Below are 56,750 nucleotides of genomic sequence, written 5' to 3'. Positions count from 1 at the left end.
TTCGGCGACGATCAGCACGCCGACATAATGCAGGTCGGCGTCAACCGCGATGACGCGCTGCGAGGCACCGAGCGGCACCTGCTTGCGGAATTCCGCAAGCGTCGTCGAGGCGTCGATGGTGCGGACATCCTTTCGCATCATCGAGCCGACAGTCAGGCTCCGCATCCAGCCGACATCATGCGCGCTGCGGATGGTTTCGCCGCGCAGGTGAAAGCGCCATGTCGAGAAGGAATAGCCGAACGTTTCGCGCACCAGGATCGCCGCCATGAGCGAGGCGGCCAGCACCACGCCGGTCAGCGTCAGGTCGCGGGTCGATTCCAGCGCCAGGAAGGTCATCGTCAACGGGCCGCCGACGACGCCGACGGCGAGCGAGGTCATGCCGACGACGGCGGCGACGGCAGGGTCGATGCCGGTCGCCGGCGAGACGAATGCCATCGCGCCGGCAAACATCTTGCCGAGCAGCGCGCCGAGAAACAACGAGGCAAAGAACAAGCCGCCGCGGAAGCCGGAGCCGAGCGAGATCGCCGAGGCCGCCAGCTTCAGCACGAAGACGCTGGCCACCACGGCCAGCCCGTAATTCATCGCGAATTCGCGGTGCAGCGCGCCATGGCCGCTGGACAGGACCTGCGGCGTGACCAGCCCCAGCAGCCCGACCATCACGCCGCCGAAGGCGGGGCGCAGCGAGGCGTCGATCGACAGCCGCGCAAAGAGGCGCTCGATCAGGCTCACCAGATGCATGATGGCGATGGAAGCACCGCCGCCCAGAAGCCCGAGCAGCATGAACGGCAAATACTGGCTGACGGTGAGCTGCGGCAGACCGGCGAGCTCCAGCGGAAACGGCACGCCGCCGAACACCTCTGCGGTCAGCGAGGCCGAGATCGCGGCGGCCATCACCGGCGCAACATTGGCGACCGAGTAGATGCCGATGACTAGCTCGAAACCGTAGAAGGCGCCGGTCAGCGGCGCGTCGAAGGCGGCGGCGATCGCGCCGGCGGCACCGCAGCCGACCAGGATGCGGACATCGTTGCGGCGCAGCCTGAACAAGCGCGCCAGCCGCGACGCCAGGCCCGAACCCACCTGCGTATAGCCGGCCTCGAGCCCGACCGAAGCGCCGAAGCCGCTCGAGATCATCGTCTGCCCGGCGATGATGAAGGTGTCGGTCAGCGACATGCGGCCGCCATAAAGCGCGTTGGCTTCGATCGGATCGACCGGCGTGCGGAACTTCCGCTTTCTCAGCCAGATCACCGTCAGCCCGAGCAGGATGCCGCCGATCGCCGGGATCAGCGCCTGCTCCGGCCTTTGCAGCGAAAACATCGCCGAAAGCCGACCGCCGGGCTGAACGCCGAACATAAGCCCGTGCAGGACCTGCACCAGTCCGCTCATGCCGGTGACCAGCGCACCCGCCATCACCCCGACCAGGGCAGCCAGAATGACGACGGCAATACCGCGCGCCTCGAGCAGCGGGATCGATCTGATCAGCACCGCGCGCAACCGGCGGGCATAGACTTGCGGTTCGTTTCTGGGCGGTTCGTTTCTGGAAAGCACCGGGGCGGCTCGCCGATATTCGTGGGTGCCTGATACCCTCGGCAACATCGCGTGGCAACATGCAGGCCGCCGAGGTGTCATGCCCGCGTGATGCTGCGGCGATAAACCCCATCTTCATCTCGGGGAGCCGCGTTGACGTAAACGTCAACCCGAAGCTATATGCGCCGGCGACCGTGATCGCGAAATGCGCAAGACGGCGACTTCGGCCAGATCGAAGTGTCCCGGATCGAAGTGCCAATGAGCGACAAACGCAACGAGACGAGGAGAACCGCCATGGGCGTTCAGGAAATTGCCGACAAGATCAGCGCGCGCGTGGCGAGTGCCGGGTTCGACCGTTCCGTGAAGTTCGATACCGGCGGCGACGGTGTCATCGTCATCGACGGCGCTGATGTCTCGACCATCGACGGGCCGGCCGACTGCACCATAAAGCTTTCGCTCGACGATCTGGACTCGCTGATATCAGGCGACCTCAACCCGACCATGGCGTTCATGTCCGGCAAGATAAAGGTCGAAGGCGACGTGAGCGTCGCCATGGCGCTCAGCCAACTGATCGGCTGATCGCTTGAGGTGAAACAAGCCGCCGCACGATGGCGGGCGGCTTGCTTCGAACCATCAGGCAGCGAGCGGCAGTCTCTGCGCCTTCAGCTTGCGCCCTGCCGCCTTCAGCGTGCCTTGCGCGCCGTCGAGTGCGCCGACAACCAGTTCCCGCGCCATCAGGCGGTGCCGCTCGTAAGGCCCCGGCATGGCCAGCGAGCCGGTCTTTGCGGCCGAAAACCCGAAGCGCTCGTAATAGGGCGCGTCGCCGACCAGCAGGATCGCCGCATGGCCAAGCCGCTCGGCCTCAGTGACCGCATGGCGCATCAGCGCCGAGCCGATGCCGGCATTTTTCAGCGCCGGGTCGATCGCAAGCGGGCCGAGCAGCAGCGCTGCCGTGCTGCCCTCGCCCAGCACCACGTCCCACAGCCGCACCGTGCCGGCAACAGTGCCCGACGCGTCGCGCGCGACAAAGGCCAGGCCCTCCGAAGGCCGGCGGCCGCGCCGCAGCTTTTCCGACGACTTCTTCCGGCGCTTCGGCCCCATGGCGCGATCGAGCAAAGCCTCGCGAGCCGGGACGTCGGCGGCGGTTTCGGCGACGACCGCAATCTCCCCCCTCGAGGGGGAGATGTCGCCGAAGGCGACAGAGGGGGTTGTCGCGCGTGAAGCGCCGGCCTCCATCTGCGGCAGGAGGCCGAGTCCAGTCGAACCGACCCCCTCTGGCCGCTTCGCGGCCATCTCCCCCTCGAGGGGGGAGATTCCCACGCCTTCAACGATGAGATCTGCAATGTTCATTTCCGCGATCCTTCACAAGCGGATTGTTCCACAGGCGAGCCCGGGCGGGCGACAGGCGCCCACCGGGGATGATCTGAGCAACTCTTGCGAGCCCTCAGATCACGTAGGATCGGAGAGGCTCGAAGCCGTTGAAGGCGACCGAGGCGTAGGTCGTCGTGTAGGCGCCGGTGCCCTCGATCAGCACCTCGTCGCCGATGGTCAGCGATAAGGGCAGCGGGTACGGCGTCTTTTCGTACATCACGTCGGCCGAATCGCAGGTCGGGCCGGCGAGCACGCAAGGCGCGGTCTCGCTGCCGTCATGCGCGGTGACGATCGGATAGCGGATCGCCTCGTCCATGGTCTCGGCAAGACCGCCGAACTTGCCGATGTCGAGGAACACCCAGCGCACATTGTCGTTATCGGCCTTCTTCGAGATCAGCACGACCTCCGACTTGATCACCCCGGCATTGCCGACCATGCCGCGGCCCGGCTCGATGATCGTCTCGGGGATGGCGTTGCCGAAATGCTTCCTGAGCGCCGAGAAGATCGCCTGGCCATAGGCCTGCGCCACCGGCACATCCCTGAGATAGCGGGTCGGGAAGCCGCCGCCCATATTGACCATCTTCAGCACGATGCCTTCGTCGGCGAGCGTCGCGAACACCTTCTTGGCGTCGGCCAGCGCGCGATCCCAGGCGGTCAGGTCGGTCTGCTGCGAGCCGACATGGAATGATACGCCATGGGCGTCGAGGCCGAGCGCCCTGGCATGGCGCAGCACGTCGACCGCCATCGCCGGCACACAGCCGAACTTGCGCGACAGCGGCCATTCGGCACCCTCGCCGTCGGTCAGGACGCGGCAGAACACACGGGCGCCGGGAGCGACGCGGGCGATCTTCTCGACCTCCTCGACGCAGTCCACCGCAAACAGCCGGATGCCGAGCTGGTAGGCGCGCTGGATGTCGCGCTCCTTCTTGATGGTGTTGCCGAAGGAGATGCGGTCCGCCGGCGCACCGGCGTCCATCGCCATCTCGACTTCGGCAACGGAAGCGGTGTCGAAGGACGAGCCCATCGCAGCAAGCAGGCGCAGGATTTCCGGCGCCGGATTTGCTTTCACCGCATAGTAGATCTTGGAATCGGGAAGCGCCTTCTCGAAGGCGCGGAAATTGTCGCGCACGACATCGAGGTCGACGACGAGGCACGGGCCGTTCGGACGTCGGGTGGCGAGAAAGTCAAGGATGCGCTGGGTAGCCATCGGGGTCTCTCCATCAGCGCCTTTCGGCGCGCACAAAGGCTTGCGGACGCGGGCTCTCGGCCTCGCGAACACGCGGTGGACAAAGGCGGGACGGAAATCCATGGAACCAGCCGGTGGAGACCCCGGAACCATGAAGCGCCGTCTCGCGGCGGTGAACCTTGGCCTTGCCCGGCCTCGGTTCGCTTTGTCTGCCTTGGCTTGGATGGGAGACCCGTCCGCACTGCCGGCAATGAAGGTGTGCCTCTTCAGTAACCCCGGTCTTTGGACGACCGGCAGAACACCAGAAAGGCCCGCACCGTCGTTGCTTCAAGGTGTCCTCGGTTGGCGGTTGGCCGCTAAACCGACTGGAGGGGTTGGCTCCAGTTACCTTACCGATTGCCCTCACCATTCGAGGATCGGCGGACACCCACAGGCACGTGCGACTTTGGGCAAGCGCGATATAAGATCGAAAGATTTCACAATCAATAAAAATCGTATCGCAGGTTGTAAAATTTGTGGCATCGAACAATGCTGCGGGACCAGAAGAACAATGCTGCGGCAAGCACACCCGGATATCGAACGCATGACAGGCACTCGCGGCCCGCTGAACGCTTTTCTAGATCTTGATCAAGTCCCTGTTACCAATGCGCAATCCGGCCCGCTTGCCGGCTTGCGGTTGGCCGTCAAGGATATCTTCGACGTCGCCGGGTACCGCACCGGTTGCGGCAATCCGCAGAAATACCGCGAAGCCTCGCCGGCCACGGCCACCGCGCCGGCCGTCCAGACGCTGCTTGATTCGGGCGCCCGCTTCGTCGGCAAGACGCAGACCGACGAACTCGCCTTTTCCCTGCTGGGGCTGAACGCGCATTTCCCATCGCCGATCAATCCGGCGGCACCCGACCGCGTCACCGGCGGCTCGTCCTCGGGTTCTGCTTCTGCAGTCGCCGGCGGGCTGGCCGATATCGCCACCGGCTCCGACACCGGCGGCTCGATCCGTGCGCCGGCAAGCTTCTGCGGCCTGATCGGCCTCAGGACCACGCATGGCCGCATTTCGCTCGACGGCGCCATGCCGCTGGCGCCTTCGCTGGACACGTTCGGCTGGTTTGCCAGGGATATCGTCACCTACGAAAAGGTCGGCACGGTGCTGCTCGGCGACGATCCGCACCGCCACGAACTGGTACGCCCTCTTGCCCTCGACGCGCTGGACAGCCTCGTGCTCGGCCCGCTGGAGGCCGAGGAATATCGCGCCATGGTCCGCAGTGTCGCTTCGGTGCTGGGCGCGCCGCGCAGCGTTGGCCCGCTGTCGCATTCCACCGACGATCTTTATTGGTGCTTCCGCAAGCTGCAAGGCTATGAAGCCTGGCAAAGCCACGGCGCCTGGATCGCCGGCGGCGACCGCATGCTGGGACCCGGCGTCAAGGAGCGCTTCGAGCATGGCGCGACCGTCGGCCCGGCAACCGCGCAGCACGAAACGGAACGTCGCGTTTCGTTTCGCCTCGAGCTTACCGACCTGCTTGGCGAGGACGGCGTTCTTGTGCTTCCGACCGCTCCGGGTGCCGCGCCGCTCAAGGCCGAATTATTTGATGATTTGCAGATCTATCGCGAGCGCGCGCTGAGATTGCTGTGTCTTTCCGGCCTGTCCGGTTTTCCGCAAATCACGCTGCCGCTCGGCAAGGTCGGCGGGGCGCCGTTCGGCCTTTCGCTGCTCGGTCCGAAGAACAGCGACCGGCAGCTGATTGCGCTGGCCGCCCGCATCCTTTCAGCCCCCCAAGGAGGCGCATGACATGGATACGCTGACCCGCATGCGTGCCTTCATCGATGTCGTCGAGGCCGAAGGCTTTTCGGCGGCGGCGCGCAAGATCGGCCGCTCGAAGGCGCTATTGTCGAAATATGTGCGCGAGCTGGAGGACGAACTCGGCGCGCTGCTGCTCAACCGGACCACCAGGCAGTTCTCCCTGACCGAGGCCGGCCACACCTACTACCGGCGCGCCTCGGAGATCGTGCGCGAGGTCGACAGCCTTGCCGATGCGGTGCGCGAATCCTCCGGCGACGTGCGCGGCAGGATCAAGCTGTCGGCGCCGCGTACCTTTGCCGACGCGCCGATCGGCCAGTCGCTGATCGACTTCGCCAAGCAGCATCCCGACATCGTGCTCGACATTCATCTCGACGACCGTTTCGTCGATCTGGTCGAGGAGGGCTTCGATCTGGCGGTGCGCATTTCGCGGCTGGAAAATTCCTCGCTGATTGCGAGACGGCTGGCGCCATTTTCGGTACGGCTTTGCGCGTCTCCCGAGCTGATCGCCAAGCACGGCATGCCGGTCAGGGCGCAAGACCTTGCCCGCGTGCCTTGCATCATCGACACCAATGGCCGCTGGCTCACCAACTGGCCGTTCAGGGGCGACAGCAGCGATACGGTGAGCGTTTCGGTTTCCGGCCCCATCGAGGTCAACAGCCCGATGGCGGCAAGGGCGGCCGCCGTGGCTGGATTGGGATTTTCCATCCTGCCGGATTTCATCGCCGCGCCCGACATCGAAAGCGGCAAGCTGGTGACTGCGCTGGATGACCGCATACTGCCCGGCGGCGGCATTTTTGCCGTCTATCCGCACCGGCGCTATCTGCCTGCAAAAGTTCGCGTCTTTGTCGATTTCCTGGTGCAGTGGTTCAAGGCGCTGGACAACGCATGAGCTTTCAGCCGCCTTGCGGTCCCATTTTCGCCCGCTTTCTGGTAACTGTCGGCAATTCACCGAAGCCGATTGAATCGCGACCGAGAATGCACCTGAAACAGCAAGCAATGATGCTGGCTTCGGCCTTGACCGCGACGTTTGCCGCCGTCGGACCGGCTGAGGTGCATCCCCACGTCTTCGCCGAAGCCCGCCTCGAAGTGGTCCTCGGCCCGGATCACCAAACCGTGAAGGCATTGCGCCATCTCTGGCGCTTCGACGATCTGTTTTCGAGCACGGTGATGATGGAGTTCGACAAGAATTCCGACCTGAAACTCGATGACAAGGAGTTGAAGGATGTTGCCGACACCGTCCATGCCTCGCTTGCCGAGTTCAATTACTTCCAGCTCGTCACTGTCGACGGCAAGGACGTGGCAATGACCCCGCCGCCGCATTTGATGGCCAATTTCGACAATGATCAGTTGATCATCCTGTTTGAATCTGAACCGAAGGTGCCGATCAGACTGAGCGGCAAGATAGATATCGGCGTCTACGACCCGACCTTCTACACCGCGATCGATTTCACCGAGGATGCTAATCTGCAGGTCGATGGGTTGCCGCCGACCTGCACCAGCAAGGTTGTCCGCCCAAACCCGGACGAGGCGATCGCCGAGAACCAGAAGACCCTGACCGATGCCTTCTTCAATGATCCGACGGGCACCGACATGAGCAAGATCTTCGCCACCAAGCTCGAACTGACCTGTCAGCCGGAAGGATAGATCCAGTGACGAAACCGTCCCTGCGTTTGGCCATCGGCCTTCTGGCCGTCGCCTTTGTGATGACGCACTTTCTCGGCTCCGCCCACGCCCAGAGTTCACTCGGCATCGGCACCAATGACGGCATGGCTCCAACCGCCACCGGCCCGTTCGCCCACATCCTGATGTGGATCAATCTGCGCCAGCAGGAATTCTATCATGCGCTTGCCGGCGCGATGAAGGCGATGCGCCAGGACGGCAGCAAGTTGTGGCTGCTCATCGGCCTGTCCTTTGCCTATGGCATTTTCCACGCCGCCGGCCCCGGTCACGGCAAGGCGGTGATCTCTTCCTACATGGTGGCCAATGAAGTGGCGCTCCGGCGCGGCATCATGCTGTCCTTCGTCTCGGCCCTGCTGCAGGCGCTGACCGCGATCGTGGTGATGCTGGTCGCCTATTTCTTGCTGCGCGGCACTGCTGTCTCGATGACAGACGCCGCATGGTTCCTCGAAATCATGAGCTATGTCTTCGTCACTCTGTTCGGCGCCTGGCTGCTGTGGCGCAAGGCCGGCCCGGCCATCCTGCGCCTGTTCGGCGCAAATCCCGGCTACAGCCTCTCGGCCGCCCATGCCGGCCATTCAGATGCCGGCCATGCGCATTCCGCGCATGCCCATGCGGCACATTCCCACGCGCTTCATGCACATGACGATCACGACCATGCGCATGACCATCACGATCACGGCGCCCACGACCACGCCCATGCTGCGCACGATCACCACAGCCACGCGGCTGGCGAAGTCTGCGACACCTGCGGACACTCGCATGCGCCCGACCCGGCGCTGCTTTCCGGTGATCGCTTCGATTGGCGCACGGCCTGGTCGGCGGTGGCTGCCGTCGGTATCCGCCCCTGTTCAGGCGCGCTGATCGTGCTGAGCTTCGCCTTACTGAATGGGCTGTGGTTCGGCGGCATCCTTTCGGTGCTGGCCATGGCGCTCGGCACCGCAATCACCGTCTCGGCCCTGGCGACGCTTGCGGTGACCGCGAAGAACTGGGCGGTGTATTTCGCCGGCGATGGCCGCATGGGCAACCGCATCCATTCCTTCGTCGAGATCGGCGGCGCCGCCTTCGTCTTCCTGTTCGGCCTGCTGCTGCTCTCGGCCAGCCTGACCGGCGCCTGACGCCCAGAGGCGCGGCTCTCCCTTCTCCCCTTGTGGGAGAAGGTGTCGCCGAAGGCGACGGATGAGGGGTGTTCCAGCTTGGCGCCAACAGCGCTTCGTCCAGCACCCCTCAACCGTCTTGGCGCTACGCGCCAATCCACCTTCTCCCACAAGGGGAGAAGGGAGAGGACGGCGCCACCTTAAATGTTCCCCCCCAACTCGTCCTCGATATGGACGCGGATGATCTCGTCGAAGCTCGTTTCGGCGGCAAAGCCAAGCTCCCTCGAGCGCCGCGCCTCGAAGCGCGTCGGCCAGCCCTTGACGATCGCCCAGATCGTCTCGTCGGGCTCCTCGCGGATCAGTTTGACCGCCTTAGCGCCGGCGACACGTTCCAGCGCTTCGATCTGTTCGCCGACGGTGACGGCGACGCCCGGCATCGTCAGGTTGCGGCGCGGTCCGACGGCGGCACCGTCGATCTGAGCCGCATGGATCAGGAAATTCACCGCCGAACGCGGGCTGGCGTGTGTGTGGACGACCGAGCGCGGCACCGGCAGGATTGCTTCATGGCCGCTCAGCGGCTCGCGGATGATGCCGGAGAAGAAGCCCGAGGCCGCCTTGTTCGGCTTTCCCGGCCTGACGCAGATGGTCGGCAGCCTGATGCCGATGCCGTCGAAGAAACCGCGCCGCGTATAGTCGGCAAGCAGCGCCTCGCCGATCAGCTTCTGCGTGCCATAGGAGGTCAGCGGCGTCGGGTGGAACTCGTCCGGAATGACGTCGGGAAACGGTGCGCCGAACACGGCGATCGACGAGGTGAAGACGACGCGCGGGGAAAACCCCGCCAGCCTTATGGCATCGAACAGCGCCCTTGTGCCGTCGAGATTGACGCGGTAGCCGAGATCGAAATTGGCCTCCGCCTCGCCCGACACCACGCCGGCGAGATGAAAGATCACGTCGGGGCGCGGCGCGACCAGATTTGCGGTCGCTCCCGGTGCGGCAAGGTCGCCGGTGTGGAGGGTAATGCTGACACCTTCGAGCACCGGCGCTTGCGGCGGCACGATATCGTGAAGATCGAGCGCGACGATCTTGCGGCCGCCGAGCGTCCCGTCCTTGGCCAACCTGGCGATGAGTTTGCGGCCGACCATGCCTGCCGCGCCGGTAATCAGAATGCGCATGTCACTTTCCCTTTTTGCGCTGGCTGCGGCTACGCAGCCAGAACACGACGAAGATTGCCACCATGAAGATCGCCGCGACAACGCCGGCAAGAACCGTCGAGACCTTGCCGACCGCCAGCATCACGGTTGGAAGATAATAGGCTGCGATGCCGAACAGCAGCAAAATCCAGGCGGCGCCGATCGCCGCGTTGCGGGTGTCGCGGTCCATCACGCGGCGCCAGGGTGGCGAGAGTTCATGTCGATCGTTGCCAATGCCCAGAACTCCCGAAGTCAGTGATAATGGCCGCGGTGCGGTGCCGTGTCATGCGCATGCTCGTGCTCGTCATCATGCTCATGTCTGTCTGCACATTGGCCGAATTCCGGTTCGACCGTGGCATGGGCTATGCCATGTTCCGCCGCAAGCCGCTTCTTGATCGCGCTTACCGCCATATGCGCGTCGACGCCGTCATTGAGGCAGGCATGCAATGTCGCCATGTTGCTGGAGCCGTCGAGCGACCAGACATGCATGTGATGCACCTCGCGCACGCCCTTGATCGAGCCTTCGATATCCCTCGCGATCAGGTCGCGGTCGAGGCTTGCCGGCACGCCCTCGAGCAGGACGTGAGCTGCCTCGCGCATCAGCGACCAGGCCGTGGACAGGATCAGCAGCGCGACCAGGATCGACAGGATCGGATCGATGGGCGTCCAGCCCGTCGCCAGGATCACCAGCGCCGCGACGATCGCCGCTGCCGAGCCGAGCAGGTCGCCGAGCACATGCAGGATGGCGCCGCGCATGTTCAGGCTATCGCGGTCGCCGCCATGCAGCACGTAGAACGAGCCGAGATTGACCAGCAGGCCGGCAATCGCGACGACCAGCATCGGCCCGCCGAGCACCGGAGCCGGCGCTTGCAAGCGGCCCCAAGCCTCGTAGACGATCCACAGCGCGATGGCGAAGATGGCGATGCCGTTGGTGTAGGCGACCAGCGTCTTGACCCGGCCGAAGCCGTAGGTGAGGCGCACGGTCGCCGGCCTGCCCGCAAGATGGAAGGCATACCAGGCAAGGCCGAGCGCGACGCAATCGGCAAGCATATGGCCGGCATCCGCCAGCAGCGCCAGTGAACCGGTGAAGATGGCGCCCAGCGTCTCCGCGACCATGAAGCCGGCGGTCAGGCAGGCAGCGATCAGCACGCGCTTCTTGTCGGTCGAGCCGTGCACATGCCCAGCACCGTGACTGTGGTCGTGGCCCTGCGCAGCATGGTCGTGGGTATGCGCCATCTATGAGCTCCTGCTAGAGCCTGGTCCATCCCGGCAGACTCGGGATGGAGGCTCTATCTTTCTATTTGACCATGATCTTATCCGAAAACCGGATTCCACTTTTCGGGATCATGGTCAGGCGCCGAACTCGGCGCGAAAATCCTCGAGCCGCCGCTTCTGCTGGCCATCTCTGTCGAAATTGGCCGGATCGAGCCACGCCTCATAGGCTCTGCGCAGATCAGGCCATTCCTTGTCGATGATCGAATACCACGCGGTATCGCGGTTTTCGCCCTTGACCACAAGATGCTGACGGAAAATGCCTTCGAACTTGAAGCCGAAACGTTCCGCCGCGCGCTTCGACGGCTCGTTGCGGTTATTGCATTTCCATTCGTAGCGGCGGTAGCCAAGCTCGTCGAAGACGTACTTCATGAACAGGAACTGCGCTTCCGTCGCCGCCGGCTTTCGCGAGATCAGCGGGCCCCAATAGATGTTGCCGATCTCAATGACGCCGTAGGTGGCGTCGATGCGCATCAGCGTCTGGCGCCCGGCGACCTTGCCGCTGGCCTTGTCGATGACCGTGAAGAACAGCGGGTCTTCGCTGGCTTCCGCCTTGTCCAGCCATGGCTGGAAGGCGGCGCGGCTCTCCGGCGGGTAGTCTGGCAGCCAGGCAAAGCGGCCGTCGACATCGGCCACCGACGAGGCCTCAAACAGGCCGTCGCCGTGCTTTTCGGCGTTGAGCGGCTCCAGCCTGACAGTTCGCCCCTCCAGCACCTTGCGTTCGGGCCGCGGGCGCGGTTGCCAATTCTTGAGATTTTCCGACACCGAAAACTCCAATCCGTTTGACTTTTGCGGGCGGACGCTCACAAAAACGCACGCTCGCTGAAAGAACCACACGGACGGGAAAAATGCTCCACACGATTTCGGCCTTCGACCGCCTCGGCGAGGAAAATGCGTTCGCGGTGCTGGCGCGTGCCACGGCACTTGCCCACCAGGGCCGCGACATCGTCAATCTCGGCATCGGCCAGCCCGACTTCAAGACGCCGCAGCACATCGTCGAGGCCGCGATCAAGGCGCTGCGCGATGGCCATCACGGCTATACGCCGGCCAACGGACTGCTGGCGACGCGCGAAGCGGTGGTACGCCGCACACTCGCCACCACCGGCGTCGAAGTCTCGCCGGAAGCGGTGATGATCCTGCCCGGCGGCAAGCCGACCATGTTCGCGGCGATCCTGATGTTCGGCGAGCCGGGCGCCGAAATCCTCTATCCCGATCCTGGCTTTCCGATCTACCGCTCGATGATCGAGTTCACCGGTGCTGCCCCCATCCCGGTGCCGATGCGCGAGGAGAACGGCTTTGCCTTTTCGGCCGCGGAGACACTGGCGCTGATCACGCCGAAGACCAGGCTGCTGATCCTCAACTCGCCGGCCAATCCGACCGGCGGGGTCACGCCGCGCCCCGAGATCGAAAAGCTGGTCAGGGGGCTGCAAGCGCACCCGGACGTCGCCATCCTCTCCGACGAGATCTACGACGTGATGACCTATGACGGCGAGACGCATTGCTCGTTGCTCGCCTTCCCCGAAATCCGTGACCGGCTGATCGTGCTCAACGGCTGGTCGAAGACCTGGGCGATGACCGGCTGGCGCATGGGCTGGTCGATCTGGCCGAACGGAGACAAGGGCGCGCATCTCTACGACAAGGTGCGCAAGCTGGCGGTCAATTGCTGGTCCTGCGTCAACGCACCGAGCCAGTATGCCGGCATAGCCGCCATCGACGGCCCGCAGGACGATGTCGACAAGATGATGCGCGCCTTCGACCGCCGCAGGAAGGTCGTGGTCGAGGGGTTGAATGCCTTGCCCGGCGTTTCCTGCATTACGCCGAAAGGCGCCTTCTATGCCTTCCCCAATGTTTCCAAGACCGGCTGGAAGGCTAAGAAGCTCGCCTCGGCGCTGCTCGAGGATGCCGGCGTGGCGCTGATCGGCGGCCCCGATTTCGGCATTCTCGGCGAAGGCTATGTCAGGCTGTCCTACGCCAATTCCGAGGAGAACATCCTGCGTGCGCTGGAGCGGATCGAGGCGTTCCTGGCGAAGTGAGGACGACGAAAGGAGAAGCCAGATGTTCTATGCCATTCTTGCCTATCACGAGGAAGAAGCGATTACGGCACTGACGCCTGAGCAGGATGCGGCGCTGATGACCGATCTTCTCCAGATCAACGATCGGCTCTACCGGCAAGGCACCCTTGGGCCGGCGGCCCGGCTCGGCGCGACACAAGACGCCTGCACCTTGCGCGGGCCAGGCACCGGAATGGTTATCGACGGCCCCTTTGCCGAGACCAAGGAACAATTGCTGGGGCTCTATGTCGTCGACTGCGCCAACCGTGACGCCGCCATCGACATTGCGCGCGACCTTCGCCGCGTCAATCCGACCGCCGTCTACGAAATCCGCCCGATTTCGCTATATTTACCCGGCGTGCCGCTTCCGGTCACCCGGCCCTGATTTAGGACCGGGTTGAGACTAATTTAGCCTCGCCCGACAAATGGCATCTTCGTCGCCATCACGGTCATGAACAGGACGTTGGCGTCGAGCGGCAGGCTGGCCATATGGAGGACGGCATCGGCGACGCGCTCGACGTCCATCACCGCTTCGGCGGCGATGGAGCCATTGGCCTGCGGCACACCGACCGTCATCGCTTGCGCCATGTCGGTCAAGGCGTTGCCGATGTCGATCTGGCCGCAAGCAATGTCGAAGGGCCTGCCGTCCAGCGCCAGCGTCTTGGTCAGTCCGGTAATGGCGTGCTTGGTCGCGGTATAAGGCACAGAGCCCGGCCGCGGCGCGTAGGCCGACACCGAGCCGTTGTTGATGATGCGGCCACCCATCGGCCGCTGCCTGCGCATGGCGCCAAAGGCGGCGCGGGCGCACAGGAACGAGCCGGTGAGATTGACCCCGACGATGTCGTTCCACACGTCGACCGGGATGTCGTCGATCAACGTCGATTTGTAGCTCGTGCCGGCATTGTTGAAGAGCAGGTCGACGCGCCCGAAAGCCGCCGCCACCGTCTCGAACAGATCGTCGACCTGATCGGCCTTGCTGATGTCGCAGGCGAAGGCCAATGCCTTGGCCTGCGTCGGCCCGGCCGCGGCGATCGCATCCTCCAGCACCGGCTTGCGGCGACCGCAGAAGACCGTGTTCCAGCCGGCCTTGAGCAGCGCCGTGGCGACGCTTTTGCCGATGCCCGTGCCGGCGCCGGTTACGATGGCGGTTTTAGAGTCGGTCATGGCTGTACTCCCTGAAAGGGACGAGGCATCGCAAATGACGGGAACCATGGCAAGCCGGCGCAACGGCTCGTGCTACAAAAAGGGCGGCCATTGGCGACCGCCCCTGATCCGAACCGGGCTTGGGAGGAGGAAAGCCGATCCGACTGCCTGAATCATGCGCCCCCCGGATTAACGAGAAGCTAACGCCAACGGCGCCGAGCTCCGAGGCTTCCTCTTCGAGCTACCAGCGCGAGCCTGCGACCGGCTTGGCCGTGCTGCCCGCTGCCGGCACCTTCGCCGCCGCCACCGTCGCCTCGACATGGTCGACCAGCGCATCCGGCAGGCCGAGACGGCCGGCAAGCAGGTCGAGATAGCCGCGTTCGGCCCGCGTGTCCGGATCGATGGCAAGACGCGAGGCGGTGTAGAGTTCCAGCTTTTGCGCATCGGTCTTGGCGCCGGCGATCAGCACATCCAGATCGAGCGGCGCCTCGAGTTCCGACATCAGGAATTTCTCCGCTTCGGCGCCGACGCCGGCGAGGCTGAGCTTGCCGGCGATCTTCTGCCGCTCTTCGTCATCGACGTGGCCGTCGGCCTTCGCCGCCGAGATCATCGCCCTGACCAGCGTCAGCGTGAATTCGTCTTCGCCCTGCGGCGCTTGCGACGGATGGAAGGCGGTATCGGCCGGCGGCGGCAGCAATTCCGGTTCGCCTGCAGCTTGCGTCTCGGCCGGCGCGTTGCCGTTCTTGTAGTTCTGGTAGGCCTTGTAGGCGAGGCCGCCGATCGCAGCCAACCCACCAAGCTTCACCGCCGCACCGGTGACCTGGCGGCCGGGGCCGGTTCCGAGCAGCACCGCGGCCAGCGCACCGGCGGCAAGCGGATTGTCCTTGGCCATCTGCACCGCCTGCCCGGCCTTGTCGCGGACGGTCGATCCGGTGCCGGGAATTTGCGAGCCGAGCAGATCGTCGAGGAGCTTCTTGGGATCGAACATCTATGCCTCCAGAATTGGCCCGGCCGAAGGTGCGCGGGCAGGTTTGCACGTCGAAGACCTAGGTCCCGCAGTTTGACATTACAATGACGGGGTGCATCGTTTTGCCCGCTGCCACGCATGACCTCGCACCGACATCTGCTGGGATTTCACGCGGAAATTAAAGTGCTGCAGCCTCCTTCCGTGCCCAAAAACACGCGACGCTCTGGACATTGGACGTGTCGAAACCGCCCCCGACTTCGACTAATGTCGCGGCATGTCGCTTGAGAGGAGCCTGGCATGACCGATGAGACAGACCGCCAGCCGGCACGCGATCCCCAGGAACTGGAGCGCCTGCTGATTTCACGGCAATGGATCGGAGACATTGACGGCATGGCAGCGCTTTTCGAGCAGCATGCCGTCATCGACAGCGGTGGCGGACAACTGACGTTCGGCCGCGAAGCCATCCGGGGGCTGTTCGCGGAGATCACGGCAACCGGCCGAAAATTTCAGTCCGGAGATCAGCGCCCGGCTGTCGTCAATGGCGACCTGGCGCTCACCTCGACCCGGCTTCCCGATGGCACCATCACCACCGAGGTCGCGCGCCGGCAGAATGACGGGACATGGCTGTGGGTCATCGATCGTTTCTCTGTTGCTTGACGTGAAGTTGCTTAACGTGAAGCTAACTTCCGATGTGACGATCGCCGCGCGCTTGCGCCAGCTCGACCTGGCGCTGGCGCTCGGCGTAGCGGGCGCGATCCTCGTCCGAGCTGGCATCGAAGCAATGCGGGCATGAGATGCCGGTGGCATATTCCGGCGACAGCCGGTCTTCTGCGGCCAGCGGATGCCGGCAGGCGCGGCAGAGTTCGGCGTCGCCTTTGAGCAGCCCGTGCGATACCGAAACGCGCTCGTCGAAAACGAAGCATTCGCCTTGCCACAGGCTCTGTTCGGCGGGGACGTCCTCGAGATATCTCAGAATGCCGCCCTTGAGGTGGAACACATCCTCGAAGCCGAGCGACTTCACATAGGCCGTCGCCTTCTCGCAGCGTATGCCGCCGGTGCAGAACATGGCGACCTTGCGCCCCTCGAGCTCATGCCGATGCTGCTCGACCCAGGCCGGGAATTCGCGGAAGCTGTTGGTGGTAGGATCGACAGCGCCCTTGAAGGTGCCGAGCGACACCTCGTAGGCGTTGCGCGTGTCGATGACGATGGTACCCGTATCCGAGATCAGTGCATTCCAGTCGGCCGGCGCAACATAGGTGCCTGCACCTGCCGCCGGATCGATATTGTCCACGCCCATGGTGACGATCTCGCGCTTCAACCGCACCTTCATGCGGTGGAACGGCATCGTTGCGGCGCTGCTGTATTTGATCTCGAGGCCGGCGAGACCGTCGATGGATTCGAGATGATCGATGAGCGCGGCGATTGCCGTTTCACTGCCGGCGACCGTGCCGTTGATGCCCTCACGCGCCAACAGCAGCGTGCCTTTGATGCCGCGTGCGCAGCAGAAGGCGGCGAGCGGCGCGCGCAGCGCCTCGAAGGTGTCGAGCCGGGCGAAGCGGTAAAGCGCGGCAACGCGGAAGGCTTGGCTGGGAAGTGTCATCACCAAGCCACTAAACGCTCACGACAGCCGGATCAAGGCAGAGCCGGGAGCGGTCTGATCGCGGAAGGTTTCGAACACCACGCGTGACATCGCGACACGCCGCGTTTCGTGGACAGAAAAACCGCCTTCTGCTAACCGGTCGACTTGATCAACAGAGGAGAGACGACGAATGCCCAGCACGACCGAAAAGCTCCTGTCGCTCCTCAACGGCCAGCCGGTCATACCGGTGCTGAAGATCGCCAATCCTGCCGACGCGGTGCCGCTGGCCCGGGCGCTGGCCAGCGGTGGCCTGCCGGTGATCGAGATCACGCTGCGCACCGCCGACGCGCTGGAGGCGATCCGCCGGGTGGCAGGCGAGGTCGAAGACGCGGTCGTCGGCGCCGGCACCATCCTGGACGCCCGCCAGTTCGGCGAGGCGGCGGCCGCCGGTTCGAAGTTCATCGTCAGCCCCGGCATCACCCGCGAGCTTCTCGCGGCAGCCAAGGACAGCGACGTGCCGTTGCTGCCCGGTGCCATCACGCCGGGAGAGGTCATGGCCGCCCGCGAAGCCGGTCTGCGCTTTCTGAAATTCTTCCCGGCCGAACAGTCGGGCGGCATTGCCTCGCTCAAGGCTTTCGCCTCGCCGCTTGCCGACGTGAAATTCTGCCCGACCGGCGGTATCACCGGCAAGAACGCCGCCGACTACCTCAGCCTGCCCAACGTCATCTGCGTCGGCGGTTCCTGGGTGGCGCCGGACGAGCTGGTCAAGGCCGGCAAATGGGACGAGATCGAAGCCTTGGCACGCGCCGCGAGCAAGCTCGGGCGATAACGTCTTCTGCATCAAAAGCCGCCGCCGATCTGGCCGATCCGGTTCGCCGGCTGGTTCCCGCTCATGGGCTCGAACCACGATTCACGCCTTCAAAGGGCGCTGTCCTACCATTAGACGAAGCGGGAGAATGCCGACCGCTGGTTAGCATCCCTGGATGAAGGAAGCCAGTGCCGGCGGTGGAGGCCGCGCGGGGTGCCAGCGCAGCCTTTACGATATTTGCCCAGCGCGGCCTACTCGGTCTTGAAGCGGGCAACCGACATGAACTTGACGGCTTTGCCGGTGAACCGGTTTGCGTCGGCCATCTCGTTGCCCGGCTGGAAGCCTATCGTATAGACCTCGCTCGGTGCCGTACGGACGAAGTCGTAGGCGTAGCGCGGCGCCGTTGTCGCATCTGAAACGGTTGCGACATACTCACCGCTGTGCAGCGCCCACCGGGCGGCCTGCGGCGCGGCGGCGACCACCACCGGCTTGGGGCCGGGCTTCAGGTCGCGGGCGGTGGCCCTGGGTTCCTTGCGTGTGGTCTTCACGCCTGCACCGATGACGGCGGCCGGATCGGAGCCGGCCGGGCGGGCAACGATGGCCTCGCGCGGCGATGCCCCGTCGCTCGATGCCCCGTCGTCGCTCGCCGGTTCCTCGAACACCGATGCTTGCTCGGAAAGCGACGCGACCTTGTATTCGTCGGTCGCGCTGACCCTTTCCAGAACGGCCTTGACCTCGTCGGGCTGGGAACTGTCGGGCCGCGCCGACGGCAACACCGAGAATGCGTCGGTGGCGGTGTTGCTCCGCTCGGCCGCACTCGCCAGCGCCAGCAACACTTGCTTGTCCTGCGGCGCAAGACTAGCCGGCGAAAGATCGGCCGGCAGCGAATGATCGGGCCGCCAGCTCGGCACGGGAATGTTGTTTGCCGCGACCTGCACCGGGCCGGCCGCGGCAGACGGGTCTGCTATGCCGAACGGAACATTTGCCGGCGCCACGCTTGCCGGCGCTTGCGCGGTCGCCACCGCCTGTTCAGTCGATCCAGCCGCATCCGCCACGCCGAACGGAACGTTCTCAGGCGGCTGGGCGCCGACGTCCGTCTTCGGACGCGGAGCAAAATCCGGCAGCGGAATGCTGCGCGCCGGCAATGCCGCGATGATCGTCTCCGGCGTGTCGTTCTCCGGTTCAGGCGCAGGCGCCGGAGCATCGGCGACTTCCGGTATCTCGGCGCGCTTGGCATCCTGAGGCGCGACGATAGCAATACCAGGCAGGTTGCTGCTCTTGGCGGACGGCGCCGGCTTCACGTTACGGGGTTTTGGTGCTGGCTCGGCCATCGCCACATCGGCGCTGTCGTCCGCCTCGTCGTCGCCGCCGCCGAACAAGGCTGCCAGGAACCCGCGGGATTTCTTGCCGCCGCTGCTTGCGCTGGCCAGTTCGATGGCCGGTGCGCCGGCGCCCTTGCGGGCCTTGTAGGAGGCGAGCGCCTGTTGATAACCAGGCAGCGGCTTGCCGTCGCTCGGCACATGCAGCGTCTTGCCGTTGGGGAACACGCGCGCCAGTTCCTGGCGGCTGATGCCGGGCCAGTGGCGCACATTGCCGACATCCATATGCACGAAGGGCGAGCCGGAGCTGGGATAGTAGCCGACGCCGCCGCCCTGCATCCTGAGGCCGATGTCACGCAGCTTCTTCAATGGGACGCCAGGAATGTAGAAATCCATCGCCCTGCCGAGCATGTGCTGGCTCTTCTCGGCGACGCCCCTGCTGCGGCTGCGCAGCATCGAGTTCGTGGCCGGCGAACGATAGCCGCAGACGACCTGGATGTAATCGGTGGCGCCGCTCTCCCGATACGCTTCCCAGACCAGGTCCAGCAGGCGCGGATCCATCTTGGTCGGCTCGTTGCGGCGCCAGTCGCGCAGGATGATGTTGATCTTTCGCAAGCCCGCCTGGTCGTAGCGGCCATTACGCTTGTAGACGATCTCCGCCTTTTCATGCGTGTGGAGATGATAGAGCTTCAGCGAACGTGTCTCGGCGCTGGCGCCGGTTGCCGCCGCTGCAAGGAACCCGACGGCAACAATCACCGCTGCCAGCCATCTCGGCCAGACGCTCATGTGATAATGCCGCCCGTTTTCGTGTCGTTCGATTCTGCTCAAATCAAAAGGCCTTGCAGGCTGCCGTTTTGTCCCCGGATTTGACCAAACGGATGCGTGGTGTGTGCATCCGAATATCGATCCTAATGGTTAATCATCGCTTATTGAAGCCGAAATGCGGTAACACGGTGGCGATATCCCGCCAAAAATATTGCGCAGGATATCTTGGTAAACCGCTGGTTTAGATCATGTTTTGGCGCCAGCTCGAAACACGATCTGTTACCGTCCGCCTTAATACGTGAACACTGTGGCGAACACATCATTTCGAGGCGCAGTTGCGTGGAATGATGTCCGGATGAGAACCGGCTTGGCCCTGTGACTCAGGAAGCGAGCCGTTCGACGCGGCCGGTTTCCGGGTCGATGCCGTATTCCTTGAGCTTGCGGTAGAGCGTCGACCGGCCGATGCCGAGGCGGCGGGCGACTTCGCTCATCTGGCCGTTATAGTGATCGATGGCGAGCTTGATCATTTCGAGTTCGACGTCGGCCAGCGCACGCACATTGCCGCGCTCGTCGAGCGCCCGCAGCGTGCCGAAACGAGGCTTGGCTGGTGCATCGGCGTCGGCGGCTGCGATGCCGCCAGCGGCCGATATGTTGTCGCGCGGCTGGCTGCCCGAAGCCACTCCGGAAGCTGGCCACCCTGGAGTTGGCCCCCCTGAAGCTGGCCACCCTGGAGCTGGCAAGGCGATACCCGAATCGAGATTGACCGTGCCCTCGACTTGCGCCCGGATCTGCGGGAATTCTTCTTCGGTCAGCATGTCGCCGTCGGCGAGCACCGAGGCCCGGAAGACGGCGTTTTCGAGCTGCCTTATGTTGCCCGGCCAGTCATAGGCCTGCAGCATGGCAAGCGCCGCAGCCGAGATGCCTCGCAGGCGGTGGCGCGGATCGGCGGGCGCCACCTTCTCCATGAAGTGCTCCACCAGATAGGGGATGTCGTCGCGACGGTCGCGCAATGGCGGCACGAAGATCGGATAGACGTTCAGCCGATAGAACAGGTCCTCGCGGAACTTGCCGTCCTTGACCTGCTGCAGCAGGTTGCGATGGGTTGCCGAGATCAGCCTGATGTCGACCCTGACGGCCGAGCGCCCGCCAACCGGATCGACCTCGCCGTCCTGTACGGCGCGCAACAGCTTGACCTGCACGTCGAGCGGCAGGTCGCCGATTTCGTCAAGGAACAGCGTGCCGGTGTGCGCTTCGACGAACTTGCCGGTATGTTTTTCGGTGGCGCCGGTGAACGAGCCCTTCTCGTGCCCGAACAGGATCGATTCGACCAGATTGTCTGGGATGGCGCCGCAATTGACGGTGACGAAGGGTTTCGAGCGGCGGTCGCCGCTGCCCTGGACGGCGCGCGCCACCAGTTCCTTGCCGACGCCGGATTCACCTTCGATCAGGATCGGAATGTTGGACGCCGCCGCCTTGCGGCCGAGCCGGATCACCCGATCCATCGCCGGACTGTGGGTGATCATGTCCTTGAACGTCAGATGGCCGCCGCGCTGCCGTGACGAGCGCTTCACTTCGCCTTCGAGCGCTTCGACCTTGAGGGCGTTGCCGATCGACGCCTGCAGCCTGTCGGGAGAGGCCGGCTTGACGACGAAATCGAAGGCGCCGTGACGCATTGCCGAAACGACGGTTTCGATGCCGCCCTGCGCGGTCTGCACGATGACGGGAATGTGGATGCCGCGCTCGCGCATCGCCTTCAGCACGCCGATGCCATCGAGGCCCGGCATCATCAGGTCGAGGATGACCACCGACACGTCGCGCGCATTGGGCCCGTCGACGAGATCGAGACCGGCCTCGCCGCCATCGGCGACGATCGCGGTGTGGCCGAATTTCGTCACCGCCGCCTCGAGCAGCCTGCGCTGCACGGGATCGTCATCGACTATGAGTATGGAAGCTGCCATGACTGATCCGACCGTGCCCGCCCGAGAATGCGCCCTATGGATCATCTTGGCACAGGGTTCTAAATAAGCTTTCAAAAAACCCGGTGAATGAATTCCTTAGGATTTGACCGGCTTCTCGTTTCCTCGAATTTTTGTGTCTGGAAGGATCGGCAATGCGCATGGTTTTTGCTCGAAAGCTGGCGGCGGCGCCCGGTCAGGGCGTGGCGGAGCTTGGCGACCTGCCGGAATGGAATCTGGCCGATCTCTATTCGGGCATGGAAGCGCCCGAGTTGAAGCGCGACATCGCCAAGGCCGCCGTCGATGCCATCGCCTTCGAGAGCCGTTGGAAAGGCACGCTCGCCGCCGAGGCCGGGCGTGGCAGCGCCGGCAGGCTTGGCGAGGCGCTTCAGGCCTATGAAGCGCTGGAGGAGCTGATCGGCCGGATCGTCTCCTATGCCGGGCTTGTCTATGCCGGCAACACGTCGGATCCGCAACGCGCCAAGCTCTATGGCGACATCCAGGAAAAGATGACCGATGCCAGCGCGCACCTGCTGTTTTTCGCGCTCGAGCTGAATCTCATCGACGATAGCGCGATCGAAACCGCACTCGCCGCCGATCCCGCCTTCGCCCACTACCGGCCCTGGGTGCTCGATCTGCGCAAGGACAAGCCCTATCAGCTCGAAGACCGCATCGAGCAGCTCTTCCATGAAAAATCGATCACCGGGCGCGGGGCCTGGAACCGCCTGTTCGACGAGACGATGACCGATTTGCGCTTCGACGTCGACGGCGAGGAGTTGACACTGGAGCCGGCACTCAATCGCCTTCAGGATGCCGACGGCGAGGTGCGCCGCCGGGCATCCGAGGCGCTGGCCACGACCTTCCGCAAGAATTTGCGCGTCTTCACGCTGGTCACCAACACGCTGGCCAAGGACAAGGAGATTTCCGACCGCTGGCGCGGCTTCGAGGACATTGCCGATTCCCGCCATCTCGCCAACCGCGTCGAACGCAGCGTGGTGGATGCACTCGCCGCCGCGGTTCGCGACGCCTATCCGCGCCTGTCGCATCGCTATTACGCGATGAAGGCGCGCTGGCTTGGCATGGAGGTGATGAACCACTGGGACCGCAATGCGCCATTGCCCGAGACCCCACAGGCGGTCATCGGCTGGGACGAGGCCAAGAACACCGTGCTTTCCGCCTACCAGCGCTTTTCGCCCGACATGGCGGAGATCGCCAGAACTTTCTTCGACCGCAGCTGGATCGATGCACCGGTGAGACCTGGCAAGTCGCCTGGCGCCTTTGCCCATCCGACCGTGCCTTCGGCGCATCCCTATGTGCTGCTCAACTACATGGGCAAGCCGCGCGACGTGATGACGCTGGCGCACGAGCTCGGCCACGGCGTGCACCAGGTGCTGGCCGGCGGCCAGGGCGCCCTGATGGCATCGACGCCGCTGACGCTGGCCGAAACCGCATCGGTGTTCGGCGAAATGCTGACCTTCCGCTCGCTGCTCGAGCAGACCACCGACAAGCGCGAACGCAAGGCCATGCTCGCCCAGAAGGTCGAGGACATGATCAACACGGTCGTGCGCCAGATCGCCTTCTACGAGTTCGAGCGCAAGGTGCATGCCGAGCGCAGGAGCGGCGAACTGACCTCCGACAAGCTCGGCCAGTTCTGGTTGGAAGTGCAGGCGGAAAGCCTCGGGCCGGCGATCAAGCTGCGCGAGGGGTACGAGGTTTTCTGGACCTATATTCCGCATTTCATCCACTCGCCTTTCTACGTCTATGCCTACGCATTCGGCGATTGCCTGGTGAACTCGCTCTACGCGGTCTACCAGAACGCCGAGCGCGGCTTTCAGGAGAAATATTTTGCCATGCTGCGCGCCGGCGGCACCAAGCATCATTCCGAGCTTCTGGCGCCGTTCGGCCTCGACGCGGCCGACCCTGCCTTCTGGCAGATTGGGCTTGGCGTGATCAGCGGACTGATCGACGAGCTGGAAGCACTGGACAATTGATGCGCAACACTGGGTGATGCGCAACACCGGATGACCGGGTTTTCCAGAACAGTTTAGCAGCAATGCATATTGGCGATGGTTCTATTCTTGTCTTGGTTATTTGTTCTTAAATAACTTTCCATGGAAGTTTTTCGTTAGATTCCCGTAAGCTGTATGATAGCGTCCGCCCTCAAGCTCAGCCGGGCACGAATGGATCCGGTCGGAAAATCCCGACCTGTCATGGCGTGTCGGCGGATGCGACAACGGCTGTTGGCCAGGGGCAAACCGGTCGCCGACGGCTCGATCGAAGCCGGCTGTTCTGCAAATTGCGGAACCACCATCGAATGGTCCTTCGCCGAGGTCATGGCTCTACAGGCCAGGGCGGACGGATCGGACTGGAGAGAGAAAGACAATGGGCACTTTTTTCTACATGCTCCTGGCGTTCCTGGTAGGTGTGTTGGTTGGCTGGTTCATTTGGGGACGCCTGCGTGGCGAACTCGACAGTTTGCGCGGCGAGCTAGACCGCACGCGCAGCGAACGCGACAGATTGCGGGCCGATAGCGACCGTCTGACCGGTGAGTTGGATGCATGCGGCCGCGCCCGCGCCGATCTCGAACGCCGGCTGGGCGAGGCGAAAACCACCCAGGCGCCAACCGCGAAGGCGGCAACAGCCAAGGCGCCAGCCGCCAAGACCGGCGCGACCAAGGCGGCGATGCAGGCGCCGTCAACGCTGATGTCGACATCCGCACCGGCCAAACCGGCGCCGAAGAAATCTGCAACGGCGAAGGCCGCGACCGCGCCACGCGCAAGTGCCGCGAAAACGGCAACACCGAAACCGCCTGCATCGAAAGCGAGCGCCGCGCCGACGACCGCGCCAGCGGCAAGCAAGGCCGCGCCATCTGCAAAGAAAGCCGCGACCGGCAAGGCAACAGCCACCGCGGCAGGCAAAGCCAACGATCTGCGTCGCCTGATCGGCATCGGCCCGACCAACGAGCGGCTGCTCAAAGGGCTTGGGGTCACGACCTATGCCCAGATCGCCGCCTGGACGCCCGACGATGTCAAGCGGATCGAGGCGACGTTGAATTTCGACGGCCGCATCGAACGTGAACGCTGGATCGAGCAGGCGAAACTGCTTGCCGCCGGCGACGAAAAGGAATTTGCGCGCCGCTTCCCGACCGCGGGAGAAGCCAGCAACACCTGATCCATCGCAGGCGGCATCTGGAACAAGGCGGCGCCCTCGGGCGCCGCTTTTGTTTTTGCCGCCGCGCCTTTGCGTCTTGAGACGCCGTTCCCTCGATTGCGCACGGTCGAGCCCCCATATAGATCGATCGCTGGTGACCGCAGCATCCGAGCCTTATGTCCCTGCCCCTGCCCTTTGCAATTTTCAGGAACGACGAGACCGCGCGGCAGCTCGTTTTCGACCGGCCGGCCGAGATAATCGCAGCGCATGGCGAGGCGGATTTTTTGCCGGCGCTGGAAGCCGCGCAGGCTGCACATGACGGCGGCAAATGGCTGGCCGGTTATTTCTCCTACGAGGCCGGTTACCTGCTCGAACCCAAGCTCGTTCCGCTGCTGCCGGCCGGCCGCCGCGCCCCGCTTTTCTGCCTCGGCGTGTTCGATGCGCCGGTCGAGGAGACGGTCGCGCCAGGCGATCTGCCGGCTAGCAACGGCCCAATCTTCGACGCCAAGGCAGCCTGGTCTTCGGACGACTACGCCAAACGCTTTGCCAGGCTGCATGACCACATCCGCAAGGGCGACTGCTACCAGGGCAATCTGACCTTTCCGGTCCATGCGCAATGGTCGGGCGATCCGCTGGTCGCCTTCAACGCGCTGACCGAACGCCAGCCGGTGAAGTATGGGGCCCTGGTCGCGCTCGGCGATCCGATCGTCTTGTCGCGTTCGCCCGAACTGTTCTTCGAGGTGGACGCGGAAGGCATGATCGAGACGCATCCCATGAAGGGCACCGCGCCGCGCGGGGCAACAAAAGCCGAGGACGATCGCCTGAAAGCGTTCTTGCGCAACGACGAGAAGAACCAGGCCGAGAACCGGATGATTGTCGATCTCCTGCGCAACGATATTTCACTGATCAGCGAGGTTGGCACGCTCGATGTGCCGGAGCTTTTCCGCATCGAGAGCTACCCGACCGTCCACCAGATGGTGAGCCGTGTGCGGGCGAAACTCTTGCCCGGCCTCGCCATCCGCCAGATTTTCGCCGCGCTGTTCCCCTGCGGCTCGATTACCGGCGCACCGAAGATCCGCGCCATGGAGATCCTGCGCGAGCTGGAAAGTGGCCCGCGCGATGTCTATTGCGGCGCCATAGGCTGGATCGCGCCCGGCGGCCGGATGCGCTTTTCCGTGGCGATCCGCACCATCTCGCTCTTTGCCAATGGCGAGGCGGTCTACAATGTCGGCGGTGGCGTCGTCTTCGATTCGACAGCCGAAGAGGAGTACCAGGAGTGTCTGCTGAAAGCCCGTTTCGCGACGGGAACACTGCCGATTTCGAACTGATCGAAACAATGCGCTGGGAACCCGGCTCGGGTTTCCTCCGTTTCGACCGCCATCTCGCGCGGCTCTACGGCTCGGCAAGCGAACTCGGTTTCGCCTGCGATCCGCAAAGGGTCGGCGAAGCACTGATGAATGCGGTCGGCCCCCAGCACATCGCATTGCGCACTCGCCTCGTCCTGTCGCGCAAGGGCGAAGTCGCGGTTTCGGCGCAGCCTTACGAGCCGCTCGCCGCAGACAAGGTCTGGACACTTCAACTGGCACGGGTGCGGCTTGATTCGAGCGACACGCTGCTGCGTCACAAGACCAGCCGCCGACAACCCTATACGCGCGCCCGCGCCGAATATCTCGCCAGCCGCGCCGACGAGGTGCTGCTCGCCAATGAGCGCGGCGAAATCTGCGAGGGCACGATCACCAACGTCTTTGCCGATTTCGGCGACGGCGTGCTGGCCACGCCGCGGCTCGATTGCGGCCTGCTGCCTGGCGTCCTGCGCGGCGAACTGCTGGATCAAGGCCGCGCCGGTGAAGCGCTCTACACGTGGAACGAACTGCAATCGGCCAAGGCGCTGTTCGTCGGCAACTCGCTGCGCGGATTGATCCCGGCGCGGCTGGGCTGAAGCATCTGGAGACAACAATGTTCGTGGTTTCGCTGAACTACAAGGTGCCGCTGACCGAGATCGACTGCCTGCAGCAAGCGCATGTCGAGTGGCTGAAGGCCTGCTATGCGCAAGGTATCTTTGTCGCCTCCGGGCCAAAGCGGCCAAGGACCGGCGGCATCATCATCGCGCGCGGTCCACGCGAGGAACTCGATGCCAGACTGGCGGACGATCCCTTCGCCAAGGCAGGTGCCGCCGATTACGAAATCACCGAATTCACGGCGAGAATGGCCGCCGCCGCACTGGAAGCCTACAAAGAAGCATGAGTTTCCGCACACCGACCCACACACCCTATGACGGCTCGTCGAAACTGTTCACCATCGGGCTGAAGCCGCTCAATCTCGATAGCTGGATCGAGGTCGACGAATATCTGCTGCCCTATCTTGCCGAGAAACGCCGGCTTTACGCGGAAATTCCCGACAAGGTTTTTGTCGAGGAGCAAGCAACGCGCGACGCCCAGCGCGAAGTGCTCGATCTGCTCGGTGCGCATCTGGCGGCGAACTTTCCTGAGACCCACAGGCGTACCGACAATGCGATCGAGGCGATCGGCGGCACCGACGATCTCGAAGGCTCGGGCACCGCAGCTTCTTTCAGCGATGCGCCGCTTGTCGCGGCCTCGCTGCTTGTGCAGGAGGATTTGATCCTGATGCGCCGCGACGACAGCGGCTGGCGTCTGGCGGCCGGCTCGCTCTGCTTCCCCTCGTCATGGTCGCTGATCGAAAAATTCGGCAAGCCGCTGCAGCAGATCCACGCGCCGGTACCGGGTTTCGGCCCGGGCACACGCCCGGCCGATCTCATCAACCGCATGTTCGACGGCCTCCAGGGCCAAGCCGTCGAGCGCTACAACTGGTCGATCCAGGCGGGCGACGCGCTCTACCATCCGCTCTCCAACCTCGAACGTATCGACCGCGCCAGCAGTCGCCCGTCGAGATTCCCGGACGGCGACATCGACGCCCATGTCTTTATCCGGGTCGAGCGGCAGACGCTGAGAAAGCTCCCCGTTTCGGGCGACGTACTCTTCACCATCCGCATCCATCTCGACCCGCTCGCCGTGCTGGAACGCCACCCCGACCGCGCGGCGCTCGCGGCGTCCTTGGCCGAACAACTTCTGGCGCTGGACGAGGCACAACTCGACTACAAGGGGATGACCGCCGACCGTGACCGGCTGGTCGCGTGGCTCAGGGCGCTGGCGCTGTCCTAGAGCAGTTCATCGTCTCACGGAAACGCCGAACCGCTCTATCTCTTTGTTTCTGCGCAATCCCGGACGGAAAACCGTTTCACACCTTTCCTGGAATTGCCCTAAATCGCAGCCAGGCCCAGCAGCAGGATCGCGGACATCGCGGTAAAGACGGTGACGTTGACGTCCCACCGCCAGCCCGCCGGTCCAAACGGCGGCCGGAACGGCAGATAGCCGTTCTCGTCATACAGCACGCCGCCATAGATCGGCCGCGAGAGCATGGCCGCGAAGAATGCTCCATACATAGCCGCGGCCAATCCCCCGGCGAGATAGAGCCGCTCGGCTTCGAGTTGTCCCTTGATCCAGATAAGTCCGAGCGCAATCAGCGCCACTCCGGTGTAGCTCAGCACCTGCCAGACGACATGAAACCGGGCGTGTGGGGTCCACAACGGATTGGTTGCATGTGTGGCGTTCAAGTCGGCTTTGATCGTCGCTACACCGTAACCCACAGTCGCGACGCTTAGCAGAATTCGAGCAAGCAGATGACTGTCATAAGCGAGTTCCATCGCATTTTCCTCCCCTCACGCCGGAACGACTTGAATGGCACCCTGGGCACAGAAGAGCTGCCCATCGGCCAGCCGCGCATAATTATGGACGATCCCCTGCCATCCTTTCGGTGCGACGGACTCCCGGCCCACCGATTGTCCACGTGCCCGGACAGGCAATGCGCCCGCTTCTGGCCGGCTTCCCGCTCGACGATGAAAGGCTCGACGGTTTCAAACAGGGTTTGGCGGAGGCGAATTTGTCGATCGACGATGTCCCGATCCTCGAGACGATCCCAGGCGAGCCATCTGCCGGAGCAGTGGTGTTCGACAGGGCGCCTGAAGCAACCGCGATCCTGACCATGTCGGATTGGCAGGCGATCACAATACTGGACGAGGCGGTTCGCCGCGGCATCGGCGTGCCGGGCCACGTATCGGTCGTTGGCTTCGATGGGACTGCTGAATCCGCACGCACCACGCCTCCGATGACCACTGTGGCGCAAGACGTGATCGGAAAAGGCAGGCTTGCCGCCCGAATGGTTATTGACAATGAAGCCCCCCGCCAGGTCGTTCTGCCGGTAGAACTGGTGGTTCGAGCCTCCACAGCCGCGCCGAGGGCAAAAATCCGCTGAAACGCGCGGATGCGCCATCCGCATCTGGGGCGGCGCTGGCAGCGTCTTTTCGCTGAGCAGCGTCTGGCACTGAACGGGGCACAACTTGACTATAAGGGCCTGACAGCCGACCGTGACTGTCGGCGGAAGACAACTGTAACTTGTGGCTTGGGGGAACAATGATCCAGCATCTTGGCAGGCCGGTCACGTTCATGGCCGCGATCCTGGTACTGTCGATAGCAGCTGAGGCGGAGCCGAGGCCTGCGCCGACGATCTGCTGGACCTGCCGGTCTCCGAGGCACGTGACCTCTTCAAGCCTGAATTCGCAAGACTGGTCGAGCCGTAGCCGGGATGGCGCGGTGTAACGCCGGCCGTCCGCTTTTCGCTTTATTGTGACAATGATCTATGGTTTGTCGCGCCGCGGCCAAGCCGCTGTTCCGAAGCGTTTTTTGAGGGAGTAATCGATAAATGGCGAATGAAAACTGGCCCGTTTACGGTGAGATCACCGGCCCTGTCGTGATGATCGGCTTCGGCTCGATCGGACGGGGAACGCTGCCGCTGATCGAGCGCCATTTCAAATTCGACAAGTCGCGCATGACGGTCATCGACCCGCGCGACGCCGACCGCAAATTGCTTGACGAGCGCGGCATCACTTTCATGCAGGATGCAGTGACCAAAAAGAACTACAAGAAGCTGCTGACACCGCTTTTGACCAATGGCGGCGGCCAGGGCTTTTGCGTCAACCTGTCGGTCGACACTTCCTCGCTCGAGTTGATGAAGCTCTGCCGCAAGCTTGGTGTCCTCTATATCGACACGGTGGTCGAGCCCTGGCTCGGCTTTTATTTCGACGAAAAGGCCGACAACGCCTCACGCACCAACTATGCGCTGCGCGAGACCGTACGTACTGAAATCGCGAAGAGCCCGGGCGGCACCACGGCGATCTCGTGCTGCGGCGCCAATCCGGGCATGGTCTCGTGGTTCGTCAAGCAGGCACTGGTCAATCTCGCCACAGATCTTGGCTTCGACTTCTCGGAACCCGCGCAGCACGATCGCGAAGGCTGGGCCAGGCTGATGAAGAAGGCCGGCGTCAAGGGCATCCATATCGCCGAGCGCGACACCCAGCGCACCAAGAAGCCCAAGCCGATGAACGTGTTCTGGAACACCTGGTCGGTCGAAGGCTTCATTTCGGAAGGGCTGCAGCCGGCCGAGCTCGGCTGGGGCACGCATGAGGCGTGGATGCCGAAGAACGCCAAAAGCCACAAGAACGGTTCGAAGGCCGCTATCTATCTGGAGCAGCCCGGCGCCAATACACGCGTGCGCACATGGTGTCCGACGCCCGGCCCGCAATACGGTTTCCTGGTGACACACAACGAAGCGATCTCGATCGCCGATTTTTTCACCTTGCGCGGCAAGAAGGGCAAGGTGCAATACCGGCCGACCTGCCATTACGCCTATCATCCCTGCAACGACGCAGTGCTGTCGCTGCACGAGATGTTCGGTGTCGCCGGCAAGGCTCAGCCCGTGCATCACGTGCTCGACGAAAATGAACTGGTCGATGGCGTCGACGAACTCGGCGTGCTGCTCTACGGCCACGCCAAGAACGCCTACTGGTACGGCTCGCAGCTATCGCTGGCCGAGGCGCGCAAGCTGGCGCCCTATCAGAATGCTACGGGCATGCAGGTCACGTCGGCGGTGCTGGCCGGCATGGTCTGGGCGCTGGAAAATCCCGAGGCCGGCATCGTCGAAGCCGACGAGATGGATTACAAGCGCTGCCTCGACGTGCAGAACCCATATCTCGGGCCGGTCAGGAGCTATTATACCGACTGGACACCGCTCGACAATCGGCCTGGTCTGTTTCCCGAGGATCTCGACACCAAAGACCCGTGGCAATTCCGCAACATCCTCGTTCGATAGCAGCGTTGCCTCGACACTCCGCCAGCTTGCAATCGCCCGGAAATCGGGCGATTGAAGAGGGGCGGCCTAGAGCGACGTGCGTCCATTTGGACGCACAAAGTACGCTCTAGCACTTTGAATGTGCGCATCGTGCTTTCCGAAAATCGGATCGATTTTGGGCCGATGCGAGAGGAGAGGATCTTGAAGATGACGATTGCGCAAAGACTGCTTTCGGCTGGCATTGCCGCGGCCGCTACGGTCGCGTTGGCGGCCTGCACGACAACCGGCCCAGGCGAGCCGCCGGTGATCACCGCCAAAGGGGTTGAAGGCTCCTGGATCGACGCGCAGGGCACGGGCTTGTCCACCTTCAAGGGCGGCAGCTTCGCGACCGTCGCAACCGACACCGGCCAGAAGCTTGCCGATGGCAGCTACACCATGACCGGCGGCACCTCGGTCGAGATCCATGGCACTTCGCTGATCCGCCAGACGCCAATCAGCTTCAACTGCTTGATGGTCTCCACCAGCCAGCTCAATTGCACCAGCGCGAGCGGACAGAATTTTGTGCTGACCAGGCGCACCTGAAATCCGATTCCGAATTTACTTTGCACAAGGGCGGCGGCTTCAAGCCGCCGTCTTCTTGCGCCGGCAAAGCTGATGCCGATTTCCGCTTGCATCGACTGAAACGCGATGTGAACATAGCCCAAGAGGGCTGTTACATCCCAGTCAAACAAGAGCGTTAAACGCCTCTGGTCAAGTTATCCGGGAGACGAGAATGAAGAAGATTGCTGCCATCGCCGCGCTGTCGGCATCGGCGCTTGGCCTGTCGGCAGGGGTATCCTTTGCCGACTACACGCTCAACATCCTGCACATCAACGACTGGCATAGCCGCATCGAGAGCAACAACAAGTACGAATCGACCTGCTCGGCCGAGGAGGAGACCAAGGGCGAATGCGTCGGCGGCGCCGGCCGCCTGGTCACCGCGATCGCGCAGGAGCGCAAGAAGCTGGAAGGCCAGAACGTGCTGCTGCTCAGCGCCGGCGACAATTTCCAGGGCTCGCTCTTCTACACGACCTACAAAGGCAAGACCGAAGGCGAATTCCTCAACCAGATGAAATTCGATGCCGAGGCTCTCGGCAACCATGAGTTCGACGATGGCGAGTCGGCGCTGGCGCCGTTTCTCGACATGATCAAGTTTCCGGTGCTCGGCGCCAATGTGAAGGCCAATGCGCAATCCAAGCTCGGCGACCGCGTCAAGCCGTCGATCGTGGTCGAGGTCGGCGGCCAGAAGATCGGCATCGTCGGCGCGGTCACCAACGACACGCCGGAGCTTGCCACCCCTGGCCCGAACATTGCCATCGAAGACGACGTCAAGTCGATCACCGCTGAGGTCGAGAAACTGAAGCGAGAGGGCGTCAACAAGATCATCGCGGTCACCCATATCGGCTACAAGCGCGAGCGCGACGTGATCGCCAAGATCCCGGGCATCGACGTGGTGGTCGGCGGCCACAGCCATTCGCTGCTGTCCAACACCGACCCCAAGGCGGAAGGCCCATATCCGACGATGGTCGACAATCCGGACGGTTACAAAGTGCCGGTCGTGCAGGCGGCGTCCTATTCGAAATATCTCGGCGAGTTCAAGGTCGTGTTCGACGACAACGGCGTCGTCAAGGAGGCAAGCGGCGATCCCATCCATCTCGACAAATCGATCACGCCCGACCCCGCCGTGCTTGCCCGCATCAAGGAACTCGGCGCGCCGATCGAGGCCTTGAAGAACAAGGAAGTCGCCGAGACCACCAAGGCGATCGACGGCAGTCGCGAAAACTGCCGTGCCCGCGAATGCGAGATGGGCAATCTGGTCTCCGACGCCGTCCTCGACCGGGTCAAGGGCCAAGGTGTCGAGATCGTCATCTCGAATGGCGGCGGCTTGCGCGCCTCCATCGACCAGGGCACGGTCACCATGGGCGAGGTTCTCACCGTTCTGCCGTTTCAGAACACGCTGGCGACCTTCCATATCTCCGGCAAGGATTTGGTTGCCGGCCTCGAAAGCGGCCTCAGCCAGGTCGAGGACGGCGCCGGGCGCTTCCCGCAGGTTGCCGGCCTGAAATATGCGTTCGACAAATCGGCGCCGCCTAACGGACGCGTCAAATCGGTCGAGGTCATGGAAGGCGGCGCCTGGACGCCGATTAAGCCGGACAAGGATTACCTGGTCGCCACCAACAACTATGTCCGCCAGGGCGGCGACGGCTACAAGGTGTTCGCCGAGAAGGCCAAGAACGTCTATGATTACGGCCCGGGGCTTGAACAGGTCGTCGCCGACTACCTAGGCGCGCACCGGCCCTATACGCCGAAGCTCGACGGCCGCATCACCGAGATCGCCGCGACCGTGGCGCCGGCCGCAGAACCTGCCAACCCTGCCGAACCGCCAAAACCTGCTGAGGCTGCGCCGGCAAAGCCTGCTGAGCCGGCAATGCCCGAAATGCCGGCCGGCTCTGGCGACATTTCCAAGACGCCGCCGGCCGTCCCGGCTGAAACAGCGCCGGCACCCGCACCCGCCGAGCCGGCCCAGCCGGCGGCACCTGCGGCTCCGGCCACACCGGCTCCGGCGACCCCTGCTCCGGCTGAGCCGGCACCGGCCGAAAGCAGCCATGTAATCGTCGCCGGCGATACCTATTGGGATCTCGCGGTGAAGGCTTATGGCGACGGCACCAAATGGAAAATAATCTCCGATGCCAACAAAGCCTACGAGCCACGCCGCCTTCCGGTCGGCGCAACCTTGACGATCCCGGCGGCCTCGAAGTAATCCGGCCGCAGGAACGCAATGCACCCGCCCGGCAGACCGGGCGGGTGTTGCATTTCTGGGATAAGGTGCGGCCAGACGCAGCATTTGAAAACCGGCGCGGCATCGCTACTTTCGCCGCGGCACCGTTGGTTCGCGGTGTTGGAGAACCTCATGACGCTTGCCAACCCTGCTGAAATCAAAGCCGAGAAGACTGCCGCCTCGCCGTCGGCAGGGCGCCCTCTGGTCAGGACCGGCAAGGTCGGTGTCATGCTGATCAATCTCGGCACCCCGGACGGCACCGGCTTCAAGCCGATGTGGCGCTACCTCCGGGAGTTCCTGTCCGATCCGCGCGTCATCGAGCTCAACAAGGCGATCTGGTATCCGATCCTCTACGGCGTGGTCCTCACCACCCGGCCGAAGAAATCAGGGGCCAACTATGCCAGGATATGGAACCGGGAGCGCAACGAGTCGCCGCTGCGAACCTACACCCGCGCCCAGGCCGAGAAGCTCGGGCTCGCGCTCGGCGAGCTACCCAATGTCGTCGTCGACTGGGCGATGCGCTACGGCAACCCTTCGACCGAGAGCGTGGCCGAGAGACTGGTCGAGCAAGGCTGCGACCGCATCCTGTCTTTCCCGCTCTATCCGCAATATTCGGCGACGACGACTGCGACTGCCAACGACCAGCTGTTTCGCGCGCTGATGAAGATGCGCCGCGCCCCGGCCATTCGCAGCGTGCCACCCTATTACAACGAGCCGGCCTATATCGAGGCGCTCGCCCGTTCGATCGAAAAGCATCTGGCGAGCCTCGACTTCGAACCGGAAATTGTCATCGCTTCCTATCACGGCATTCCGAAACCCTATTCCGACAAGGGCGACCCCTACCAGGCCCATTGCCTCGAGACGACCCGACTGCTGCGCGAAAAGCTCGGCTGGGATGAAAACAAGCTGATTACCACCTTCCAGTCGCGCTTCGGCGCGCAGGAGTGGCTGCAGCCCTACACCGACAAGACGGTCGAAAGACTAGGGCGCGAAGGCGTGAAATCGGTCGCCATCGTCAATCCAGGATTTTCCGTCGACTGCATCGAGACGCTGGACGAGATCGGCAGGGAAGCGTCCGAGACCTTCCATCATGCCGGCGGCGAAAAGTTCGCACACATCCCTTGCCTCAACGACAGTGCCGAGGGCATGGCGGTGATCGAGGCGATGGTGCGGCGCGAGCTGTCCGGCTGGGCCTGAACAGATCACCCGTCTATGCACCCGCAATCCGTGATCACCTGATTGTAACATTGCTGAAACACACTTAAGTGTTTGATGGGAATCGGTCGCGTGGAATATCCAACATGGCCGGCCTTTGAGGGGAGAGCCAAATGGGTTTCAGTGGTTTTGATATCGCGCTTCTTGTTCTTGTCGCCCTTGTCGTGCTGGTGCTTATCAAGGGCATCCGAACAATTCCGCAAGGCTATAATTATACCGTCGAACGTTTTGGCCGTTACACCAAGACATTGAACCCAGGCCTCAACCTGATCGTGCCTTTCGTCGACCGTGTCGGCGCCAAGATGAACATGATGGAGCAGGTGCTCGACGTTCCGACGCAGGAGATCATCACCCGCGACAATGCCACCGTTGCCGTCGATGGCATCGCCTTCTATCAGGTGCTCAACGCGGCGCAGGCCGCCTACCAGGTCTCCGGCCTGCAGAATGCGATTCTCAATCTCACGATGACCAACATCCGCACCGTGATGGGCTCGATGGACCTCGACGAACTTTTGTCGAACCGCGACGCCATCAACGAGCGCCTGCTGCGCGTCGTTGACGAGGCGGCGCATCCCTGGGGCATCAAGATCACTCGTGTCGAGATCAAGGACATCAACCCGCCGGCCAATCTCGTCGAATCGATGGGCCGACAGATGATGGCCGAGCGCAATAAGCGCGCGCAGATCCTCGCCGCCGAAGGCCTCAAGCAATCGCAGATCCTGGAGGCCGAAGGCCGCAAGGAAGCCGCCTTCCGCGATGCCGAGGCGCGCGAGCGCTCGGCCGAGGCTGAAGCACGCGCCACGCAGGTGGTGTCGGAGGCGATTTCCAAAGGCGACGTGCAGGCGCTCAACTACTTCGTCGCGCTGAAATACACCGAAGCGCTGACCAAGATCGGCTCAGCGACAAATAGCAAGCTCGTGCTGATGCCGATGGAGGCCTCATCGCTGATCGGCACGCTCGGCGGTATTGGCGAAATCGCCAAGGAAGTTTTCCGAAGCGAAGGCACCGCCGGTGCCGCACGACAGGCCGCCCGCCCGCCGGTCGTTCGTCCGAGCGAAACCTGAGGCCACAGCCATGCTCGACCGCATTGTTTCCGAACTCGGCCCGTGGAGCTGGATGGTCCTCGGCTTCGTCCTGCTGGTAATGGAGGTCATCGCGCCGGGCATTTTCATGCTGTGGATCGGCATTGCCGCGCTGTTGATCGGCGTCGTCTCACTGCTCATCTGGGATGCCGGTTTCTGGACCTGGCAAGTCCAGGTCCTCGCCTTCCTCGCGCTGTCGCTGGTCTCGGCCTATGTCGGCAAGCGGCTGGTGGGCGGGCGCCATGATGAAACCGACCAGCCCCTTCTCAACCGTCGCGGCGCACAGATGGTCGGCCGGACGGCGACCCTTGCCGAGCCGATCAAGGACGGGCGCGGCCGCGTAAAGCTGGGCGACATGTTGTGGCGCGTCTCCGGCCCTGACCTGCCGGCCGGAACGCAAGTGCGCGTGACGGGCGCCGCTGATACCGACCTGGAACTGACGGTCGAGGCGGTCTAGAAGCCCGCTAGGCAGCACCGATGCGCAGCAGGTCGTGCAGATGGACGAGCCCAATCGGCCGCCTGCCTTCGACCACCATCAGGCTGGTGATAGCCGAGTCGTTGATCGTCTGCAGCGCCGTCGCAACAAGCGTGTCGGGCGCGGCCATTTTCGGCTCTCTGGTCATCACCTGATCGACGCTCATTGCCAGGAGATCGCTGCCGATATGGCGCCTGATGTCGCCATCGGTGATGATGCCGATCAGCTTGCCGTCCGCGGCAGTCACGGCCACACAGCCAAACCCCTTGCGCGACAATTCGAGGATTGCCTCGCGCATGCCGGTACCTGACGACACCAGCGGCAGCCTGTCGCCGACATGCATGATCTCGCGGATCTGCGTCAGGTTGGCTCCGAGCTGGCCGCCGGGATGGAACGTGCGGAAATGGTCCGGGGTGAAGCCGCGTGCCTCGAGGAGCGCGATGGCCAGCGCATCGCCCATCACCATTTGCAATAGTGTCGAGGTCGTCGGCGCAAGCCCGTGCGGGCAGGCTTCCGGTGCTCGCGGCAGCAGAAGCACAACGTCGGCCGCGCGCGCCAGAGCCGATTTTTCACCCGCGGTGACCGCGACCAGCGGGATCGAGAAGCGCCTCGAATAGGCGATGATGCCCTTGAGCTCAAGGCTTTCGCCCGACCACGAAAGCGCGATTATGGCGTCGTTTCTGGCGATCATGCCAAGGTCGCCGTGATTGGCTTCGGCAGGGTGGACGAAGAAGGCCGGCGTGCCGGTCGAGGCGAGCGTTGCGGCGATCTTCGAGCCGATATGGCCGCTTTTGCCGACCCCGGTGACGATGACGCGGCCATCGATCTGCGACACCATGCCGACGGCTCGTGCGAACGGCTCGGCCAGCCCGTTTTCGAGAGCGTCTGCCAGTGCCGCGACGCCGGCCTGCTCCGTCGCCACGGTTCTCAGCGCCGAGGCAATCGCGGCCTGCCCGTCATGCCGCTTCCTGTCTGGGGATTTCACGTCCATGGACGATGCGATTAGCGCTTCGGCGCGCGCCTGTCCAACGGAATTGCCGTCCCGAACCTCCTGACGGGCTATGCCTCAACGCTCCGTTAACCATCCCCATTTACGGTTTCGTAAGTATGGCGCGCGTGCGCCGCGCAAGCAGTGGTGCCGATGTCCGGGTTTCAGCCTCAAAACAAAATGGGACGAAAGGGCAAGGCGGTCTGCGCTTTGCTGCTGGCAACCAGTGTCTTTGCGTTGTCGCGGCCGGCACTGCTTTGCGCCCAGGAAACCGAGCTGCGCGGCGAGGTTTCGGAATCGACAATCCTGGACGACCAGCAGTACAAGATCAGGCAATCGAGCATAGCCGGAACCCAAGCCGCGCAGGCTGCTGCAACCGCCAACGACAATACGCCGCTGCCTACCTATCGCCCGGCCAGCCAAGGGGCGTTGCCTGACGACGGCACGGGCGAGGCGGCCAAAACCGGCGGCACTTTCGATCAACCAGCGGCCATCGGCGATCCATTTCCCGACAACCCTGCTCCGCCCCCCCGACGGCGGCCAAGCGCGACGCAACGCGCCGCCAATGCGGCCAACGCCGAAGACGAGACCGCTGACAGCCAGAAGCGCAAGAGAACCGCGACTGCAGCCGCGGCGGCGACCGACGACACCGATACCGCCGCCATAGACGAGCAGGATACGGTCAACCGCCGTGCCGTCACCATCGATTCCGCCGAGAGGCTCAAGCTCGACCCTGGCGCCGAGCGCACCGAAGCCATCGAAGGCCAGGACAACAAGAACGAGGACGACCCGTTCGCCGCCACCGGCATCAAGCTCGGCTCCTTCGTGATCCGGCCGACGCTCGAGCAAGGCCTGACGTCTTCGACAAACGCCGATTCGAGCAGCCTCGGCAAGCCGGCCTTGCTGTCGGAAACGACGCTGCGCTTCAACGCCGTCTCCGACTGGCGGGAGAATTCGGCGACGGTTGAGGGCTATGGCATCTTCCGCGAAACCTTGTCCGGCTATGACATTCACGAGGCGCAAGGCCGCGTCGACGGCACACTCAACATCGATCTCGACAATGATCTGCGCGCCATCGCCAAGCTGGGCTATGAGGCCTTGCCCGAATCGGCCTCGGCGCCGGACGCGGTCGTCGGCGCCGTTGGCCAGCCGGTGCGCCAGACCGTGAACGGCAGTCTCGCCGTCGAGAAGGATGCCGGCAAAATGCGCTTCGCGCTGACTGGCGCGGTCGAGCACGACATCTTTGGCGACGCCAAGCTTTCGTCGGGCGGATCGCTGTCGCAGAAGGGCCGCGACTCGACGCTCTACACGGCCATTTTGCGTACCGGTTACGAGATCTCGCCTGCCATCACCCCGTTCACCGAAATCGAGATCGGCCGGCGCGCTTATGATTTGCGCGTCGATCCAAACGGCTTCCAGCGCTCCTCGACCAGGCTTGGCGCACGGGCCGGCGTCGAGCTCGATCTCCGCGAGAAGCTTAGCGGCGAGTTCTCGGTCGGCTGGCTGCGCGAAGCTATCGACGACGATGCCCTGCCGGCTATTTCGGGCGCGACGGTCAATGCCGATCTCAAATGGTCGCCGGAACGCGGCACCACGATCGGGCTCACCGCACAGACGACCGCCGAGAACACGACGAATGCGGGCGAAAGCGGCGACATGCTCTATTCCGGCAGCCTCACCGGCGAGCGGCAGATCCGCGCCAACCTGACCGGAAATGCCGCTCTCGGCCTTGAATGGCGCGACTATACCGGCTCCGACGATCATGATTTGACGCTGAGCGCCGAGGCTGGGCTGACGTGGTGGCTGAACCGCTACACCGGGCTCACCACCCGCGCCAGGACTGAAAAACTGACCAGCAACCTGGTTGGGCGCGACTACACGGCCAACAGTATCTTCGTCGGCTTGAAGTTGCAGCGCTAAATGCATGTCGCGCAAAAGTGTGCAGCGGTTTTGCGATAACGACTTGCGTAAAACAAGAACCTAAAGCGCGTCGCATGAGGCCGGTCGAACGCGGCGCGCTTTAGCCGATCAGCGCGGCAACCGGTGTTGAAACTACAAGGCTACGCCGCGGCGTTCTGACGGCGCGAGTTCGTCGAGAAGCGTGCGAATGACACCGGCCATGCTGGCATTCATGTCTCTGCGCCACAGTGCGAAGGCAACGTTGGCCTCGACGAAGCCTTCGGGCGAGCCGCAGTCGAACGTCCGCCCGCGGTAGTGGTAGCCGTAGAAGGACTGTTGCTTCTGCAGCTTCAGCATTGCATCGGTGAGCTGGATCTCGTTGCCGGCGCCTTTTTCCTGACCTTCGAGTATCTTGAATATCTCCGGCTGCAGGATATAGCGCCCGTTGATGTAGAGGTTCGACGGCGCCGTGCCGGTCTTCGGCTTTTCCACCATGCCGGTGATGCGGAAACCGTGATGCGCGTCCTCGCCGCGGCCGACAATGCCGTATTTGTGCGCCTCGGCCGGATCGCATTCCTGCACGGCGACGATGTTGTTGCCGGTCTCGGCGTAAAGCTCGACCATGTCCTTCATGCAGCTTTTTTCCGACTGCATGATCATGTCGGGCAACAGCAGCGCAAAGGGCTCGTCGCCGACGAGCTCGCGCGCGCACCAGACGGCGTGACCAAGGCCGAGCGGTACCTGCTGGCGGGTGAAGCTGGTCTGCCCCGGCGCCGGCTGCAGCCGCTGCAGGCGGGCGAGCTGGTCGTCCTTGCCGCGCTGCGCAAGCGTGTCGTAGAGCTCGAACTGGACATCGAAGTGATCCTCGATGACCGCCTTGTTGCGGCCGGTCACAAAGATGAAATGCTCGATCCCGGCTTCGCGCGCCTCATCGACCACATACTGGATGACCGGCCTGTCGACGACCGTCAGCATTTCCTTGGGAATGGCCTTGGTGGCGGGGAGAAAGCGCGTGCCGAGACCGGCAACCGGGAACACTGCCTTGCGAACTCTCTTCATGTGCCAATTATCCATTTGCATGACTGTTCGGCAATCCCGATTCGAGACATTTTCATGCCGAAATCGAGGATTACTGAACGGCGGGTCAGAAATCTCAGCTGGTAAAGCATTGACGCATCTTTTCACCCCGGACGACACCTATGGTAAACCAAATGCTAACCGGGTTCGGCGATGAATAGTCTTCCTGAGATGAAGAAGGAGGAAAAGATGTCCGTTCGCAACGCCGCAAGGCGCTTCACCAGCGTCCTGACGGCCGCCAGCCTCTCGCTTGCCTTGCTCATGCCCAGCGGGTCGGCTTTTGCCGATGCCGGCTTCCGCCAATGGGTCGCCAGCTTCCGTGCTACCGCCGTGGCGAGCGGCGTTTCCGGCTCCGTCTACGACCAGGCATTCAAGGGCATCAACGATGCTGACCCGGTGGTGCTGGAAAAGGCCCGTACTCAACCCGAATTCACCGCACCCGCTTGGGATTATTTCGACAACCGCGTCCATGACCAGTCGGTCGCCGTCGGCCAGCAGATGGCAAGGAAATGGAAGCCTTGGCTGGACAGGATCGAGGCAAGATACGGCGTCGACCGCTACATCCTGCTGGCCATCTGGTCTATGGAATCTAACTACGGCGAAACCCTCAAGCGCGATGATATCATGCGCAATGTGGTGCGCTCGCTGGCGACGCTTGGTTATGCCGACCCGAAGCGAGCGAAATTTGCCCGCACCCAACTGATCGCGGCGCTGAAGATCCTGCAGACCGGCGACATCGACGAAAGCCATCTCAGCGGCTCATGGGCCGGCGCGATGGGCCATACCCAGTTCATCCCCACCAGCTACCAGTCCTATGCGGTCGATATGGACGGCAACGGCAAGCGCGACATCTGGAATTCGATTCCCGACGCACTGGCGACAGCCGCCAATTTGCTGAGGAAGAACGGCTGGCAGGCAGGCAAGACCTGGGGTTATGAGGTCAGCCTTCCGGACGGCAAGAAGCTGCCCGGAGGCTCGAAGTCGCTGTCGCAATGGCAGGCGTTGGGGGTCAGCCGTGCCAACGGCAGGCCGTTCAAGAACGGTGCGGACAAGGCGACGTTGAAGCTGCCCGGCGGCCGCGGCGGGCCGGCTTTCCTGATGATCAAGAATTTCTCGGTCATCAAGCGCTACAACAATGCCGACAAATATGCGCTCGCCGTGGGCCTTCTTGCCGACGAAATTGCCGGCTATGGCGGGCTTGTGCAGGACTGGAAACGACCGTTTACCAAGCTCTCCTTCGAGGAAAGGCAGGAGCTTCAGAAGCGACTTTCCGAGCACGGCTATTACGACGGCAAGTTCGACGGCAAGATCGGTGACGGATCGAAAACCGCCATCATGGCCTTCCAGGCAAAGGCTGGCTTGACCCAGGACGGGTATCCGAGCAAGGAAGTGCTCAAATGGCTCAGGCAGAACTAGAGCCGGTTGCGGGATGGAGAGGGTGATTGGTTTCGGCTGCGCGCATCCGGTTAATCGTTCGTCGCGTGCCGATCCTCGTTCTGGCGATCGCCGTTCTGGCAGTCGGCTCCGCCAGTGCCTTTCATACCGCGGCCATGGCGCAGGAGCCGGAAAGTCGTGGCTGGTCGCTGCGCGACCTGTTGTTTCCGCGCAGAAGCGAGCGGTTTGAGCAGCCGCCGCCCGAATTCCAGAGAGAATTCCAGAGAACAAAGCCCAGGCCCAAGCTGAGAAAGCCCCGGTCAGTTCGCCGGCCGCCGCCGGCCGAGCCGACAACCCCGGTGGCCGAGAAGGCGCCGGATGCACGCGTCGTTCTGGTGGTCGGCGATTTCATGGCGTCTGGGCTGGCTGAGGGGCTCGACGCCGCCTTTGCCGAGAACACCGGCGTCAGGATCGTCGTCCGTGCCAACGGATCGTCCGGCTTCGTGCGTGACGATGTCTACAACTGGCCAGACCAGGTCAAGTCGCTGATCGCCGCCGAAAAACCGGCAGCCGTCGTCGTCATGCTCGGATCCAACGACCGGCAGCAGATGCGCGTCGGCGATGTGCGCGAGCAGCCGCGATCCGAAAACTGGACCAAGGAATACGAGCGCCGGACCGAAGCGTTCGGCAAGGCCATCGCAGCAACCAAGGTGCCGTATCTGTGGGTTGGCATGCCGGCCTTCCGGGTCTCGAAAATGACCTCCGACATGCTGGCCTTCAACGACATCTTCCGCTCGTCCGCCGAAAGCCACGGCGGCGAATTCGTCGACGTCTGGGACGGGTTCGTCGACGAGAACGGCGCCTTCATCACCAGCGGACCGGACATCAACGGCCAATCGGTGCGCCTGCGCTCCGACGACGGCATCAACATGTCGAAGGCCGGCAAGCGCAAGCTCGCCTTCTATACCGAAAAGCCGCTGATGAAGATCCTTGGGCTGGCCGCGCCGGGAAGCGTGGTCCCGGTTTCTGCCCCGGCCGGCGCTCCCGTCGAGGCGCCGTCACCTGCTGCCGCACCGATAGCTGTCGATCGCACCGTGCCGATGCTGCTCAGCGATCCGGCGCTGGACGGCGGCTCGGAACTTCTCGGCGCCGCCCCGCCGGCAAAAGCGGACAAGCATTTGCCGGGCGAAAGGCTGGTAATCGAGGGCAAGGCGCCCGACGCCTCACCGGGCCGTGCCGACGATTTCTCGTGGCCACCCAAGACACAGCCTGCGACGGCGGCCGCATCCGATACGACGACGGCGATCCGCCAGTAAACAGAACCTCTTCGGAACGGGCTCAGCGCGGCAGCACGCTCGATCCCATCAGCGCCTCGTCGATGGCGCGCGCCGCCTGGCGGCCCTCGCGGATCGCCCAGACGACCAGCGACTGGCCGCGCCGCACGTCGCCCGCCGCATAGAGCCTTTCGACGCTGGTCCTGTAGTCCCGGTCATTGGCCTCGACATTCTTCGAACGGCGGCTGTCGGTGACGATCTTCATCTGCCCGTCGAGTTCCGAGACCGGCCCGCGAGCGGCTGGCCCGGCAAAGCCGATGGCGATGAACGCGAGATCGGCGCGGATGACGAATTCGGTGCCGGCGATTGGCTTGCGCTTTTCGTCGACCTCGCAGCATTTGACCCCGGTCAGCTGGCCGTCCTCGCCGATGAATTCAAGCGTCGCCACCTGGAATTCGCGCTCGGCGCCTTCGGCCTGCGACGATGACGTGCGCATCTTGGTCGCCCAGTAGGGCCAGACCGACAGCTTGTCTTCCTTTTCCGGCGGCTGCGGCCGGATGTCGAGCTGGGTGACGCGCACCGCGCCCTGGCGGAAGGCGGTGCCGACGCAGTCTGAGGCAGTGTCGCCGCCGCCGACGACGACGACATGCTGGCCGCCGGCGACGATCGGGCGCGACGGCCATGCGACCGACTGGATCGGCTCGCCGCCGATACGCTTGTTCTGCTGCACCAGATAGGGCATGGCGTCGTGCACGCCGTCGAGATCGTCGCCCGGGATGTTGGCCGGGCGCGGCGTTTCGGAACCGCCGCAATAGAGCACGGCATCATATTCGGCGAGCAGTTCGGCGACCGGCTTGTCGACGCCGACATTGACGCCGCAATGGAAGCTGACACCTTCGCCCTGCATCTGCTCGATGCGCCGGTCGATATAATGCTTCTCGATCTTGAAATCGGGGATGCCGTAGCGCATCAGCCCGCCCGGCCGGCTCTCGCGCTCATAGACGTGAACGTCATGGCCTGCGCGGCCGAGTTGCTGGGCAGCCGCCATGCCTGCCGGCCCCGAGCCGATGATCGCGACGCGCTTGCCGGTCTTCCGTTCCGGCGGATAGGGCCGGATATGGCCGGTTTCATAGGCTTTGTCGGCAATCGCCTGCTCGATCGTCTTGATGGCGACCGGAATATCCTCGAGGTTCAGCGTGCAGGCTTCCTCGCAAGGTGCGGGGCAGATGCGGCCGGTAAATTCCGGAAAATTGTTGGTCGAATGCAGGTTGCGGATCGCGTTTTCCCAGTCGCCATTGTAGACGAGGTCGTTCCAGTCCGGGATCTGGTTGTGGATCGGGCAGCCGGTCGGTCCATGGCAATACGGAATGCCGCAATCCATGCACCGCGCGGCCTGTTTCTCGACCTCCTTGTCCGACATCGGCAGCGTGAACTCGCGGAAATGCCGGATGCGGTCGGAAGCCGGCTGGTACTTGTGCACCTGCCGGTCGATCTCGAGAAACCCTGTTACCTTGCCCATAGTCCAGTCCCTACTGTCCGGAAGGCACGCCTGGCGACGCACCCGTTAACCTCATAAGGCAGCTGTGGCAACCTTCAGTCCGAGGTCAGGATTCTTGATGAAGATGGTTGCCGGGACGCACGGCCTCCCGGCAATTTCCAAATCTATTCCGCCGCCACGTTCATGCGCATCCGCTCCATCTCGATCAGCGCGCGGCGGTATTCGACCGGCATGATCTTCCGGAATTTCGGCCGGAAAGTCGCCCAGTCGTCGAGGATTTCGCGACCTCGTACCGAGCCGGTGTAGTGGACGTGGTTGGAGATCAGCTGATAGAGCCGCTCCTCGTCATGGCTGGTCATATCGCCGGATACGTCGACACGGCCCTTATGGTCGAGATCGCCGCCATGGTGGAGCAGCTTTTCCATCAGGTCGTCCTCTTCCGGAACCGGCTCCAGCTCGACCATCGCCATGTTGCAGCGTTCGGCGAAATCACCCGCCTCGTCGAGCACATAGGCGACGCCGCCCGACATGCCGGCGGCGAAGTTGCGGCCGGTCTGGCCGATGACGACGACGATACCGCCGGTCATGTATTCGCAACCATGGTCGCCGACGCCTTCAACGACGGCGGCGACACCCGAATTGCGCACGGCAAAACGCTCGCCGGCAACGCCGCAGAAATAGGCCTCGCCCTCGGTTGCGCCGTAGAGCACGGTATTGCCGACAATAATGGACTCGGCAGCAACGATTTTCGTGTTCTCCGGCGGGCGGATGACAATGCGGCCACCCGACAGGCCCTTGCCGACATAGTCGTTGGCAGCGCCCACCAGTTCGAACGAGACACCGCGCGCCAGGAAGGCGCCAAAGGACTGGCCGGCCGTGCCGGTGAGCTTGACCGAGATCGTGTCCTCGCGCAGTCCCTTGTGCTTGAAGCGCTTTGCCACCTCGCCCGACAGCATGGCGCCGGTCGAACGGTCGACGTTGCGGATCGGCAGTTCGATACTGACCGGCTGCCTGGCTTCGAGCGCCGGCTTTGCGAGTTCGATCAGCTTGCGGTCGAGCACGTCGTCGATCGGATGCTTCTGCCGCTCGGTCCAGTGCACCGCCTCGTGCGGCGCATCGGGCTTGTAGAACATCTTGCTGAAGTCGAGCCCGCGTGCCTTCCAGTGCTGGATCAGCTCGCGCTTTTCCAGAAGGTCGGTGTCGCCGATGATCTGGTCGAGATGGGTGTAGCCCATCTCGGCAAGCAGCGCCCGCACCTCTTCCGCCACATAGAAGAAGAAGTTGATGACGTGCTCGGGCGTGCCCTTGAAGCGCTTGCGCAGCACCGGGTCCTGTGTCGCGACGCCGACGGGGCAGGTGTTGAGATGGCACTTGCGCATCATGATGCAGCCGGCCGCGATCAACGGCGCGGTCGAAAAGCCGAACTCGTCGGCGCCGAGCAGTGCGCCGATAATGACGTCACGCCCGGTGCGCAGGCCGCCATCGACCTGCAGCGCGACGCGCGACCTGAGGCCGTTGAGCACCAGCGTCTGGTGCGTCTCGGCAAGGCCCATCTCCCACGGGCTGCCGGCATGCTTGAGCGAGGTCAGCGGCGAGGCACCGGTGCCGCCGTCATAGCCTGATATGGTGATGTGGTCGGCACGCGCCTTGGCGACGCCGGCCGCAACCGTGCCGACGCCGACTTCCGAGACCAGCTTGACCGATACGTCGGCCGCCGGATTGACGTTCTTCAGGTCGTAGATGAGCTGCGCCAGATCCTCGATCGAATAGATGTCGTGATGCGGCGGCGGCGAGATCAGGCCGACGCCCGGCGTCGAGTGCCTGACCTTTGCTATGGTCGCATCGACCTTGTGGCCCGGCAGCTGGCCGCCCTCGCCGGGCTTCGCCCCTTGCGCGACCTTGATCTGCATCATGTCGGAATTGACCAGATACTCGGCCGTGACGCCAAAGCGTCCCGAAGCGACCTGCTTGATTGCCGAGCGTTCGGGGTTCTTGCCGCCGCCCGGCAGTGGCAGATAGCGGTCGGCCTCTTCGCCGCCCTCGCCGGTGTTCGACTTGCCGCCGATGGCGTTCATGGCGCGCGCCAGTGTCGTGTGCGCTTCCCTTGAGATCGAGCCGAAGGACATCGCCCCGGTCGAGAAGCGCTTGACGATATCGGCCGCCGGCATCACCTCGTCGAGCTTGACCTTCTTACGCCCGGTCTCTTGCGCAAGCTTGATCTTGAACAGGCCGCGAATGGTCTGCGCCTGCGCCGTCTCGCTGTCGATCTGGGCGGAATAGTCCTTGAACGTCTCCCACGAGCCTTGGCGCACGGCGTGCTGCAAGGTCGCCACTGCGTCGGGCGACCAGATATGGGCCTCGCCGCGCATGCGGAACATGTATTCGCCGCCGACCTCGAGGCTGTTGCGCAGCACCGGGTCGTTGCCGAAGCCGTCGGTGTGGCGGCTGACCGTTTCGGCGGCGATCTCGTCCAGCCCGACGCCTTCGATCAGCGTCGCCGTGCCGGTGAAGTACTTCTGCACGAAGTCCGACTTGAGCCCGATGGCGTCGAATATCTGCGCGCCGCAATAGGACTGGTAAGTGGAGATGCCCATCTTGGACATCACCTTCAGGATGCCCTTGCCGATCGACTTGATGTAACGGGAGACGACTTCGTAGGCATCGACCTCCGCCGGCAATTCGCCACGCTTGTGCATGTCGAGCAGCGTGTCGAAAGCGAGATAGGGATTGATCGCCTCGGCGCCGTAGCCGGCGAGACAGCAGAAATGATGCACCTCGCGCGGCTCGCCGGATTCCACGACGAGCCCAACCGACGTGCGCAATCCCTTGCGGATCAAATGATGGTGCACGGCCGCAGTCGCCAGCAGTGCCGGAATGGCGATGCGGTCCGGGCCGAGCTGACGGTCCGACAGGATGATGATATTGTAGCCGCCGGCGACCGCCGCCTCGGCGCGCTCGCATAGCCGGTCGATGGCGCCCTGCATGCCGGCCGCGCCTTCATTCGAACCGTAAGTGATGTCGATCGTCTTGGTGTCGAAACGGTCTTCGGTGTGGCCGACGGAGCGCAGCTTCTCCAGATCGCCATTGGTCAGGATCGGTTGGCGCACTTCGAGCCGCTTGCGGCGCGAATTGCCGACAAGATCGAAGATGTTGGGCCGCGGCCCGATGAAGGACACCAGGCTCATCACCAGCTCCTCGCGGATCGGGTCGATCGGCGGATTGGTGACCTGTGCGAAATTCTGCTTGAAATAGGTGTAGAGCAGCTTTGATCTGTCCGACATTGCCGAAATCGGCGTGTCGGTACCCATCGAGCCGACCGCTTCCTGGCCGGTGGTCGCCATCGGCGACATCAACAGCTTGGTGTCCTCCTGGGTGTAGCCAAACGCCTGCTGGCGGTCGAGCAGTGAGACATCCCTGCGCAGGGCGCGCGGCTCGACCGGGTTCAGATCCTCGAGGATGAGCTGTGTGTTGGCGAGCCAGCTCTTGTAGGGGTGCCTGGTCGCGATCTCCGACTTGATCTCCTCGTCGGAAACGATGCGGCCCTTGTCCAGGTCGATCAGCAGCATGCGGCCGGGCTGCAGCCGCCACTTCTTGACGATCCTTTCCTCCGGCACCGGCAGCACGCCGGCTTCCGAGGCCATGATGACGCGGTCGTCGTCGGTGACGATGTAGCGCGCCGGCCGCAGCCCGTTGCGGTCGAGTGTGGCACCGATCTGGCGGCCGTCGGTGAAGGCAACCGCCGCTGGCCCGTCCCACGGCTCCATCAGGGCTGCGTGATACTCGTAGAAGGCCTTGCGGTCCTGACCCATCAGCTTGTTGCCGGCCCAGGCTTCCGGGATCAGCATCATCATGGCGTGGGCGAGCGAATAGCCGCCCTGCGTCAGGAATTCGAGCGCATTGTCGAAGCAGGCGGTGTCCGACTGCCCTTCATAGGAGATCGGCCACAGCTTCGAGATGTCGTTGCCGAACAGTTCGGAATCGACCGAGGCCTGCCGCGCCGCCATCCAGTTGACGTTGCCGCGCAGCGTATTGATCTCGCCATTGTGGGCGACCATGCGGTAGGGATGCGCCAGCTTCCACGACGGGAACGTGTTGGTCGAGAAGCGCTGGTGGACCAGGATCAGCGCCGTCTCGAAACGCGGGTCGGTGAGGTCCTTGTAGTAGGCGCCGACCTGATAGGCCAGGAACATGCCCTTGTAGACGATGGTCCGCGACGACATCGAGACGACATAGAAGCCGTTGTCGACGCCTTTGGTCTCCTCGTGGATACGGCCGGAAATGACCTTGCGCAGGATGTAGAGCCGCCGCTCGTAATCGTCGTCGTTCTCGATCTCGGCGCCGCGGCCCAGGAATACCTGTCGGTGCACCGGCTCGGAAGCGGCGATGTCGGGCGCCTTGGACAGCGACGAATTATCGACCGGCACGTCGCGAAAGCCGAGCAGCGGCTGGCCCTCGAGTTGCGCCACCTCGGCGATGATGCCTTCGATATGCGCCTGCAGCTCCGGGTCGCGCGGCATGAACACATGGCCGACGGCATAGTGGCCGGGCTTCGGCAGTTCGACCCGTTGCTTGGCCATCTCCTCGCGGAAGAAGCGGTCCGGCAGCTGCACCAGCACGCCGGCGCCGTCGCCCATCAGCGGATCGGCGCCGACGGCGCCGCGATGCGTCAGGTTTTCGAGCACGGCAAGGCCGTCCTCGACGATCTGATGCGACTTCACGCCCTTCATGTTGACGATGAAGCCGACGCCGCAGGCATCATGCTCGTTGCGCGGATCATAGAGGCCGTGCGCGGCATAGCCGGTGCTGGTTCGCCCAATATTGGTCAGGGACGGATTTTTGACGGCTGCCGCTTTCGTCTGCGCGGCGTTCGTCGCAGATGGCGTCATGTCCGTCATCGTCCTGTCCTCCGTTCCGTCCCCTTCGGGCGCTGGTTTCCGTCGGGAAGCGCGTGGCTCCCCTTTCAATCTTGCGGCACGTCTTGCGAAATTCTTGCCGACCGTGCGGCTTTCCGCATGGTTCGCATATGGTATATTCGTACAGGCCGGAGCCAGGCTGTCTAGCTGTCGCTCGCGGCAATGCCGCAGAGGCGCAATCATATGCCAATGCGGCCAGTTTTGTGCGACAAAATAAGACAGCACTGCTGTCCTAAATTTTTATGACAGAAATTTTGGATGCACACAAGACCGATTCACAAAATTCTTGAAGCTTTCGCGACAGAAAATTGCGCGGAACGGCGTGTCAGCGTAGCCTTCAGTCGCTGCATCTACGCTCATGCGTTTCGCTGGCTTTAGCGGATTTTCGGCATCTGCCACTTGCGGCCGGCATGCGAAAGCGGCCAAGCTCGCATCGATTTCCCCAGCATAGGCAGACGCATGATTTTCGCTTCCGACAATTGGGCAGGCGCCCATCCCCGTATCGCTGCCGGCCTGTCGGGCCATGCCGACGGCTTCTCCACCGCCTATGGCGACGGTGCCCTCGACAAGGCCGTTTACCAGCGCTTCAATGAAATCTTCGAATGCGAGGTCGCGGTGTTTTTCGTCGCCACCGGCACCGCTGCCAATTCGCTGTCGCTGACTACCTATAACAAGCCAGGCGGCATTTCCTTCTGCCATCGCGAATCGCACGTCATCGAGGACGAATGCGGTGCACCGGAATATTTCACCGGCGGTTCGCGGCTTTATACAGTCGAAGGCGCACTCGGCAGGATCGATGCCGGCAATCTGGAACGGGCGGTGGACCGTTTCGCACCCGAAAACGTCCATTCCGGGCGGCCGGTTGCCGTTTCGATCACCCAGTCGACCGAAGTCGGCACCGTCTACACGCTGAACGAAATCGCCAGGATTTCGGCGATCGCAAAGCAGCATGGACTGCCGCTGCACATGGATGGGGCCCGCTTTGCCAATGCGCTCGTCGCGCTGGAAACGACGCCGGCCGAAATGACCTGGAAGCACGGTGTCGACATCCTCTCCTTTGGCGGCACCAAGAATGGCTGTTGGTGCGCCGAGGCGATCGTGCTGTTCGACCTCGAGCGAGCCAAGGAATTGGCCTTTTTGCGCAAGCGCGCGGCCCAGCTGTTCTCGAAATCGCGCTTCATCGCCGCGCAATTCGATGCTTATTTCAGGGGTGGGCTATGGCTCGACACAGCACGGCACGCCAATGCGATGGCGGCACGGCTTGCCGCGGCGATAGAAGATTCCCCTTCGGCCCGGCTGGCCTGGCTGCCGCAGGCGAACGAGGTCTTCGCAGTCATCAAAAAGGCCGAGGCCGAAAGAATGCAAGCGGCAGGGGCGGCCTTCCACGACTGGCACAGGCCGCTCGGCTACGACAGCTACATTGGCGAAGACGAAGCGCTCTATCGCTTTGTCACCAGCTTCGCGACCACGCCCGACGAGGTCGACCGTTTCGGCTACCTGCTCGCCGGATAGCAAGCCTTGCCCACCAGCAAAAAGAGCGGCGCATTGCTGCACCGCCCTTTCTTCCCGGGGAGTTGGCGTCCCGGAGTTTAGCTGCCTGGCTTAGGCGGCAGTCTTGGCCTCGATCTGCTTGGCCTTGGCCGGAACCGAGGTGATCGCGATCTTGCGCGGCTTCAGCTCTTCGGGGATGTTGCGCTTGAGGTCGACGAAGAGCAGGCCGTTCTTCAGCGCGGCGCCGACAACCTCGACGTGATCGGCAAGCTGGAAGCGGCGCTCGAAGGCTCGGCTGGCGATACCGCGATAGAGCAGTTCGGAGCCTTCGCCATTGCCTTCCTCCTTGCGCTCACCCTTGACGGTCAGCACATTGCGGTGAGCTTCGATCGAAATCTCATCTTCCGAGAAGCCGGCCACAGCCATCGAGATGCGATAGGCATCCTCGCCCGTGCGCTCGATGTTGTAAGGCGGATACGTCTGGCCTTCCGGCTGCGCAAGCGAATCGAGCATGGTGAACAGCCGGTCAAAACCGACGGTCGAACGGTAGAGCGGGGAAAAATCAACGTGACGCATGGTGTGTTCTCCTGTTGAGCAACAAGGTTGCGTATGGCCGGTGCGAAACCCGTGACGGCGTTCCGGATGGACCAGCGGCCCCGACATTGGCGACCGCATGACAAATTTGGGAAGCCGGCGACGGCATTTCAAGATTTTCCCGCGTCCGAACGGAACCGGTCCCGGCCCACGTCCCGATGCCGATGAACGGCAGATGAACCGTGGCTTCGGCGAGCGTTCAGCCAGGCGGCACTAAAACTGTTCTCGAGATCACGAACAGGTCGCCGGAAAAGGCGACACGACGAGACCGAACCGGGTGTAACGTCCCTTCCTCCCGGTCGACAGAGGCCGGAAGCACGCCAAGGCTGCTTCCGGCCTTACTTGTTCGCTGCCTGGGTCGACCTCCCCGGCGTCCCGAATTCCTTTTGCTTTTGGCGCATGGGCGTTTATGCCTGACTTGCGCCCACGCCGGCACCGACACCAACCAAACACCGTATGACCGATCTTCTCCACCAGCCCCCTCTCTTCCACGAAACTCCGGGCAATCCGCTGCCGGAAAACACGGCCGGCGGCTTCTTCACCACGCGCGACGGCAAGAAGATCCGCTATGGGCTGTTTGCCGCGGTTGCCCGCCCGATGAAGGGCACCGTCGTTGTCCTGACCGGCCGCAACGAGTGCATCGAGAAGTATTTCGAGACCATTCGCAACCTTACCGACCGGGGCTTTGGCGTGGCAACCCTCGACTGGCGCGGCCAGGGCGCTTCCGACCGGCTGATCGGCGACCGACAGCGCGGCTTCGTCCGGAGCTTCTTCGACTACACCGGCGATCTGGAGCAGTTCTTCGAGGAGATCGTGCTGCCCGATTGCCGAGGACCCTACTACATACTGGCCCACTCGGCCGGCGCGGTGATTGCGCTGCTCGCCGCGCCCTCGATGGCGAACCGCGTGCGCCGCATGGTGCTGATCGCACCGTTCTTCACCGTGCCGGACCTGCCGGTTTCGGTAAAAACCGTCCGCCGCATCTGTTCGCTGTTCTGCCTTCTCGGCCTTGGCCGACTCTATGCCGCATGGGGGCCGCGGCCCAAGGAATCGGTGCCCTTCGCCATAAACAAGCTGACCAGCGACCCGGAACGCTATCGGCGCAATACGCTGATCTACGAAACCTATCCGCAGCTGGCGCTCGGCGGACCGACGATCCGCTGGCTGAAGGCGGCGACGGAGGCGTCCTTGATCGTCAGCGACCCGGATTTCATGGCCAAGATCCACGTGCCCTTGCTGATGATCGCCGCCGGCGCCGACCAGGTCATCTCGACCAGGGCAGTCGAGGCCTATGCGAGACGTCTGCGCGTCGGCTCGCTAGTGATGATCGACGGCGCCCGCCATGAGATCCTGCAGGAAGCCGATCTCTATCGCGAGCAGTTGCTAGCCGCATTCGATGCCTTCATCCCCGGAACCGGTGACGTCTGAGCCACATACCTTGTCCGGCTTCAGCTCGTGCGGGCGAAATCCATGATCCAGTTGGTCTCCCATGCCTTGCCGCCGTCCGGCGAAAAGGCCTGCTCCCAGCGCGCCGACCCGTCCGTGATCCGCGACCACAGGAAGCGGACCTGGATCGGCTGGCCGTCGAAGACGTCTTCGCACAGGAACGTGCCGACGCCCGCCACGAAAGTGCCGCGCATCGGAACATCGATGGTCGACGGATTGCGGCCGTCGATCCACCAGATCGACCATTGCCTCGCCGCAGGGTCGAAGGTCCGCAAGGTGGCGGCGCGATAGGGCCCGCCGGGCAATTCAATCCAATTGTCGTCGACATTGCCGAGGCCGCCAAGGATCGGCCGCACCTCGCACGTGCCGCCAAACACATCCCAGTTGCCGTCGCCCTGCAGCCGCTTCTGCAATCTTCGATGGCCGACGGTCCAGCGCCCGAAAAAGAAATCGAAATCGCTCCGCCCGTCCGCCGGAGCATCGGAATGGCTGGCTGCTGGCTGCGTCGGCATCTATGGTCCTCCCCGGCTGACAGCGTTCCATAGCGCATGCCAACTGACATCATCCTGTCAGGAGGTATGGCAACGATCTTGCCTGGGCAGCAATGGCCAATCTCAGCCGCGCAGCGCCGCCATTGCTGCCGCGTGCAGCTCCGGTGTCGCCGCTGCCAGAATGTCGCCGCCCTTTTCCGCCGGTCCGCCTTCGAAAGTGGTGATGACGCCGCCCGCCTTCTCGATGATCGGGATCAGCGCGACGATGTCGTAGGGCTTCAATCCGGGATCGGCGACGATATCGACGCTGCCCGCCGCCACCATGGCGAAGGCATAGCAGTCGGTGCCGTAGCGGGCGAGTTGGACCTGTTGCTCGAACAGGTCGTAGCGCAGGCGCGCGTCTCCCTTGAACAGCGCCGGCGTGGTGGTGAACAGCGTCGCCTCGGCGAGATTCGTCGTCTTGCGCGTCGCGAGTTTTCGCGGGCCACCGGGACCTTCATAATGCGAGCCCGAGGCATTGGCGTAGAACAGCTCGCCGGTGAAGGGCTGCGACATCATGCCGGCGACGGCATCGCCGTCGACCGTCAGCCCGACCAGCGTGCCCCATACCGGCAGGCCGGAAATAAAGGCGCGCGTGCCATCGATCGGATCGATCACCCAGACATGCCGGCTGGAGATGTTTTCGCCGCCATGTTCCTCGCCGAGAATGCCGTGATCGGGGTACTGCGCTGATATCAGCGCCCGGATGGCGCGCTCGGCCTCGCGGTCGGCCTCGGTGACCGGGTCGAAGCTGCCGCGCTCCTTGTTGGTGACCGCGCCCTGGTTGCGGAAGCGCGGCAAGGTCTCGGCTGCGGCGGCACGCGCAATGCGCCGCATGAACTCGATGCTGATGTCCAACTGATTCTCCCGCTCCAGCATGTTTGGAGATGCCCGTTTGCCTACGGATTTATGCCGAAACAAAGGCGTTCGGAGCCTTTCGCATGGTGCCAACTGTTGCTCGAATGCAACGCCGCCGTCATGGAAATGCAATTTCCACTTCACAATGAATTAAAAAAGCCGGAACGCGCCTTGACATTTGTGCAGCGCACAATACGTTTGTTCTCGGACAGGGGTTCCTGTCCATGCCCTCCTTGGGCGTTTCCTCCCTAGACTTCGACCGTGTCGTGCAAACGATGCGGTCTTTTTTTACGCTGCCGCATGAGCGGCGAGTGCCGCGATTCCGCGGCTATTCGGCGGCCAGCGGCAGATCCATGAAATTGTGATCGGGCATCGCCATCAGTTCGGCCGAAAACCGCGCCAGATCGTCGGCCAGGGCGTCGAAACCAGCCGATCTCTGGAACGTCCGCTCATTCATGTAGAGCCCGCGATTGACCTCGATCTGCAGCGCATGCAGATGGCGCACGGGGCGGCCATAGTGCTCGGTAATGAAGCCTCCGGCATAGGGCTTGTTGTGGGCGACGCTGTAGCCCATGCCGGTGAGCAGGCCGATCGCTGTCTCGGTCAACGCCGCCGCGGCGGAAATGCCAAAGCGGTCGCCGACGATGAAGTCCGGCCGCAATCCGCTGTCGCCGACCCTTATGCTTGCCGGCATCGAGTGGCAGTCAATCAGAACGGCGTAGCCGAAGCGCGCATGGGTTCTGGTCAAAAGCCGTTTCAGCGTCTCGTGATAGGGCTTGTAGACCGCTTCGATGCGCGCCACGGCTTCCGCCAGCGGCAAGCGGCCGGAATAGATGTCGAGCCCCTCGCCGACCAGCTTGGGCACGGTGCCGAGCCCGCCGGCCACCCGCGCCGAGCGGATGTTGCAGAATGACGGCACCGGTTCGGCGAACATGCGCGGGTCGAGTTCCCACGGCTCCCGGTTGACGTCGAGATAGGCGCGCGGGAAGTTTGCCGCCAGCATCGGCGCCCCGAGCGCGACGGCGCCGCCGAACAATTCCTCGACATAGCAGTCCTCGGAGCGGCGGATGGCGTTGCGGTCCAGCTTGGCCATAGCCATGAACCGGTCCGGATAATAGCGGCCGCTATGCGGCGAGTTGAAGAGGAAGGGAACGCGCTGTTCGGCGCCCGATCGGATTTCGAAGGGTGGAACGACCGAAAAATCCTCGGCTGCCGTTTTCAATTTGAACGAACCCGGGAATACCAATGCATCATGATAGGAAAGTGCCACCTCGCCGCCCGCATGTCCAGCCGCCGAAGCGCCAGCCAAATCAGGATTGTGCGGCCAACGTTCACTTGATGTTTACCGTCACCTCCTCATATACAGCATGGTTAACGGGCTTGCCGCACGGCATTGTCGGTTGGGTGATTCGGACGGGACAAGATGGCACGCATTCTGCTGGCGGAAGACGACGACGACATGCGCCGGTTCCTCGTCAAGGCGCTGGAGCGCGCCGGTTATCAGGTCAGCGATTTCGACAATGGCGCCAGTGCCTATGAGCGGCTGCGCGAGGAACCTTTTTCGCTACTTTTGACCGACATCGTCATGCCCGAGATGGATGGCATCGAGCTCGCCCGTCGCGCCACGGAGATCGATCCCGACCTCAAGGTGATGTTCATCACCGGCTTCGCCGCCGTCGCGCTGAACCCTGATTCCAAGGCGCCGAAAGACGCCAAGGTGTTATCGAAGCCGTTCCACCTGCGCGACCTCGTCAACGAAGTCGAAAAGATGCTGCAGGCCGCCTGACGCGTTTTTTCTCGCGTTTTGACCGACCCGGCAAGCCAGCCATTCTTTCCCCTTTCCCGCTATTGACGTGCAGAACCAAAAATGGTGTATGCGCGGCTTCGGATGGGCGTGTAGCTCAGCGGGAGAGCACTGCATTGACATTGCAGGGGTCACAGGTTCAATCCCTGTCACGCCCACCATCCAGATAATCCCTCAATTGGCCGTCGGTATTTTTCGTCGACTGACGTTCCCGGCCTATACCGGCCTCAGGCCGCACCGAGGCGCAGATCGCCGGTCTCGACGTGCTCCAGAAACCAGGCATAGGTCTGTTCCAATCCGCTGCGCAGCGAGTAGCGCGGGCGCCAGCCGGTGGCGAACAGACGCGACACGTCCATCAGCTTGC

At 63.4% G+C, this 56,750-nt stretch carries 51 protein-coding genes and 2 tRNA genes (2 of these 53 cut by a window edge); 29 read left to right on the top strand and 24 right to left on the bottom strand.

Going from position 1 to position 56,750, the window contains the following annotated elements:
- Window positions 1–1,482: the 5' portion of a chloride channel protein gene (locus NKI16_RS06790; protein ID WP_502897574.1), read on the bottom strand. It extends 252 nt beyond the left edge of the window; 1,482 of the gene's 1,734 nt are visible here — the first part of the coding sequence; its start codon is at window positions 1,480–1,482; its stop codon lies off the left edge, out of view.
- A 336-nt stretch (window positions 1,483–1,818) separates the two neighbouring features.
- Between NKI16_RS06790 and NKI16_RS06785 the strand changes: the two genes are divergently transcribed.
- Window positions 1,819–2,103, top strand: coding sequence for an SCP2 sterol-binding domain-containing protein (locus NKI16_RS06785; RefSeq protein WP_352783499.1), 285 nt, complete (start codon window positions 1,819–1,821; stop codon window positions 2,101–2,103).
- Window positions 2,104–2,157: 54 nt separating this feature from the next.
- Here NKI16_RS06785 and NKI16_RS06780 read toward each other — a convergent pair whose 3' ends face one another.
- The gene (locus NKI16_RS06780; protein WP_352783501.1) at window positions 2,158–2,760 is read right to left on the bottom strand and encodes a GNAT family N-acetyltransferase; all 603 of its coding nucleotides are present in this window, start codon (window positions 2,758–2,760) and stop codon (window positions 2,158–2,160) included.
- A 208-nt stretch (window positions 2,761–2,968) separates the two neighbouring features.
- Entirely contained in the window at window positions 2,969–4,102 is a 1,134-nt protein-coding gene (gene odc2 / locus NKI16_RS06775; protein WP_023675424.1) for an ornithine/lysine decarboxylase, read from the bottom strand.
- Window positions 4,103–4,664: 562 nt separating this feature from the next.
- Between odc2 and NKI16_RS06770 the strand changes: the two genes are divergently transcribed.
- The 4 genes from NKI16_RS06770 (at window position 4,665) to NKI16_RS06755 (ending at window position 8,671) form a co-directional block, all read left to right on the top strand.
- Window positions 4,665–5,864: an amidase gene (locus tag NKI16_RS06770; protein WP_352644135.1), complete on the top strand. Its 1,200-nt coding sequence runs from the start codon at window positions 4,665–4,667 to the stop codon at window positions 5,862–5,864.
- 1 nt (window position 5,865) lies between these two features.
- Window positions 5,866–6,765, top strand: a complete 900-nt coding sequence (locus NKI16_RS06765) for a LysR family transcriptional regulator (protein WP_352783491.1) — start codon at window positions 5,866–5,868, stop codon at window positions 6,763–6,765.
- A gap of 86 nt (window positions 6,766–6,851) precedes the next feature.
- Window positions 6,852–7,520: a DUF1007 family protein gene (locus NKI16_RS06760; protein WP_352783494.1), complete on the top strand. Its 669-nt coding sequence runs from the start codon at window positions 6,852–6,854 to the stop codon at window positions 7,518–7,520.
- Window positions 7,517–8,671 carry a nickel/cobalt transporter gene (locus NKI16_RS06755; protein ID WP_352783503.1) on the top strand — a complete coding sequence of 385 codons (1,155 nt, stop codon included), beginning with the start codon at window positions 7,517–7,519 and terminating at the stop codon, window positions 8,669–8,671. The genes NKI16_RS06760 and NKI16_RS06755 overlap by 4 nt, the downstream gene beginning before the upstream one ends.
- Before the next feature lie 179 nt (window positions 8,672–8,850).
- Here the strand turns inward: NKI16_RS06755 and denD are convergent, their stop codons facing one another.
- The 4 genes from denD to NKI16_RS06735 form a co-directional block, all read right to left on the bottom strand.
- Window positions 8,851–9,822, bottom strand: coding sequence for a D-erythronate dehydrogenase (denD, locus tag NKI16_RS06750; protein ID WP_352783269.1), 972 nt, complete (start codon window positions 9,820–9,822; stop codon window positions 8,851–8,853).
- A gap of 1 nt (window position 9,823) precedes the next feature.
- Window positions 9,824–10,030, bottom strand: coding sequence for a hypothetical protein (locus tag NKI16_RS06745; protein WP_031211377.1), 207 nt, complete (start codon window positions 10,028–10,030; stop codon window positions 9,824–9,826).
- A 62-nt stretch (window positions 10,031–10,092) separates the two neighbouring features.
- Complete coding sequence (locus NKI16_RS06740) at window positions 10,093–11,076, bottom strand: cation diffusion facilitator family transporter (protein WP_352783272.1); 984 nt, start codon at window positions 11,074–11,076, stop codon at window positions 10,093–10,095.
- Between the two features lie 114 nt (window positions 11,077–11,190).
- Complete coding sequence (locus NKI16_RS06735) at window positions 11,191–11,877, bottom strand: GNAT family N-acetyltransferase (protein WP_352783274.1); 687 nt, start codon at window positions 11,875–11,877, stop codon at window positions 11,191–11,193.
- A gap of 83 nt (window positions 11,878–11,960) precedes the next feature.
- On the opposite strand from NKI16_RS06735, the gene NKI16_RS06730 reads away from it, so the two are divergent.
- Window positions 11,961–13,145, top strand: a complete 1,185-nt coding sequence (locus NKI16_RS06730) for a pyridoxal phosphate-dependent aminotransferase (protein ID WP_352783277.1) — start codon at window positions 11,961–11,963, stop codon at window positions 13,143–13,145.
- Between the two features lie 22 nt (window positions 13,146–13,167).
- Window positions 13,168–13,548: a YciI family protein gene (locus NKI16_RS06725; RefSeq protein ID WP_254816974.1), complete on the top strand. Its 381-nt coding sequence runs from the start codon at window positions 13,168–13,170 to the stop codon at window positions 13,546–13,548.
- 23 nt (window positions 13,549–13,571) lie between these two features.
- On the opposite strand, the gene NKI16_RS06720 is transcribed toward NKI16_RS06725, so the two are convergent.
- Both NKI16_RS06720 and NKI16_RS06715 read right to left on the bottom strand, forming a co-directional pair.
- Window positions 13,572–14,327 carry an SDR family oxidoreductase gene (locus tag NKI16_RS06720; RefSeq protein ID WP_352588059.1) on the bottom strand — a complete coding sequence of 252 codons (756 nt, stop codon included), beginning with the start codon at window positions 14,325–14,327 and terminating at the stop codon, window positions 13,572–13,574.
- Window positions 14,328–14,547: 220 nt separating this feature from the next.
- Window positions 14,548–15,294, bottom strand: coding sequence for a tellurite resistance TerB family protein (locus NKI16_RS06715; RefSeq protein WP_352620404.1), 747 nt, complete (start codon window positions 15,292–15,294; stop codon window positions 14,548–14,550).
- Between the two features lie 276 nt (window positions 15,295–15,570).
- Here NKI16_RS06715 and NKI16_RS06710 point away from each other — a divergent pair, with 276 nt between their 5' ends.
- Complete coding sequence (locus tag NKI16_RS06710; protein ID WP_352620402.1) at window positions 15,571–15,930, top strand: YybH family protein; 360 nt, start codon at window positions 15,571–15,573, stop codon at window positions 15,928–15,930.
- A 22-nt stretch (window positions 15,931–15,952) separates the two neighbouring features.
- Here NKI16_RS06710 and trhO read toward each other — a convergent pair whose 3' ends face one another.
- Both trhO and NKI16_RS06700 read right to left on the bottom strand, forming a co-directional pair.
- Complete coding sequence (gene trhO / locus NKI16_RS06705) at window positions 15,953–16,873, bottom strand: oxygen-dependent tRNA uridine(34) hydroxylase TrhO (protein WP_502897567.1); 921 nt, start codon at window positions 16,871–16,873, stop codon at window positions 15,953–15,955.
- A gap of 18 nt (window positions 16,874–16,891) precedes the next feature.
- Window positions 16,892–17,053 (bottom strand): hypothetical protein, encoded by a 162-nt coding sequence (locus NKI16_RS06700; protein ID WP_352588071.1) that lies wholly within the window; start codon window positions 17,051–17,053, stop codon window positions 16,892–16,894.
- Between NKI16_RS06700 and NKI16_RS06695 the strand changes: the two genes are divergently transcribed.
- The gene (locus NKI16_RS06695) at window positions 17,043–17,681 is read left to right on the top strand and encodes a 2-dehydro-3-deoxy-phosphogluconate aldolase (RefSeq protein ID WP_352448209.1); all 639 of its coding nucleotides are present in this window, start codon (window positions 17,043–17,045) and stop codon (window positions 17,679–17,681) included. The two genes, NKI16_RS06700 and NKI16_RS06695, sit on opposite strands and share 11 nt — an antisense overlap.
- 51 nt (window positions 17,682–17,732) lie before the next feature.
- Here the strand turns inward: NKI16_RS06695 and NKI16_RS06690 are convergent.
- The 3 genes from NKI16_RS06690 to NKI16_RS06680 form a co-directional block, all read right to left on the bottom strand.
- Window positions 17,733–17,806, bottom strand: a tRNA-Gln gene (locus NKI16_RS06690).
- 105 nt (window positions 17,807–17,911) lie between these two features.
- Window positions 17,912–19,765, bottom strand: coding sequence for a peptidoglycan L,D-endopeptidase MepK (gene mepK, locus NKI16_RS06685; protein WP_352588074.1), 1,854 nt, complete (start codon window positions 19,763–19,765; stop codon window positions 17,912–17,914).
- A gap of 359 nt (window positions 19,766–20,124) precedes the next feature.
- The gene (locus NKI16_RS06680) at window positions 20,125–21,702 is read right to left on the bottom strand and encodes a sigma-54-dependent transcriptional regulator (protein WP_352616227.1); all 1,578 of its coding nucleotides are present in this window, start codon (window positions 21,700–21,702) and stop codon (window positions 20,125–20,127) included.
- 152 nt (window positions 21,703–21,854) lie between these two features.
- On the opposite strand from NKI16_RS06680, the gene NKI16_RS06675 reads away from it, so the two are divergent.
- The 6 genes from NKI16_RS06675 to NKI16_RS06650 all read left to right on the top strand — a co-directional run bounded on the left by NKI16_RS06675 (window position 21,855) and on the right by NKI16_RS06650 (window position 28,028).
- Complete coding sequence (locus NKI16_RS06675; protein ID WP_352641179.1) at window positions 21,855–23,690, top strand: M3 family oligoendopeptidase; 1,836 nt, start codon at window positions 21,855–21,857, stop codon at window positions 23,688–23,690.
- Between the two features lie 391 nt (window positions 23,691–24,081).
- Window positions 24,082–24,870 (top strand): helix-hairpin-helix domain-containing protein, encoded by a 789-nt coding sequence (locus NKI16_RS06670; RefSeq protein WP_352620394.1) that lies wholly within the window; start codon window positions 24,082–24,084, stop codon window positions 24,868–24,870.
- A gap of 155 nt (window positions 24,871–25,025) precedes the next feature.
- Window positions 25,026–26,177 carry an aminodeoxychorismate synthase component I gene (locus NKI16_RS06665; RefSeq protein ID WP_352588086.1) on the top strand — a complete coding sequence of 384 codons (1,152 nt, stop codon included), beginning with the start codon at window positions 25,026–25,028 and terminating at the stop codon, window positions 26,175–26,177.
- Window positions 26,126–26,788, top strand: coding sequence for an aminotransferase class IV family protein (locus NKI16_RS06660; RefSeq protein ID WP_352620392.1), 663 nt, complete (start codon window positions 26,126–26,128; stop codon window positions 26,786–26,788). The genes NKI16_RS06665 and NKI16_RS06660 overlap by 52 nt, the downstream gene beginning before the upstream one ends.
- A 17-nt stretch (window positions 26,789–26,805) precedes the next feature.
- Window positions 26,806–27,093: a YciI family protein gene (locus NKI16_RS06655; RefSeq protein ID WP_352454072.1), complete on the top strand. Its 288-nt coding sequence runs from the start codon at window positions 26,806–26,808 to the stop codon at window positions 27,091–27,093.
- Entirely contained in the window at window positions 27,090–28,028 is a 939-nt protein-coding gene (locus tag NKI16_RS06650; protein ID WP_352568133.1) for a heme-dependent oxidative N-demethylase family protein, read from the top strand. The genes NKI16_RS06655 and NKI16_RS06650 overlap by 4 nt, the downstream gene beginning before the upstream one ends.
- Window positions 28,029–28,126: 98 nt before the next feature.
- Here NKI16_RS06650 and NKI16_RS06645 read toward each other — a convergent pair whose 3' ends face one another.
- Window positions 28,127–28,570: a DUF6640 family protein gene (locus NKI16_RS06645; RefSeq protein WP_352568134.1), complete on the bottom strand. Its 444-nt coding sequence runs from the start codon at window positions 28,568–28,570 to the stop codon at window positions 28,127–28,129.
- A 158-nt stretch (window positions 28,571–28,728) separates the two neighbouring features.
- On the opposite strand from NKI16_RS06645, the gene NKI16_RS06640 reads away from it, so the two are divergent.
- The 7 genes from NKI16_RS06640 (at window position 28,729) to NKI16_RS06610 (ending at window position 36,622) form a co-directional block, all read left to right on the top strand.
- Window positions 28,729–29,178 carry a substrate-binding domain-containing protein gene (locus tag NKI16_RS06640; protein WP_352620390.1) on the top strand — a complete coding sequence of 150 codons (450 nt, stop codon included), beginning with the start codon at window positions 28,729–28,731 and terminating at the stop codon, window positions 29,176–29,178.
- A 447-nt stretch (window positions 29,179–29,625) separates the two neighbouring features.
- Window positions 29,626–31,071, top strand: a complete 1,446-nt coding sequence (locus NKI16_RS06635; RefSeq protein WP_352568136.1) for a homospermidine synthase — start codon at window positions 29,626–29,628, stop codon at window positions 31,069–31,071.
- Between the two features lie 186 nt (window positions 31,072–31,257).
- On the top strand, window positions 31,258–31,632 hold the full coding sequence (gene omp10, locus NKI16_RS06630; RefSeq protein WP_023720183.1) for an outer membrane lipoprotein Omp10: 375 nt from the start codon (window positions 31,258–31,260) through the stop codon (window positions 31,630–31,632).
- Window positions 31,633–31,822: 190 nt separating this feature from the next.
- A complete protein-coding gene (locus tag NKI16_RS06625) occupies window positions 31,823–33,850 on the top strand; it encodes a 5'-nucleotidase C-terminal domain-containing protein (RefSeq protein ID WP_352840216.1) in 2,028 nt (675 codons plus the stop codon).
- 150 nt (window positions 33,851–34,000) lie between these two features.
- The gene (gene hemH / locus NKI16_RS06620) at window positions 34,001–35,065 is read left to right on the top strand and encodes a ferrochelatase (RefSeq protein ID WP_352576121.1); all 1,065 of its coding nucleotides are present in this window, start codon (window positions 34,001–34,003) and stop codon (window positions 35,063–35,065) included.
- A 131-nt stretch (window positions 35,066–35,196) separates the two neighbouring features.
- Window positions 35,197–36,147 carry an SPFH domain-containing protein gene (locus NKI16_RS06615; protein WP_352568140.1) on the top strand — a complete coding sequence of 317 codons (951 nt, stop codon included), beginning with the start codon at window positions 35,197–35,199 and terminating at the stop codon, window positions 36,145–36,147.
- A 10-nt stretch (window positions 36,148–36,157) separates the two neighbouring features.
- Window positions 36,158–36,622, top strand: coding sequence for an NfeD family protein (locus NKI16_RS06610; RefSeq protein WP_352620378.1), 465 nt, complete (start codon window positions 36,158–36,160; stop codon window positions 36,620–36,622).
- 7 nt (window positions 36,623–36,629) lie between these two features.
- Here the strand turns inward: NKI16_RS06610 and NKI16_RS06605 are convergent, their stop codons facing one another.
- Window positions 36,630–37,631, bottom strand: coding sequence for a KpsF/GutQ family sugar-phosphate isomerase (locus NKI16_RS06605; protein WP_023675389.1), 1,002 nt, complete (start codon window positions 37,629–37,631; stop codon window positions 36,630–36,632).
- 177 nt (window positions 37,632–37,808) lie between these two features.
- Between NKI16_RS06605 and NKI16_RS06600 the strand changes: the two genes are divergently transcribed.
- Window positions 37,809–39,548, top strand: coding sequence for an outer membrane beta-barrel protein (locus NKI16_RS06600; RefSeq protein WP_502896702.1), 1,740 nt, complete (start codon window positions 37,809–37,811; stop codon window positions 39,546–39,548).
- Window positions 39,549–39,680: 132 nt separating this feature from the next.
- Here the strand turns inward: NKI16_RS06600 and galU are convergent, their stop codons facing one another.
- Window positions 39,681–40,586, bottom strand: a complete 906-nt coding sequence (galU, locus tag NKI16_RS06595; RefSeq protein ID WP_023675387.1) for a UTP--glucose-1-phosphate uridylyltransferase GalU — start codon at window positions 40,584–40,586, stop codon at window positions 39,681–39,683.
- 207 nt (window positions 40,587–40,793) lie between these two features.
- Between galU and NKI16_RS06590 the strand changes: the two genes are divergently transcribed.
- Together NKI16_RS06590 and NKI16_RS06585 are read left to right on the top strand one after the other, a co-directional pair.
- Window positions 40,794–42,020, top strand: a complete 1,227-nt coding sequence (locus tag NKI16_RS06590) for a lytic murein transglycosylase (protein WP_352568143.1) — start codon at window positions 40,794–40,796, stop codon at window positions 42,018–42,020.
- 26 nt (window positions 42,021–42,046) lie between these two features.
- Window positions 42,047–43,294 (top strand): SGNH/GDSL hydrolase family protein, encoded by a 1,248-nt coding sequence (locus tag NKI16_RS06585; protein WP_352620376.1) that lies wholly within the window; start codon window positions 42,047–42,049, stop codon window positions 43,292–43,294.
- Between the two features lie 22 nt (window positions 43,295–43,316).
- On the opposite strand, the gene NKI16_RS06580 is transcribed toward NKI16_RS06585, so the two are convergent.
- A complete protein-coding gene (locus NKI16_RS06580; protein WP_352448228.1) occupies window positions 43,317–44,771 on the bottom strand; it encodes a glutamate synthase subunit beta in 1,455 nt (484 codons plus the stop codon).
- A 143-nt stretch (window positions 44,772–44,914) separates the two neighbouring features.
- Entirely contained in the window at window positions 44,915–49,645 is a 4,731-nt protein-coding gene (gene gltB / locus NKI16_RS06575; protein WP_352620373.1) for a glutamate synthase large subunit, read from the bottom strand.
- 477 nt (window positions 49,646–50,122) lie between these two features.
- Here gltB and NKI16_RS06570 point away from each other — a divergent pair, with 477 nt between their 5' ends.
- Window positions 50,123–51,175 carry a threonine aldolase family protein gene (locus NKI16_RS06570; RefSeq protein ID WP_352620372.1) on the top strand — a complete coding sequence of 351 codons (1,053 nt, stop codon included), beginning with the start codon at window positions 50,123–50,125 and terminating at the stop codon, window positions 51,173–51,175.
- A gap of 90 nt (window positions 51,176–51,265) precedes the next feature.
- Here the strand turns inward: NKI16_RS06570 and NKI16_RS06565 are convergent, their stop codons facing one another.
- Window positions 51,266–51,730 (bottom strand): Hsp20 family protein, encoded by a 465-nt coding sequence (locus tag NKI16_RS06565; protein ID WP_352620370.1) that lies wholly within the window; start codon window positions 51,728–51,730, stop codon window positions 51,266–51,268.
- 474 nt (window positions 51,731–52,204) lie between these two features.
- Between NKI16_RS06565 and NKI16_RS06560 the strand changes: the two genes are divergently transcribed.
- Window positions 52,205–53,176 (top strand): alpha/beta fold hydrolase, encoded by a 972-nt coding sequence (locus NKI16_RS06560; RefSeq protein WP_352620368.1) that lies wholly within the window; start codon window positions 52,205–52,207, stop codon window positions 53,174–53,176.
- A gap of 20 nt (window positions 53,177–53,196) precedes the next feature.
- Here the strand turns inward: NKI16_RS06560 and NKI16_RS06555 are convergent, their stop codons facing one another.
- From NKI16_RS06555 to NKI16_RS06545, 3 genes are all read right to left on the bottom strand, one after another.
- Entirely contained in the window at window positions 53,197–53,706 is a 510-nt protein-coding gene (locus NKI16_RS06555) for a DUF1579 domain-containing protein (RefSeq protein ID WP_352588141.1), read from the bottom strand.
- 102 nt (window positions 53,707–53,808) lie between these two features.
- Window positions 53,809–54,582 (bottom strand): histidinol-phosphatase, encoded by a 774-nt coding sequence (gene hisN, locus NKI16_RS06550; protein WP_352568152.1) that lies wholly within the window; start codon window positions 54,580–54,582, stop codon window positions 53,809–53,811.
- Between the two features lie 328 nt (window positions 54,583–54,910).
- Window positions 54,911–55,852: an N-formylglutamate amidohydrolase gene (locus tag NKI16_RS06545; RefSeq protein WP_352488728.1), complete on the bottom strand. Its 942-nt coding sequence runs from the start codon at window positions 55,850–55,852 to the stop codon at window positions 54,911–54,913.
- Between the two features lie 153 nt (window positions 55,853–56,005).
- Between NKI16_RS06545 and cpdR the strand changes: the two genes are divergently transcribed.
- Both cpdR and NKI16_RS06535 read left to right on the top strand, forming a co-directional pair.
- Window positions 56,006–56,368: a cell cycle two-component system response regulator CpdR gene (cpdR, locus tag NKI16_RS06540; protein WP_006199474.1), complete on the top strand. Its 363-nt coding sequence runs from the start codon at window positions 56,006–56,008 to the stop codon at window positions 56,366–56,368.
- 104 nt (window positions 56,369–56,472) lie between these two features.
- Window positions 56,473–56,547, top strand: a tRNA-Val gene (locus NKI16_RS06535).
- A 66-nt stretch (window positions 56,548–56,613) separates the two neighbouring features.
- Here NKI16_RS06535 and fcl read toward each other — a convergent pair.
- Window positions 56,614–56,750: the 3' portion of a GDP-L-fucose synthase gene (gene fcl, locus NKI16_RS06530; protein WP_352620366.1), read on the bottom strand. The gene runs 826 nt beyond the window's last position; 137 of the gene's 963 nt are visible here — the last part of the coding sequence; the start codon falls outside the window, past its right edge — the gene reads right to left on this strand; it ends in the stop codon at window positions 56,614–56,616.

The organism is Mesorhizobium sp. M0698 (assembly GCF_040320455.1).
GTDB lineage: Bacteria > Pseudomonadota > Alphaproteobacteria > Rhizobiales > Rhizobiaceae > Mesorhizobium.
The sequence above is the reverse complement of the archived record's forward strand: the minus strand, read 5'-3'. Positions and strand labels throughout refer to the sequence as shown.

Bases quoted from the DNA above. Each gene is read 5' to 3' on its own strand.
- NKI16_RS06785 (WP_352783499.1), top strand. From the start codon at position 1,819: ATGGGCGTTCAGGAAATTGCCGACAAGATCAGCGCGCGCGTGGCGAGT.
- NKI16_RS06780 (WP_352783501.1), bottom strand. From the start codon at position 2,760: ATGGAGGCCGGCGCTTCACGCGCGACAACCCCCTCTGTCGCCTTCGGC.
- odc2 (WP_023675424.1), bottom strand. From the start codon at position 4,102: ATGGCTACCCAGCGCATCCTTGACTTTCTCGCCACCCGACGTCCGAAC.
- NKI16_RS06770 (WP_352644135.1), top strand. From the start codon at position 4,665: ATGACAGGCACTCGCGGCCCGCTGAACGCTTTTCTAGATCTTGATCAA.
- NKI16_RS06765 (WP_352783491.1), top strand. From the start codon at position 5,866: ATGGATACGCTGACCCGCATGCGTGCCTTCATCGATGTCGTCGAGGCC.
- NKI16_RS06760 (WP_352783494.1), top strand. From the start codon at position 6,852: ATGCACCTGAAACAGCAAGCAATGATGCTGGCTTCGGCCTTGACCGCG.
- denD (WP_352783269.1), bottom strand. From the start codon at position 9,822: ATGCGCATTCTGATTACCGGCGCGGCAGGCATGGTCGGCCGCAAACTC.
- NKI16_RS06745 (WP_031211377.1), bottom strand. From the start codon at position 10,030: ATGGACCGCGACACCCGCAACGCGGCGATCGGCGCCGCCTGGATTTTG.
- NKI16_RS06740 (WP_352783272.1), bottom strand. From the start codon at position 11,076: ATGGCGCATACCCACGACCATGCTGCGCAGGGCCACGACCACAGTCAC.
- NKI16_RS06730 (WP_352783277.1), top strand. From the start codon at position 11,961: ATGCTCCACACGATTTCGGCCTTCGACCGCCTCGGCGAGGAAAATGCG.
- NKI16_RS06725 (WP_254816974.1), top strand. From the start codon at position 13,168: ATGTTCTATGCCATTCTTGCCTATCACGAGGAAGAAGCGATTACGGCA.
- NKI16_RS06720 (WP_352588059.1), bottom strand. From the start codon at position 14,327: ATGACCGACTCTAAAACCGCCATCGTAACCGGCGCCGGCACGGGCATC.
- NKI16_RS06715 (WP_352620404.1), bottom strand. From the start codon at position 15,294: ATGTTCGATCCCAAGAAGCTCCTCGACGATCTGCTCGGCTCGCAAATT.
- NKI16_RS06710 (WP_352620402.1), top strand. From the start codon at position 15,571: ATGACCGATGAGACAGACCGCCAGCCGGCACGCGATCCCCAGGAACTG.
- trhO (WP_502897567.1), bottom strand. From the start codon at position 16,873: ATGACACTTCCCAGCCAAGCCTTCCGCGTTGCCGCGCTTTACCGCTTC.
- NKI16_RS06695 (WP_352448209.1), top strand. From the start codon at position 17,043: ATGCCCAGCACGACCGAAAAGCTCCTGTCGCTCCTCAACGGCCAGCCG.
- mepK (WP_352588074.1), bottom strand. From the start codon at position 19,765: ATGAGCGTCTGGCCGAGATGGCTGGCAGCGGTGATTGTTGCCGTCGGG.
- NKI16_RS06680 (WP_352616227.1), bottom strand. From the start codon at position 21,702: ATGGCAGCTTCCATACTCATAGTCGATGACGATCCCGTGCAGCGCAGG.
- NKI16_RS06675 (WP_352641179.1), top strand. From the start codon at position 21,855: ATGCGCATGGTTTTTGCTCGAAAGCTGGCGGCGGCGCCCGGTCAGGGC.
- NKI16_RS06670 (WP_352620394.1), top strand. From the start codon at position 24,082: ATGGGCACTTTTTTCTACATGCTCCTGGCGTTCCTGGTAGGTGTGTTG.
- NKI16_RS06665 (WP_352588086.1), top strand. From the start codon at position 25,026: ATGTCCCTGCCCCTGCCCTTTGCAATTTTCAGGAACGACGAGACCGCG.
- NKI16_RS06655 (WP_352454072.1), top strand. From the start codon at position 26,806: ATGTTCGTGGTTTCGCTGAACTACAAGGTGCCGCTGACCGAGATCGAC.
- NKI16_RS06650 (WP_352568133.1), top strand. From the start codon at position 27,090: ATGAGTTTCCGCACACCGACCCACACACCCTATGACGGCTCGTCGAAA.
- NKI16_RS06645 (WP_352568134.1), bottom strand. From the start codon at position 28,570: ATGGAACTCGCTTATGACAGTCATCTGCTTGCTCGAATTCTGCTAAGC.
- NKI16_RS06640 (WP_352620390.1), top strand. From the start codon at position 28,729: ATGCGCCCGCTTCTGGCCGGCTTCCCGCTCGACGATGAAAGGCTCGAC.
- NKI16_RS06635 (WP_352568136.1), top strand. From the start codon at position 29,626: ATGGCGAATGAAAACTGGCCCGTTTACGGTGAGATCACCGGCCCTGTC.
- omp10 (WP_023720183.1), top strand. From the start codon at position 31,258: ATGACGATTGCGCAAAGACTGCTTTCGGCTGGCATTGCCGCGGCCGCT.
- NKI16_RS06625 (WP_352840216.1), top strand. From the start codon at position 31,823: ATGAAGAAGATTGCTGCCATCGCCGCGCTGTCGGCATCGGCGCTTGGC.
- hemH (WP_352576121.1), top strand. From the start codon at position 34,001: ATGACGCTTGCCAACCCTGCTGAAATCAAAGCCGAGAAGACTGCCGCC.
- NKI16_RS06615 (WP_352568140.1), top strand. From the start codon at position 35,197: ATGGGTTTCAGTGGTTTTGATATCGCGCTTCTTGTTCTTGTCGCCCTT.
- NKI16_RS06610 (WP_352620378.1), top strand. From the start codon at position 36,158: ATGCTCGACCGCATTGTTTCCGAACTCGGCCCGTGGAGCTGGATGGTC.
- NKI16_RS06605 (WP_023675389.1), bottom strand. From the start codon at position 37,631: ATGGACGTGAAATCCCCAGACAGGAAGCGGCATGACGGGCAGGCCGCG.
- NKI16_RS06600 (WP_502896702.1), top strand. From the start codon at position 37,809: ATGGGACGAAAGGGCAAGGCGGTCTGCGCTTTGCTGCTGGCAACCAGT.
- galU (WP_023675387.1), bottom strand. From the start codon at position 40,586: ATGAAGAGAGTTCGCAAGGCAGTGTTCCCGGTTGCCGGTCTCGGCACG.
- NKI16_RS06590 (WP_352568143.1), top strand. From the start codon at position 40,794: ATGTCCGTTCGCAACGCCGCAAGGCGCTTCACCAGCGTCCTGACGGCC.
- NKI16_RS06580 (WP_352448228.1), bottom strand. From the start codon at position 44,771: ATGGGCAAGGTAACAGGGTTTCTCGAGATCGACCGGCAGGTGCACAAG.
- gltB (WP_352620373.1), bottom strand. From the start codon at position 49,645: ATGACGGACATGACGCCATCTGCGACGAACGCCGCGCAGACGAAAGCG.
- NKI16_RS06570 (WP_352620372.1), top strand. From the start codon at position 50,123: ATGATTTTCGCTTCCGACAATTGGGCAGGCGCCCATCCCCGTATCGCT.
- NKI16_RS06565 (WP_352620370.1), bottom strand. From the start codon at position 51,730: ATGCGTCACGTTGATTTTTCCCCGCTCTACCGTTCGACCGTCGGTTTT.
- NKI16_RS06560 (WP_352620368.1), top strand. From the start codon at position 52,205: ATGACCGATCTTCTCCACCAGCCCCCTCTCTTCCACGAAACTCCGGGC.
- NKI16_RS06555 (WP_352588141.1), bottom strand. From the start codon at position 53,706: ATGCCGACGCAGCCAGCAGCCAGCCATTCCGATGCTCCGGCGGACGGG.
- cpdR (WP_006199474.1), top strand. From the start codon at position 56,006: ATGGCACGCATTCTGCTGGCGGAAGACGACGACGACATGCGCCGGTTC.